The sequence below is a fragment of the Azospirillum soli genome (assembly GCF_017876165.1).
Taxonomy (GTDB): Bacteria; Pseudomonadota; Alphaproteobacteria; order Azospirillales; family Azospirillaceae; genus Azospirillum; species Azospirillum soli.
In genome coordinates, this window is sequence record NZ_JAGINQ010000037.1 from 1 (window position 1) to 40,701 (window position 40,701).

Consider the following 40,701-nt stretch of genomic DNA (forward strand, 5'->3'; position numbering starts at 1 on the left):
TTACGCGACATGATCGCCGTCGCGTAACTCACCCCATCCAATTCAGCACGCCGCCAGGCCCTCAATCACGTTGTGGCGCAAGATCTGACACAACCTGCTGATAACCGCTAGGCGGGCGTCGACGGTCTCCCGGGCCGGCTTCCCCAACCCTTCGGCGGCGCACCGAGCATGTATGCCCTTGATCAGCAGCGATTTCTTCGGCTTGAGAAGATCCATGTAGCGGGTCTGGATCTCCTCCTCGATGATCGTCTCGACTTGGGGATGCAGGCGCCGCAAGCCGGCCTGCGGTCCGGGCATCCTGGGCAGCAGGGAGCGGGTCCGCGGATCGGCGGCATATGCTTTGACGAGGCGATAAAGGTACTGGAGGGTGATCCCAAGCTCGTTGGCTGCGGCAACTATGACCTCGCTGCGAGCCCCGTACAGAACCGGCTGTTGAACGAGGGTTCTGATGACCCGCTCACGCTCACGCGCGGTCTGCCAAACCTCGTCAGGTACCTTGGTCAGGGGAGTATCGGTCGGAGGACGGGCCAAGACTTTTCACCTGAACCGCTCTACATTTCTAACCAGATTACCTCTTTTTCTAAACCGATCTACTCGACTGAATTTCCTACCACCTCGCAGTTTTCCTCGCGAACTTTTAAACAGATCTACTCTACGGCGACAAACGGGATCCTCAGCGCTGAGCGGCCTGGGGTGGATGACGGCTCAGCCAGTCCTGAAGCTCCTTGATCTCCCGCGACTGGTCGTCGATGACCTTCTGGGCCATGGCCTTCAGGTCGGGGTCCTTGCCGTGCTGCAACTCCACGCGGGCCATGTCGATGGCTCCCTGATGGTGCGCAATCATCATGGACGCGAAATCACGGTCGGCGTCGCCGGTCATCCGGCGGCCCATCATGGCATGGTTCATCTTCCGCATGGAATCCATGTAGGCGCGCGACGCCGGATCCTGCGGCATATTCGGGCGCTTCATGTCCTGCTGCATCATGCCGGGGTGCCCCTGCATCGGCGGACTGCCCGCCGGAGGACCGCCTTGTCCCTGCGCCAGGGCGGGCGTCGCTGCCAGAGCCATGCCGAGAAGAAGCGGTGCGGACAGCCGCAGGAGCCGGGTCGATGCCATGGCCGAGGTCCTTTCCCTTGCCTTTTTCATTGCGTGGACCCCGCCGCCAGGCGGCGGCGGATGTCCATTTAACGGGGCGGCGTCCCGGTCAGTTCCATTAGGAAATTCTGATGTAAAGAATTCCGATGCGATGGATCAGTGATGGAATCCGCCCCGCGCCATGGCAAGGTGGTGCGTCTGGTGGTGGGCGCCCTGCGCCATGACGCCGATGAAGCCCAGGCCTCGGATGCGGGCGACCTGCTTCGGGTCGGCGGAGGTTACGGTCAGCGTGGCGCCGGTCGCCGACGGCTCCGCCTTGGCGGACCAGCCGTTCAGGCCGTTGATCTCATGGCTGTGCGCCGGGACCATGCGCTGGATGGCCTCCAGCGTGCGGCCCTCGCCGGTGACGTCGAAGCGCGCGCCGCCGTCCACCGGCGTTGCCACCGCCTTGGCGTGCAACGTCAGCTCGTTCATATCGACGAGGTGCCGGCGCAGTGCCTCGATGTCCACCTTGGACCAGTCCGTGTTCGGATCGGCGTCCAGGATGCCGACGATCTCTTGAATCGTCCCGAAGGCGTCCTGGCCGGGCATAGTCGGCTCCGGCAGCGTTCCGGCCGGCGTTGAGGTTGCGGCGCCCTGGTGGTGCGACGCGTGGTCCATCGGCATCTGAGCCTTGGCACTCCCGGCGGCGAGAACGGCACTGAGGGCGATGACGGCGGCAATACGGATCGGCATGGGATTCCCTGTCGTACAATCTTATCTGAACCGGACTATACGACAGGGAAACTCCTTGCGGCAGCCGTCAGCGGCAGGTCCAGTTGGCGGGGCTCGTCCAGTCGGACTTGGGATCCTTCAGGACGGTCCGCTGCGGGAACCGGCAGAGATCGCGCGTCCAGGCGGGGGTGGCGTCCTTGGCCGCGCCCTTGTCGACAACGAAGGCGGTCATCGGCAGCACGTCGGGGGCCTTGCCGCGCTCGACCCAATGCTCCAGCGCGGTCAGTGGGTCGATGCTCCGCTCGTCGATGCCGGGGCCGAAGTTGGTCTCGAAGCCGGTGCGCTGAACGCCGCAATGGTCGAGGCCGGGGATCATGAACAGTCGCAGGAATCCATCCACCGCCTTGGTATCGCCGACCTTCCGGCGGACCGCCTCGTAATACTCGACCGTCTTGTAAGGCGTTACCAGCGGGTCGGCCCAGCCATGGTACATCACCATCTTGCCGCCGGCCTTGCGGAAGGCCGACAGGTCCGGGTCATCGGCGTTGAGCAGGGCCGAAGAGGCGGCCATCCGCGCCGGGTCGCTGTCGAAGCGGAAGTCCTTGACCTGATAATCCGGCCCGGCATCCGGCGTGAAGGCCAGATAGCGCAGGAAGTCGGTGGCGATCGGATCGGCGAAGCCGTAGGGGAACGCCTTGAAGTCCGGGTTGGGCGAACCGGTCAGCCACAGGCCCCAATAGGGCTCCGACCCTTCCGGAACGCCGCCGGGATAGAGCGGTCGGCCCTTCGAATCGTGGGCGCCGTGCCGCCACTGGCCGATGACCCGCAGATCGTTTTCGGTCAGGCAATCGGGACCCTGGGCGGCGCCGCAGGACTGCGCGCGCAAATCGGTCTTCTTGCACTGGCGCGGGTCGGCGATGACCCCGTCGGCGACACCGTCCGCCGCATCGCACTGCTCCACTGTGGCCTTGTAGAGCCGCTCCACCTTGCCCCACGTCTCGCCGGTCAGCACCTTGCGCCCCTCAGCGTCCAGGTTGGTGCGCAGCAGCCACGCGAAGGCCGTGCCGACCAGCCCCGGATAGTCCAGCGCCGGGGCGCCGGCGACGATGCCGTTGAACTCCTTCGGGTATTTCAGGGCGGCCTTGACGGCCAGCCGGCCGCCGGTCGAACAGCCGGCGAAATAGGATTTGTCCTGGGGCTTGCCGTAGAAGGCGGCGACCAGCGCCTTACCGACGCGGGCGGTCTCGCCGATGCTGCGGTAGGCGAAATCCTCCTTGGCGGGCTGGTTGTTGTAGGCCCAGCGGCCGTCCACGTTGCTGCCGGTGTGACCGGTGTCGCTGGTCGCCGCGGCGTAGCCGCGCGCCTGCCCCGGCAGGCTGGAGTTGAACAGGTGCGGATAGTCGGACAGCACCCCGCCGCACATGCCGCCGCAGCCCGACTGGAAGAACCGGCCGTTCCAGGCCGAATCGATAGGCAGCCGCACCTCAACGGTGATCGTCGGTTCAATCACTCCGCGCACCTTGCAATAGGTGGGGATGTTCAGGGGCTGGCCCGCCGCCGTGGCGGTCGAGCCCTCGACCACCGTGGCCGAAAGCTGGCTCGTTTCGGGGATCGACAGCGTCGCCAGTGCCGCGCAACGCGCGGCGAAATCCGAGGCATCTCCGGCCGCGCTTGTCGAGGTTGCGGTTAGCCCGATGCCGAGCGCCAACGTGAATGCCGTCCCGTAACCTTTGCGCATGCCAACGCCTCCCTTGTTCCTCATGCGGATGAGTGTTCTCGGTATTTTCCTCGCTTCGGTTGAATGTCTTCCGGCAATTTCCATTGGTCAAGCGGGGCTTTGCCGCGTTCCGCTCACTCCTTCAGATACACGCCGGTGAAGCTGTGCCGGCCGAGGGGATCCATGCGGTAGTTCTGCACCTCCTGGCGCAACGGCATGAAGACCAGGGAATGGGCGATGGGCACCCACGGCGCCTCTCGCTTGGCGATCACCTGCGCCTCGCGGTAATAGCGGCTGCGCTGGTCCAGGTCGGTGGTGCGTTTGGCCGCGTGCAGCAGCGCGTCGAAGGCCGGGTCGCACCATTTGGCGATGTTGGAACCGCCGAACCGCGCCGCCTCGCAGCCGAGCAGGACGTAAAAGAAGTTGTCCGGATCGCCGTTGTCGCCGGTCCAGCCGTAGAGCGCCATGTCGTGCGCCCCTTCCTGGAGGTGCTTGCGGTAGTCGGCCCAGCCTTCCGTCTTCAGGGTGACGCGGACGCCCACCGCCTCCAGGTCGGCCTGGATCATCTCGGCCATTCGCTTGGCGTCGGGGTTGTAGGGGCGGGTGACCGGGATGTACCACAGCGCTGCCGCGAAGCCGGTCGGCAGCCCGGCCTCGGCCAGCAGCGCGCGGGCCTTGTCCGGGTCGTAGTCGTAGTCGGCGACCTCGTCGTTGTAGGACCACAGTGTCGGCGGGATGGGGTTCTTGGCCGGCCGGGCGATGCCGCCGTAAACGGCGTCCAGGATTGCCCCCTTGTCGATGGCGTGGTTCAGCGCGCGGCGGACCCGGACGTCGTCGAACGGCTTCTTGCGCACGTTCATGGCGAGGTAGCCGATGTTCAGCTCCTCCTGCTTCAGCAGTTTCAGTGCGGGGTCGGCGGCGATCCGATCCAGATCGGCGGGGTTGGGGAAGACCATGACGTGGCATTCCCCCGACTTCAGCTTGTTCAGGCGAACCGCCGCGTTGACGGTGATAGAAAAGGCCAGCCGGTCGAGCGTCGGCGGCCCGCCCCAGTGGTCGGCAAAGGCCTTGTGGCGGATCCACACGTCCTTCTGATAGCCCTCGAACAGGAAGGGACCGGTGCCGACCGGCTCCATGTCCACCGCCTCCGGCGTGCCGGCGGCCATCATGCGCTCGGCGTACTCGGCCGACAGGATTGCCATGAAGGGCATGGCGAGGTTGGCGAGGAACGGCGCCTCCGGCCGGGCCAGCGTGAAGCGGACGGTCAGATCGTCCAGCTTCTCCACGGACGTCAGCAACTCGCCCATCGACATGTCGTTGAAGTAGGCGTAGTTGCCCCCGGACACGGGATGATAGGGGTGATCGGCCCGCCATTGCCGGTTCACCGAGAACAGCACGTCGTCGGCGTTCAGCGCGCGTGTCGGGGTGAAGCGGGCGTTGGCGTGGAACGGCACCCCCGGCCTCAGGCGGAAGGTGTAGACCAGCCCGTCCGGCGACACGGTCCAGGATTCCGCCAGCCCCGGCATGGTCCGCGTCGTGCCCCGTTCGAACTCCACCAGATTGTTGTAGACGGGCAGGACCGCGTTGATCCCGGTGTTGGTGGTGATGAACTGCGGGTTGAAGCTTTCCGGGTTCCCCTCCGAACAATAGGCCAGAGTCTGGTCCGCGTGCGCCGGCCCGGCCGGTGCGAGCGCCGTCAGGCCCGCCAGAAGTACCAGCAGGATCGGCAAGAGGCGGATGGACGGGCGCATGGCGGCCTCACACGGTCGTTTCGGATGATGCGTCGTACGAATCGCCCGACGGTGGGCTGGACGGGAAGCGGATGATGAAGCGCACCCCTTGCGGCTCGGCCGCTTCCAGCTCGATCCGGCCGCGCAGGGTGACGGTGACGAGGTTGAAGACGATGTGCATGCCGAGCCCGGTGCTGCCGTGGGCGCGCCGGGTGGTGAAGAAGGGGTCGAAGATCTTGGCCCGGCTTTCCGGCGGGATGCCCCGGCCGTCGTCAGTGTAGACCAGCTCCACCCGGCCGTCGGCGGTCCGCCCAATGCGGATGTCGATGCGGCCTTGCTGTCCCTCGGCGTAGCCGTGGACGGTGGAGTTGACGATCAGGTTCGAGACCACCTGGGCCAGCGCGCCGGGCAGGCCGTCGATCTCGATGTCCTCCTCGCGGTGCAGGGTGACGGTATGGCCGGCCTTCTTCCAGCTGGGGGCCAGGCTGGACACGACCTCCTCCAGATAGGCGCCGAGTTCGAAGCGCCGCCGCTCCTCGCTGACCCGGTCCACCGCGACCAGCTTGAAGCTCTGGATCAGATCGACCGCGCGGGTCAGGTTCGCGTAGACCATGCGCGCCGCCTCGCGCGCGGTGTCCACATACATCTCGAAATCGGACTTGCGCAGCCGCCCCTGCGCCGCGTCCGCCGCGATCCGGCGGGTTTCCTCCTCCAGATGCGAGATGCCGGTCAGCGCCACGCCAAGCGGGGTGTTGATCTCGTGCGCCACGCCCGCCACCAGTTGGCCGAGCGAGGCGAGCTTTTCCGCCTGGACCAGATGGTCGGTGGCCCGCTGCAATTCCTCCAGCGCGGCGTCGGCGGCATTCTTGGCCTCGCGCAGGTCGCGTTCGCGGCGGCCGAGTTCGGCGCTGAAGAAGTGGATGGCACGCGCCATGTCGCCCAGCTCGTCCCGGCGTTCCACTTCCGGGATTCCGCCGGCCAGCGGGTCGTCGGCGAGCCGTACGGTCGCCTGCTGAAGCCGCGTGATCGGTCGTGTGATCGAGCGCGCCACCACCAGCGCGCTGCCGCCCCCCAGCAGCAGGCCGACCGTCGCGCCGATGGCCAGGATGGTGCGCAGCAGCGTGCCGACCCGTTCCGCGTCCTGCCGGAACAGGCGGTCGAGGTCGCTCGCCGTGTCGGCCACCGTCACCGCGTCGCGGTCCATCCCCTCGACCGTCGCCGCCTGTTGGCGCAAGCCCTCGCCGACCTGCGCCAGCCCTTCGCGCCACCGCTCGACCGTCGCGATCACGTCACCCTGGATCAGCGGCGACATGGGCAGTGTGCGGACCAGCTCCGTCAGCGACGCGCTGTCGGCCAGCACGGCAGCGGCGGCGGCGGCATCCCCCTGTTCGATGGTCACTGTGGCGCGCCGGCCCAGCGCCAGCGCGCGGATGGCGACGTTCTGCACGGCGTGGCTGGTCGCGTTGGCGTCGGCGAGGTGCCCAATGAGCTGGGTCAGCTCGTCCTCGATGGCGATGCGGCCGGTGTTGCGGATCTTTAGAAGGCGAAAGGTGCCGGCGTCGATGGCCGCTCCGGCCCGGCGGATCGCTTCGGCATCGTCGGGCGATGCGGAGTCATAAGCGTCCAGGGCGGTGGTGAGGTCCTTGGCGTCGCGGCCACGGCCTTCCTCGGCCAGCAGAGCGGTCAACCGTTGGAAGGCATCCGCCAGCCGCCGGCGCGCGATCTCCCGGCGGTTGGCCGCGTTCGTGGCGTTCGCGGCCGGATCCTCCAGTCGCAACGCGAAGAGCTGTTCGCGGATGTCGCGGGCCGCCTCGACGACGCGCTGGCCGGCGCGGAGCTTGCCGTGGGCGTCATCGAGGGCGGCGGCGATGTCCAGATTGGCCGTGTGCTGGCGCAGCCGCGCCTCCTCCGTGATCGCGGTCAGGCGCGCGGTCTGGGCCAGCATTTCGTTGGCGAGCCGGTCGTTCTCCCTGGTCAGCGCGACGAAGTCCCGCATGCGCCGGGCGTAGTTGCCGAGCGCGTGCCGGGCCTGCGCGATGGCCTCTTCCTGTTCGGCGTCACGGGCGCGGCGCGCCAGATCCTCCAGGTCGCGTCGGGCGGCGTCGGTGAAGGTGTCGAAGCGGGCGGCATGCTCCGCCCGGTGCCCGAAGGGAGCGCGGATGAAGTCGTTGCGCGCCGCAGTCGCCGCGATCAGGTTGCGGTGGGATGCGCCGGCCACGATCGCCGCTTCGCGGATGCGCTCCGCCTGTTCAAGAAGCAGCCATGCGACGAGCGCGATGATGGCCGCAATCGCGACGGGAGCGCCTCCGACGATCGCAACCCTGGTGATGATGCCCATACGCTGGCGCCTTCCGTCCGGCAGACGCCCTCTTAGTGCCGCTGATATCCAGGGTTGCGCAAGTGGAACGAGCCCGGCGCCGGCCCTTTGTCTTGAATGGGCCGCCGGCTTGGCTCCGCCGCATGGGCGGCGCGGCGGCAGTCGCCGCCGATACCAAGTTTCAATGAGTTGGACTCACTGAAACTTTGTATCAGCCCTCCTGTTCGCAGTTCGCTCGATTCAGCGAAGGGGCGGCGGCGGGAACCGGGGGCCGGCGGTCACGCACCATGACGACCAGCAGCACCGCGCACAGGATCAGCGCCAGCGACAGGAAGGTGCGCATAGGTGGCGTCTCCCCCAGCACCAGGATCGCGCCGGTGACGCCCACAACCGGCACGATCAGCGAACTGACCGACGCCTGCGCGACGCTCAGCCGCCGCACGATGGAGAACCACAGAAGATAGCCGGCGGCCATGGCGATCAGCAGGTGGAAGGCCAGCGCCACCACCACGCGCGGTTCCAGCGCCAGGGTGGGGGCGGGCTCCAGCGCCAGCGCGAAGGGCAGCACCACCGGCAGCGACAGGGCGAACTGCCAGCCGGTGACGGCCGCCGGCCGCATGGTCCAGGCCGTCCGCTTCATCAAAACGCTGCCGAGCGCCCAACAGAAGGCCGCCGTCAGCATGAAGGCCGGGCCGAGCGGCAGGGCGCCGACCCGAGCCAGATCGGGTCCCAGCAGCACGGCCAGCCCCGCCAACCCGCAGAACAGGCCCGCCCACTGCCGCCCGTCCGGACGTTCACCCAGCAGCGGAATGGCCATCAGCATGGCCCAGGCCGGCATGGTGTAGGCGATGATCGCGGCGCCCGAGGTCGCCATGTTCATCTGCCCGAAGGCGGAGCAGATGTTGAAACCCGCCATGTTCAGCAGCGCGACACCGAGCAGCGGCCAGCGCTCCCCGCGCGGGATGGCGAGGGATTCGCCGCGCAGGCGCGCGAAGGCGAACAGCACCACCGCCCCGACCGCGAAGCCGATGCTGCGCAACGTCCAGGGCGGAATCTGCGTCAGCACGATTTTGACGGAGGGCCAGTTCAGCCCCCAGCAAACGCTGATCAGGGCGACCAGCGTCAAGTCCAGCGCCCGTGCGCGGCTTATCATGGCGGGAAGCTTTCGTCAGAAGTTCACGGCGTCGCCGCCCTTGAGGTCGAGCATCGCGCGCGCCTCGTCCGGCGTGGCGATTTCCAGCGCGAGGCCTTCGATCAGCGTGCGGACGATGGACACCTGCTCGGCGTTGGAGGTGGCGAGGCGGCCGGGGCCGGCCCACAGATTGTCCTCCAGCCCGACGCGCACGTTGCCGCCCAGCGCCAGCGACTGCGTGGCGATGGGCATCTGGTTGCGCCCGGCGCCCAGCACCGACCAGACATACTGGTCGCCGAACAGCCGGTCGGCCGTGCGCTTCATGTGCATCACGTCCTCCGGGTGCGGGCCGATGCCGCCCAGGATGCCGAACACCGACTGCACGAACAGCGGCGGCGTCACCAGCTTGCGGTCCAGGAAATGGGCCAGCGTGTAAAGGTGCGAGATGTCGTAGCACTCGAACTCGAACCGCGTGCCGTTGCCGGCGCAGGTCCGCAGGATGTGCTCGATGTCCTTGAAAGTGTTCTTGAAGACCAGATCGCGGCTGCCCTCCAGATAGCTCCGCTCCCAGTCGTGCTTGAAGTCCTGGAAGCGCTCCAGCATCGGGAACAGGCCGAAGTTCATCGTGCCCATGTTGAGCGACGCGACCTCCGGCTGGAAGTGGGCGGCGGGGCGCAGCCGGTCCTCCACCGACATGGTGGCGCTGCCGCCGGTGGTGATGTTGACCACCGCCTTGGTCGCCTGCTTGATGCGCGGCAGGAAGCGGGCGAACAGGTCGGGATCCTGCGTGGGCCGCCCGGTTTCCGGGTCGCGGGCGTGCAGGTGGACGATGGCGGCACCGGCCTCCACGGCGGCGATGGCTTCCGCCGCGATCTGGTCGGGCGTCACCGGCAGGTGCGGCGACATGCTGGGCGTGTGGATGGAGCCGGTGACCGCGCAGGTGACGATCACCTTGCGGCCGGCCTTCTTCTGGGGCGCCATGGGTTTCTCCCTTTAGATTATGGCCGTTAGATTATAGCTTCGATCAGGAAGGGGCCGCGCTGGCGGAGCGCCGCTTCCAGAAGGCGGTTGAACTCCGCCATGTCGGTGGCGCGGCCACCCTCCACCCCCATGCCATGGGCTATCCCGACCCAATCGAGGTCCGGATTGCCGATGTCCGTGCAGGCGCGGGCGTTGCGGCCGGGCTCCGTGAAGCCGAGGTTGCCCAGCTCCCATTGCAGGATGCCGTAGCGGCGGTTGGCGAAGACGACGGTCACCACGTCGGCCCGCTCGCGCGCCTGGCTCCACAAGGCTTGCAGCGTGTACATGCCGCTGCCGTCCGCCTGGAGGTTCACCACCTTGCGGTCCGGGCAGGCGATGGCGGCACCCAGCGCCAGCGGCATGCCGATGCCGATGGAACCGCCGGTGATCGTCAGCCAGTCGTGCGGCCGTGCGCCCGTGCAGGGGCCGTAGGTCATGGGGCTGGAGGAGATCGCCTCGTCCACCACGATGGCGCCCTCCGGCAGCAGGGCGGCAAGCGACTGGCCCACCGCGTCGGCCGTCAGCGCACCGGTCGCAAGCTCCGGCAGATCGAGCGTCTGCACCGGCGTGCCGTTGCCGCCGACCGCATCGGCCAGCCAGCCCAGCGCCGCCAGCGCGTCGATGCCCGGCGGGGCGACGTTGTGGATGCGGCAGCCCTCCGGCGCGAGGCGGCTGGGCTTGCCCGGATAGCCGAAGAAGCCGACCGGCTCCGTCGCCCCGATCAGGACGATGTGCGCCGCCCCGGCCAGCGCGGCGAGGCCCAGGTCGATGGGGTAGGGGAAGCGTTCCACCGGCACGCGGCCGGCCCCGCGCGTGATGCGCGTCGCGCCGGTGTGGGCGTAGAGCTTGGCGCCCGTCGCCGCCGCGATCCGGCCGGCGAGCGCCAGACCGGCCTCGGTCGTCGCAGCACCGTTCAGCATCACCACCACGCGCTGCCCGCCCCGCAGGGCCTCGGCGGCGCCGCGCAGAGCGCCCTCGTCCGGCGCGGCTGGGGCGGGGGTGTCCACCCGGATCGGCTCGACCGCCGGGGCATCGTCCCAGGAGGAGTCCGACGGCAGGATCAGCGTCGCGATGCCGCCGGGCGGGGTCAGCGCGGCGCGGATCGCGTCCGCCGTGTCGGCGGCGATGGACGCCGCGTCCGGCACCGCGCGCACCCAGGCCGACATCGGTGCGGCCAGCGCCGCCACGTCAGAGGTCAGCGGGGCATCGACATGGCGGTGCCACGTCGCGTGGTCGCCGACGATGTTGATCATCGGCACGCGGGCGCGCTTCGCGTTGTGCAGGTTGGCGAGGCCGTTCGCCAGACCCGGCCCCAGATGCAGCAGGGTCGCCGCCGGCTTGCCGGTCATGCGGGCGTAGCCGTCCGCCGCCCCAGTTGCCACCCCTTCGAACAGCGTCGGCACGCAGCGCACGCCGGGCCGGGAGTCGAAGGCGGCCAGCGCGTGCAATTCCGACGTGCCGGGGTTGGCGAAGCAGGCGTCCACCCCGTTCGCGACCAGCGTGCCGACGAGAATTTCCGCCCCGATCATCGCGTTTCCCCCGCAAAGCCGTTCAGGAAGCTCGCCAGATTGGCGGCGAGCGCGTCGCAGTCGTAGCCGCCTTCCTGCACCAGAACGGTCGGCAACCCGGCTCCGGCGATCTTCCGGCCCAGCCGCGCGAAGCCCGGCGTGGTCACCCGGAAGAAGGCCAGCGGGTCGCCGATGAAGGTGTCGAAGCCCAGCGACAGCACCAGCACCTCCGGCCCGAAGGCCGCGATCTGGGCGAGCGCCTGATCCACCGCGTCGAGGAAGGTCGATTCATCCGTGCCCATCGGCAGCGGGATGTTCAGGTTGCTGCCCAGGCCGGCACCCTTGCCGCGCTCGTGCGCGTAGCCGGCGAACCAGGGGTAGAAGTTGTTGGGATCGCCGTGGATCGACACGAACAGCACGTCGTCGCGGTCGTAGAAGATCGCCTGCGTGCCGTTGCCGTGGTGCACATCCACATCGAAGACGGCGACGCGCGGCGCGCGGCCCTGCGCCGCCAGGATCGGCAGGGTCGCCTGCGCCGCCACGGCGGCGTTGTTGATGTAGCAGAAGCCCCCGGCCATATCGCGCGAGGCGTGGTGCCCCGGCGGCCGGCACAGCGCGTAGGCCGCCCGCTCCGCACCGCTCGCCACCAGCATCGCCGCGTGCGCCGCCGTGTCGGCACCGGCGCAGACCGCCTCCCAGGTACCGGGACCGATGGGGCAGGCGGTGTCGGCCATGTGCCAGCCGGCCTGCCCGACGATGCCCGTGGGATACTCCGCCATGTCGGTGTTGCGGTGGACGTTGGGGATGATGACCTCGGCCGCGTCGGGCAGGACCGACCAGCGGTCGTAAGCCGTCTCCAGAAAGCGCAGGTAATCGGCGGAATGGACGGCGGCGCGGGGGCCGGCGCCGTAGGAAGGCGGTTCCTCGACGGTCACCCCGCGCTGCCTCAGGGAACCGACGAGGGCTTCCGCCCGCTCCGGCTTCTCCGGACAGGGCTTCACTTGGCCGCGCACCAGGAAGGTGGGCGGACGGTGGCGCAACTGCGCCTCGGCAAAGACGTAGCGCATTGGCGTTCCTCTCAGAGGGCGGTCGCGAGGATGGCGTCGGCCAGAACGGCGCAGCCGGCGGAGGCGTGGTCGGGGTGGACGTTCTCCGCCTCGTTGTGGCTGAGCCCGCCTTCGCAGGGGATGAAGATCATGGCCGTCGGCACCTTGCGCGCGACGTAGACCGCGTCGTGCCCGGCGCCGGAGACGATGTCGCGGTGGCTGAGGCCCCGCCGGACGGCGGATTCGCGCACCCGCCCGACCAGATCCGGCGCGAAGGGCGTGGTGGGGAAGGCCCAGAAGTCGGTCAGCTCCAGCCCCAGGCCGCGCGTGTCGGCGATGGCGGCCAGACGTTCGCGCAGCATCGCGTCCATGCGGGCCAGCGCTTCGGCGTCGGGGTTGCGCAGGTCGATGGTGAACCAGACCTTGCCGGGGATGACGTTGCGGGAATCCGGTTCCGCCCGGATGCGGCCGATGGTGGAGCAGGCGTCGCCGCCGACCTCCAGCGCGATGGCCTCGACGGCCTCCATCATCACGGCAGCACCCGCCAGCGCATCGCGGCGCATCCGCATCGGCGTCGGGCCGGCGTGGGATTCGCGGCCGGTCACCGTCGCCTCGTACCAGCGCTGGCCCTGCGCGCCGGTGACGACGCCGATCTGGAAGCCTTCGGTCTCCAGGACCGGCCCCTGCTCGATGTGCGCCTCGAAATAGGCGCCCATGGCGTGGCCGGTGACCGGGACCGTGCCCTTGTAGCCGATGCGCGCCAGCTCGTCGCCCAGCCGCAGACCGTCGTTGTCGCGGATGTCCAGCACATGGTCGAGCGTGAAGACGCCCATGGCGACACCAGAGCCCAGCATGGGGGGCGAGAAGCGGGCACCCTCCTCGTTCGTCCAGACGATCAGGTCGATGGGGGCATCCGTCTCGATGCCATGGTCGTTGAAGGACCGGATCACCTCCAGCCCGGCCAGCACGCCGTAGATGCCGTCGAAGCGGCCGCCGGTCGGCTGGGTGTCCAGATGGCTGCCGGTGCAGACGGCGGGGCGGTCCGGGTTGCGGCCCGGCCGGCGGGCGAAGATGTTGCCGACCTCGTCCACCGTCACCGTGCAGCCGGCGGCCTCGCACCAGGAAACGAAGAGATCGCGCCCTTGGCGGTCGAGGTCGGTCAGCGCCAGCCGGCACAGGCCGCCCTTTGGCGTCGCGCCGATCTTGGCAAGCTCCATCAGGGTCTGCCACAGACGGTCGTCGTTGATGCTCAGCTCAGACATGGTCCCTATCCCGATTCATTCGTGTTTGTTGTCGCTGTGCTTGTTGTCGTTTCTGGCGGACGAGCGCACGCAGGGTGCCGACCGTGGGCAGGGCCACGCCCGCGCGCTCCGCCAGTTCCAGCGGCGCGTCGAGCACCGCTTCGATTTCCGTTCGGCCGGCCGCCGTCAGGTCCGGCCGGACGCGGCCGGGGTGCTGGGCGAGCGCCCATGCGTCATCCAGGTCCACCGTGACGGGATGGCCGAGGCGGGCCGCCAGTCCGGACAGTTCCTCCACCACCGCCGCCAGGACGGGTTGCAGGTCCGGATGCCGGACGATGTCCTGGGCCGGCAGACCGGTCACCAGCCCCAGCGCCCCGAAGGCGAGCGGCGCCAGCAGCGCGCTCCAGACCTCCGCCCGGATGTTGTCGGCCACCGGGGCGTTGAAACCGGCCGCCCCGAACAGCGTGGCGAGGTCGCCGGCACCGTCCTGTCCAGCCGTTGGGCCAACCGCCGGCCCAAGCGCGAGACGCAGGCCGCCCAGGTGCCGCACATAGCCCGGCGTGCGGCGCTCCACCGCGATGCGCGGAACGGCGCCGACGATGCGCTCCGCCGGGATGGCGTTCCACAGCAGCCCCTGCGGATCGACGGAGACGAGGGGATGCTCACCCGCCGGGTACCACCAGGGAATGCCGCCAACCACCGGCACCAGCCGCGTGTTCCGCCCGAGCAGCGGCGGCAGCAGCTCCAGAACCTCCGGCAGGGCGAAGGCCGGAACCGCCAGAACCACCGCGTCCTGGGGGCCGAGCGACAGGGTGTCGTCGGTGACCGGCGGGCGTACGGTGATCGGGCCGGCCGACGGCCCTTCGACCGTCAGCCCTTCCCGCCGCAACGTGTCGAGCGTCCGGCGCCGGGCGACCAGGGGAACTGGCAGGCCGGCGGCGTTCAGCCGCGCGGTGATGAGTCCCCCGACCGCGCCGGCCCCGATGACGGCTACCTTCATGGGGCGACTTTCATGAGACGGCTTTCATGCGCTGTTCCGCACGGGCGCGTGCCGCCGCGACGCCGGCACCACGTCCTCCGGCAGGGTCCAGCCCTTGCCGGGAATGGCGTCGAGCAGCTGGCGGGTGTAGGCGTGCTGCGGGTTGCCGAAGACCTCGCGGGCCGGGCCGATCTCCACGATGCTGCCCTTCTGCATGACCGCGATGGTGTCGCAGATCTGGGCGGCGACGCGCAGGTCGTGGGTGATGAACAACATCGACAGGTTCAGCCGGTGCCGCAGATCCTCCAGCAGGTCGAGCACCTGCGCCTGCACCGACACGTCCAGCGCCGACACCGGCTCGTCCGCGATCAGCAGCTTCGGCTCCAGCGCCAGCGCGCGGGCGATGGAGATGCGCTGCCGCTGCCCGCCGGAAAACTCGTGCGGGAAACGGTCCGCCGCCGAGGCGTCGAGGCCGACCAGCTTCAGCAGGTCCTTCGCCTTGTCCAGCGCCCGCTTGCGGTCCTCGCCGAAGGCCACGGGCCCCTGCGTGATGATGTCGCCCACGGTGTGGCGCGGGTTCAGCGAGGCGTAGGGGTCCTGGAAGACCATCTGCACATGCCGCCGGTAGGGCCGGAAGGCCGGGCGGGAGAGGGACAGCAGGTCCACCCCCTCGAACAGGATCTTGCCGGAGTCCGGCTTGATGAGCCCGACGATGGAGCGGCCCAGCGTCGATTTGCCGGAACCGGACTCACCGACCAGCCCGACCGTCTCGCCCTCGTGGATGGTCAGCGACAGGTTGTTGCCGGCCACCACCGTGCGTCCCGGCCGGAACATGCTGCCGCCGATGTGGAAGGTCTTGTTCACGCCCTCCGCCGTCAGCACCGGCTTGCGCTCGCGGGTGAAGTCCTCGCGGTGCTCGATCAAGTGCGGGACGGCGGCGATCAGCTGGCGGGTGTAGGGGTGCTTCGGACGGTTCAGCACTTCCGACGCCGGGCCGATCTCGACCAGCTTGCCCTTCTGCATCACCGCGACGCGGTGCGCGATTTCAGCCACCACGCCGAAGTCGTGGGTGATGAACATCACGCCCATGCGGCGCTTGGCCTGAACCTCGCGGATCAGCTCCAGGATCTGCTTCTGGGTGGTGACGTCCAGCGCTGTGGTCGGCTCGTCGGCGATCAGGATGTCCGGCTCGACCGCCAGGGCCATGGCAATCATAACGCGCTGGCGCTGGCCGCCCGACAGGCGGAACGGGTAGCTGCGGCGCAGATGGTCCGGGTCCGGCAGGCCGACCGAGGCCAGCAGCTCCACCACCCGCGCCCGCCGCGCCGCGCGGCTGAGCGTGGTGTGGTAGCGCAGCACCTCGTCGATCTGGTCGCCCACCCGCATCAGCGGGTTCAGCGCCGTCATCGGCTCCTGGAAGATCATGGAGATGCGGCCGCCGCGAAGCGCCCGCTGGTCGCGCTCCGGCAGGCTCAGCACGTCGGTGCCCTGGTGGCGGATGCCGCCGGCGGACACCTTCACCGCCTTGGGCAGCAGGCCCATCACGGCGTGCGCCGTCATCGACTTGCCGGATCCCGACTCGCCGACCACGCAGAGGATCTCGCCATGGTCCAGCGTGAAGGTCAGATCCTCCACCGCGAAGGGTCGATCGGCGCCCGGCGGCAGGTTGATGGTCAGCCCGCGCACATCGAGCAAGTGAGTGTCGGCCTTCATATCGGCCTTGATGTCCGTGGTCATGCCCGTCCCTTTCGCGCCAGCTTCGGGTTCAGCGCGTCGTTCAGCCCTTCGCCCACGAGGTTGAGGGCAAGCACGGTCAGCAAAATCGCGATACCGGGGAAGAAGCTCATCCACCAGGCCTGGCGGATCACGGTGCGGGCGGCCCCCACCATGTAGCCCCAGCTCATCAGGTTCGGATCGCCGAGGCCGAGGAAGGAGAGGGAACTTTCAAGCAGGATCGCGGTCGCGACCATCAGCGAGGCCGACACGATGATCGGCGACAGGCTGTTGGGCAGGATCTGGCGCCAGATGATGGTCAGGTTCGACTGACCGGTGGTGACGGCGGCCTGCACGAACTCGCGGCTCCGCAGGCTCATGAACTCGCCGCGCGCCAGACGCGCCAGCGGCGGCCAGGACACGATGGCGATGGCCAGCACGATGGAGGCCAGCGACGGCGTGAAGATCGCCACCAGCACGACGGCCAGCACGAAGTTGGGGATGGTCTGGAACAGCTCGGTGAAGCGCATCACCGCGTCGTCCACCCGGCCGCCGTAGAAGCCGGCGACGGCCCCCAGCAGCACCCCGATCAGCACCGCCACGGCGGTCGAGGTCAGGCCGATCAGCAGCGACACCCGCGCCCCGTGCGCAATGCCCGACGCGATGTCGCGGCCCAGCGTGTCCGATCCCAGCAGCGCGTCCTCCGACAGCGGCGGCTGGAACGGGATGGTGGTCATGTCCCAGGGGCTCGTCGGAAACAGCAGGTCGGCGAAGACGGCCATCAGGATGACGAGCGTGAGGAACACCAGCCCGATCACCGCGCCCTTGTTGCGGGCGAAGGCGGCCCAGAATCCGGACCCCTTGCGGGACGGCGTGATGACGGCGGCGGTCATGGCGCCACCTCGATCCGCGGATCCACCAGCGAATAGATCAGGTCGGTCAGCAGGTTGAAGATCACCACCACCACCGATGTCAGAAGGAAGATGCCGAGCAGCACCTGATAGTCGCGCTGCAACACCGCCTCGAAGGCGAGGCGCCCGATGCCGGGCAGGGCGAAGACGGTCTCGATCAGGATGGAACCGCCGATCAGGTGACCGGCCTGGAAGCCCGCCACCGTGATGACGGGCAGGATGGCGTTGCGCAGGACGTGGACCGAGACGATGCGCCATTCCGGCAGGCCCTTGGCGCGCGCCGTCTTGACGAAGTCCATGTCGCGCACCTCCAGGATCGAGGCGCGGGTCAGCCGCGTGTAGACCGCCATATAGAACAGCGCCAGCGTGGTCACCGGCAGCACCAGATGCTTCACCCGGTCGAGGAAGGCTTCCCACCCCGTGTAGCCGGCCCCGATGGTCTCCGTCCCGAAGGCCGGCAGCCAGCCGAGGTTGACCGAGAACAGCAGGATCAGCATCAGCCCGATCCAGAAGATCGGCGTGGCATAGGCGGTCAGGCCCACCACCGTGATGGCGGTGTCCGACCAGGTGCCCGCGCGCATGGCCGCCAGGGTGCCCAGCGCCACGCCGCCAATCAGCGCCAGCACGAAGGCGGTCAGCGTCAGCGACAGGGTGACCGGCAGCCGGTCCATCAGCAGGTCGAACACCGGGCGCTGCTGCCGGTAGGAGAAGCCCAGGTCGCCTTGCACGACCTTGCCCATGTAGGTGCCCAGCTGTTCGATCATCGGCCGGTCGAGGCCGAACTGCTGGCGAAGCTGCTCCACGAACTGGGCGTCGGCGGCCCCGGCTTCACCCGCCATGACCTGCGCGGGGTCGCCAGGGGCGGCGTGGACCAGGAAGAAGTTGAACACGGCGATCGCCAGGACGACGAACACCGCTTTTATCAGCCGTTGCGATACGAACGCGGCGATGCGGGGCATGTGTCTCTAACCCTCTGTCTCTTTCCCCTCTCCCGTCCCGGGAGAGGGAGGGGGCCCGCGCGAAGCGCGGGAGGGTGAGGGTGCCGACAAGGATCGGCGTCCGATCTTTGCAGGACCCTCACCCGGCCCTTCGGGCCACCCTCTCCCGGGACGGGAGAGGGATAGGCGGTGCTTACTTCTTGACCATGTAGACGCTGTCGTAGCTCTCGTTCACGCCGATGGCGGTCGTGACGGCGTTCTTGAAGCGCTTGTCGATGAAGGTCGGGAATTCCATCTCCAGCAGCCACGCGACGGGCACGTCCTCGACCAGGATTTTCTGGGCGGCGGAATAGAGCTGCTGGCGCTCCTCGTCCTTGTTGGTCTGGGCGGCCTGGGCGAACAGGCGGTCAACCTCGGGGTTGGCATAGCCCATGGTGTTGGAGAACATGACACCCTTGCGGATGTTGTCCGACACGTAGGTGCGCGACACGCCCAGTGCCGGATCGCCGTACTGGTAGACGAAGTTGAAGGTCAGGTCGTAGTCCCAGTTGGACACGCGGTTGACCCAGCCGGCGGCGTCCGTCGTCTCCAGCGTCACGTCCACGCCGACCCGCTTCATCGCCTGCTTCACGTACTCGCCCAGCCGCGTCCAGGTCTCACCGTAGGGCATGACCAGCAGGCGGACCTTGGCACGGTTGCCGTCGGCGCCCTTCTTCAGACCCATCTCGTCCAGCAGGGCTTCGGCCTTCTTCGGGTCGTAGTCGTACTTCCTGACGTTGCCCTCATAGAAGCGCGTCACGGAGTTGACCGGGCCGGTCGCCGGGCGGCCGAGGCCGAACCAGATCTTGTCGCGGATGAACTTGCGGTCGAGCGCGTGCATCATCGCCTGCCGGAAGCGCTTGTCGTCCAGCGGCTTGGTGCGGGTGTTGATCTCGATCCAGGACAGCGGCGCGAAGAACTCGTAACCCTTGGTCGTCATCTCGACGTTGGGCAGAGCCTTCAGGCGCGGCACGTCGAAGGTTTCGATGTCGTTGAACTGGGTCTGCTGGACGGTGCCCTGTTCCACCGCGACGGAGCGCGAGGCGGCGTCCGGGATCACGCGGAAATAGATGTCGTCCAGATAGGGCTTGCCCGCCTTCCAGTACTCGTCGTTGCGGACGAGGTGGATGTAGGAGCCCTTGACCCATTCCTTGAACTTGAAGGGGCCGGTGCCGATGGGCGTGGCGTTGGCCGGGGCCGTCTTGAAGTCGGTGCCCTCATAGATGTGCTTCGGCATCATCGGGGCCGAGGACACCTCGAACGCCTGGAGGAAGGGACCGAACGGCTCCTTCAGCGTGAACTGGACGGTGTGGTCGTCCAGCGCCTCGATCTTTTCGCACTTGCTGAACGTGGCGCGGGCGCGCGGATGGGTCTCCATCAGGAATTTGGAGGTGGAGAAGACCACGTCATGCGCGGTGAAGGGCTTGCCGTCGTGCCACTTCGCGTTCTTCACGAGGCGGAAGGTGTAGACCTTGCCGTCCGGGGAGACTTCCCAGCTCTCGGCCAGTTCCGGCTGGGGCTTCAGATTGAAGTCGAAGGTGAGAAGGCCCTGGTAGATCTTGCCGGCGACCGTCTGGGTCGGGCCCTGCTGGTTGATGCCGAGGACGAGGATCGGCGGTTCCGGCTGGACGATGATGTTCATCGTGCCGCCGCGTTCCTGCGCCATCGCCGCCCCTGGGATCGCCAGCATGGCGGCCAGTGCGGCGGCGGTCAGGCTTTGTCGAAAACACCGCAGACGGTTGCTCATCGGTGAGGCCTCCTTATTGTTTTGCCGATGGTCACGAAATCTCTTCCAGGCCGCACCAGTCGGCCATGAACAGGGCCAGCACGGCGGTCACCTTGGCGAGGCTGTCGAGCGACACGGATTCGTCGATGCCGTGGATGCGCTCCGCCTCCGGGCCGTAGCAGGTGGCCGGCGTGTCGCCGTAAAGAATGAAGTTCCGGGCGTCCGTGGTGCAGGTCTGGGCCAGCCGGGGCGCCGGGGTGCCGAAGATCGTGCGATGGGCGGCGTCCAGCGCCTCCAGCATCGGGTGCTCGGGGTCGAGCGTGCAGCCCTCCGCCTGGAAGCCCCGGAAGATGACGCGGGCGGTGATGCCGGCCAGCGCCGGATCGGTGCGCGCGGCCTCGGCCACGGCGCGCTCGATCTCCGCGCTGACGTTGAACGCCGCGCGGCCTGGGGGGAAGCCAAAGCGCAGCTCCATCCGGCAGCGGGTCGGCACGGACGACGCCCACTCGCCGCCCTCGATGTGGCCGACGTTCAGGTTGTAGGGGTGGTGATGGTGTTCATAGGCCGGATGCCGCCCGTCCGGATGGTTCCAGGCCGATTCGAGCGTTTTCAGGTGCTTGAGGACTTGGAAGGCGGCCTCAATGGCGTTCAGGCCGGCGCCGGTGTCCAGCACATGGGCGGGGCGGCCGGTCACCTCCAACTCGCAGCGGATCACGCCGATCTGGGCGATCTGGAGCGTGTGGTTGAACGGCTCGGGGATCACGGCGGCATCGGCCTTGTAGCCGCGCGCCACGCAGGCGAGCGCGCCGTTGCCCGTGCATTCCTCCTCGACGACCGATTGCAGATAGACCGGGGCGGCGGGCTGCACGCCCAAGCTCTTCAGCGCCTTGAAGGCCATGACATAGGCGACGATCCCGGCCTTCATGTCGCCGGCCCCGCGCCCGTAGAGGCGTCCGTCGCGGACCACCGGCTCGAAGGGCGGGGCGGACCACAGCTCCTCCGGCCCGGTCGGCACCACGTCGATGTGGCCGTTGAGGATCAGCGAGCGGCCTGACGTGCCGTGGGGCTTGTGGATGCCCACCACATTCTCGCGCCCCTCGTAGGAGATCAGCGAGGGCGACCAGCCTGGCTGCTTCTTCAGCGCCTCCTCGTCGATGGCAAAGCGATCGACTTCAAGGCCGAGGTCGCGGAAGACCCGTTCCATCAAATCCTGCGCCGGCCCTTCCTGTCCCAGCAGGCTGGGAATGCGGACCAGATCGGCGAGCAGACGCACTCCGTCCTCGCGCAGCATCGCCACCGCATCCAGGATCGCGTCCCGGCCCACGGCCTCAATGCTCCGCACACCCTTCTCGGATGCGGGCATGACAACTCCCTTCCAACCACCCCTGCGCGCGGTCGTAAGTTCCCGTTCGCGAAATCCCCCGCCAGTTGTGGGGGTGTTCACGACTTTCGGGCTATGCCCATGACCTTTCGCCGATGTTGACAGCGAGGGGGCTTCGACCGCTGATTACGGGGGTATTACAATTCAGCTTTTCATCGTCCGCCAAATCGATAATCCTCATTCCCCACATAAATGTGATTTATGGCGATGGGATTATCGATGACGCCGCGCGATCTGGAACGCCGCGATCTGGAACGCTTAGGCCAGCAGCTGGATTGGAACCTGCTGCGCACCTTCATGGTGATCGTGCAGGAGCAGGGCGTGACCCGCGCCGCCACCCGCCTGGGCCTGACCCAGCCGGCGGTCAGCCAAGCGCTGAAGCGGCTGGAGGACCAGATGGGCCGCTGCCTGATCGAGCGCGGGCAGGGCCGTTTCCGGGTGACCGAGGCAGGGGAGGTCATTTACGCCGAGGTGCTGGAGATCTACGGCAACATCTCCCGCTTCGGGGTGCTGGTCCGCGAGATCCGTGAGGAAATCTCCGGCCATGTCCGTATCCTGCTGGCGAGTCGAATCCAGTCGCCGCTGTTCGACGCGATTCTGGAGCGCTTTCACACCGCCCATCCGCAGGCGACCTTCCGGCTGGACGTGATGGCGAGCGCCGACGTCCACACGGCGATACAGCAGAAGACGGCCTCGCTCGGCATCTGCCTGATGCGGGAGGCGCCGCCGCTGATCGAGCACGCTCTGTTCGCGCGCCAGCTGTTCCGCTTCTACTGCGGTCCCCGTCATCCGCTGTTCGGGCGCCGCGACCTGTGTTTGAGCGACCTGCGCAGCGAGGGGTTCGTCTCCTTCACCTCCGACCAGATCGGCGGCGTGCTGTCGCCGCTGACCGTTTTCCGTGCGCAGGAAGGGCTGGAAAGCCGCATCGTCGGTGCCTCCGTCAATCTGGACGAGGTGCGGCGCATGATCCTGGCCGGGCTCGGCGTCGGCCCGCTGCCGCAGCATGTGGCCGAACGCGACGTGCGCGAAGGCCTGCTCTGGCCCCTGCCGCCGGAGGAAGGGGTGGCGCCGGTTGATATCCATCTCCTGTGGAACCCCGGCGCCAAGCTGAACCGGGCGGAGCGCATGTTCATTGAGACCTGCCGTGCCGCCATCGCCGCCATCCCGCTCGACCGCCGCTTCGATTCGGCGACGGTGGAGGAATGGGTATCCAAGCAGTTCGAAGCGGCTTAGCCCTTCGCCGCCTGGACCGCCTCGGCGTATTGGCGGAGCGCCCGCACGAACTCCACGGCGGCGCCGGCCAGCACCTCGCCCTTGCGGGTCAGGATGCCGAAGCCCGTCAGGTTGGTACCGATGACCAGCGGCAGGCGACACAGCAGCCCCGCGCGCAAATGGTCGCGCACCACCGATTCCGGCAGCACGGCCACGGCGTCGCTGGTTTGCAGCAGTTGCAAAGTGGCGAAGATCGAACTGGCCTCGACCAGGTTCGCCGGTGTCGCCATGCGCGCCTGCGCGAATTCCTGCTCCAGCAGTTGCCGGGCCGGGCTGGTCAGCGGCTGCACCACCCAGGGAAGCTGGCCGAGGTCGCCCAGATCGACGCTCGCCACGCCGCCCAGCGGATGGCCGGTCCGCGCCACGACGTAGAGCGTCTCGTTGGCCAGCGGTTCGAAGTCGAACTCGTTGTGCTGGAGCGGCCCGCTGAAGCGCCCGACGGCAAGGTCGATTCTGCGTTCGGCCAGCAGGTCCAGGATCTCGTCGCTGGTCTCGCCCAGCAGCCGGACGACCAGCAGCGGGCGCTTGGCCTTCAGGTCGGCGACGGCGCGGGCGACGAGGTCCGGCGCGGCGCCCATGATCGCGCCGACCACCAACTGCCCGTAACCGCCCCGCCGTTTGCCGTCGAGGTCCTGGGCGAAGCGGTCGAAATCGGCCAGCAGGCGCACGGCGAAGCGCACCACCTCGTTGCCGAGTTCGGTCGGCTGCATGCCGCGCGGCAGCCGTTCGAACAGCGGGAAGCCGAACACCAGCTCCACATCGTGCAGCATCTTGGTGGCGGTCGGCTGCGTCACGTTGATGGCCGCCGCCGCGCGGTGGAGGTTCCGCTGCTCGCCGAGTGCGGCGACCAGCGCTAGTTGCTTCAGGCGCAGCCGGTTCATCAGGACGGGCAGCAGGGGGGCGGGACGCATGCCGGCTCCGATAGAAAAGCTCGATCGATAGCGGATGAGTTTCGATTGGATCGCTATCGCGGAACTTCTTACCCTTGAAACAATCCGATAAGCAACATGAGGAAACGCCATGAAGTTGGTGCGCTTCGGCCAGCCCGGTCAGGAGAAGCCCGCGCTGGTCGATCGGCAGGGCCGTCTGCGTGATCTATCGCAGCATGTGCCGGATATCGCCGGTGCGGCCCTGCTGCCGGAACCGCTGGACCGCCTCCGCCGCCTCGACCCGGCCACCCTTCCCGAAGTCCCCGGCAACCCGCGCATCGGCGCCTGCGTCGGGGCGGTCGGCAAGATCGTCTGCGTCGGCCTGAACTACTCCGACCACGCCGCCGAGTCCGGCATGGCGGTGCCAACCGAACCCGTGCTGTTCCTGAAGCCGTCCAGTTCCATCTGTGGCCCCTTCGACGACGTCGAAATCCCGCGCGGTTCCGAAAAGACCGACTGGGAGGTGGAGTTGGGCGTCGTGATCGGCAAGATGGCCAAATACGTCTCCGAAGACCGCGCGCTGGAGCATGTCGCCGGCTATTGCATCGTCAACGACGTGTCGGAGCGTGCCTTCCAGCTGGAGCGCGGTGGCCAGTGGGACAAGGGCAAGGGCCACGACACCTTCGCCCCCATCGGTCCCTGGTTGGTCACCGCCGACGAGATCGAGGATCCGCAGCAACTGGACCTCTGGCTTGAGGTGGACGGCAAGCGCTTTCAGGACGGCAACACGCGGACGATGGTCTTCGGCGTCGCCCATCTGGTGTCCTACATCAGCCGGTTCATGAGCCTTCAGCCGGGCGACATCATCTCCACCGGCACGCCGCCGGGTGTCGGTCTGGGGCAGAAGCCGCCGCTCTACCTGCACGCCGGCCAGACGATGCGCCTTGGCATCGCGGGTCTCGGCGAGCAGCAGCAGCGGGCCATCACCGCTCCGTAAAGCCATCTGCATTCCCCCTCTCCCATCCCCGATGGGAGAGGGAAAACGCCCCGGCCGCCCCCATGCGGCCGCAACGGGAGAGCCATGCCCAGCGGCAGCCCTCCAAAAATCAATCAGGGAGACCCCAAGCCATGAACAAGCTCGATTTGACCGGCCGTGTCGCCATCGTCACCGGGGCCGCGCGCGGCATCGGCTACGCGGTGGCGGAGCGCATGCTGCGCTCGGGCGCCGCGCTATCCCTTTGGGATGTGGACGCCGCGAAGCTGGAGGAGGCGAAGGAGCGCCTGTCCAGCCTGGGCGACGTGACCGCCGCCGCCGTGGAACTGACCGACGAGCGCTCCGTCGCCGACGGCGTCGCGGCGACCTTGAACCGCTTCGACCGGATCGACGTGCTGGTGAACAACGCCGGCATCACCGGCGGCAACGGCCCGACCTGGGAACTGGATCCCGAGGTGTGGCGCCGGGTGATCGACGTGAACCTCGTCGGCCCCTACCTGACCTGCCGGGCAGTGGTGCCGCACATGATCCAGCGCGGCTACGGGCGCATCGTCAACGTCGCGTCCATCGCCGGCAAGGAGGGCAACCCCAACGCCTCCCACTACAGCGCGTCGAAGGCCGGCCTGATCGCGCTGACCAAGTCGCTGGGCAAGGAGCTGGCGACCAAGGGCGTGATCGTCAACTGCGTCACGCCGGCCGCCGCGAAGACCGACATCTTCGCGCAGATGAAGCAGGAACACATCGACTACATGCTGTCGAAGATCCCGATGAACCGCTTTGTCCAAGTCGATGAAGTGGCGGCGATGATCGGCTGGCTGGCGACCGAGGACTGCTCCTTCACGACTGGCGCCGTCTTCGACATTTCCGGCGGCCGCGCCGTGTACTGAGCGCCGCATCGATCCCACGGGCATCAAAAACAACAAGCGCCCGCAAAACCGAGGAAACGCACATGTCTTCACCCGCCACGTCTCCGCCCGTTCAGGCGTCCGCCAGCCTGCTCGACCGCACGGTCGGCAAGGTGCAGGCCCGCCTGCTGCCCTTCCTGCTGCTGATGTACGTGCTTGCCTTCTTGGACCGCGCCAACATCGGTTTCGCCAAGAAGGCGTTCCAGGTGGACACCGGCATCAGCGATGCCGCCTTCGCGCTTGGCGCCGGCATCTTCTTCATCGGCTACGCGCTGTTCGAGGTGCCGAGCAACCTGATCATGCACCGCGTCGGCGCGCGTGCCTGGATGTGCCGGATCATGGTGACCTGGGGTGTGATCTCCGCCGCCATGGCCTTCGCGCACACGGAGACGATGTTCTACTGGCTGCGCTTCCTGCTGGGCGTGGCGGAGGCCGGCTTCTTCCCCGGCGTGATCCTGTATCTGACCTACTGGTTCCCGGCCCAATCCCGTGGCCGGGCCATGGGGCTGTTCTATTTCGGAGCGCCACTGGCCTTCATCTTCGGCAGCCCGCTGTCGGGCCTGCTGCTCGACCTCAACGGTATGGGCGGCCTGCACGGCTGGCAATGGATGTTCCTGGTCGAAGGCCTGCTGGCCTCCGTCGTCGGCGTCTGGGCCTTCTGGTACCTGGACAACCGCCCGAACGACGCCGAGTGGCTGTCCGCCGAGGAAAAGGGCGCGCTCGCCGACGCCATCGGGGCGGAGGAAGCCCACAAGCACGCTCACGGGCCGAAGGGTGTGCTGGCTGCCCTTGCCAACCCGCGCCTGTTGTACCTCTGCGCCATCTATTTCCTGATCCAGATGAGCGTCTACGGCGTGGTCTTCTACCTGCCGACCCAGGTCGCCGGCCTGCTGGGCAAGAAGATCGGGTTCGAGGTGGGTCTGGTCACGGCCATCCCCTGGATCTGCGCGCTGGCCGCCGCCTATGTCATCCCGCGCTATTCCGACCGCACGGGTGAGCGCCGGGTGCTCGCCGCGCTGACTCTGTCGGCCGCCGGCATCGGCATCGCCGTCTCGGCGGCGGCCGGGTCGCCCTTCGTCGCGCTGCTCGCTCTGTGCGTCGCCGCCGCCGGTTTCATCGCCGTGCAGCCGCTGTTCTGGACCTTCCCCACGGGCTACCTGGGCGGCATCGCGGCGGCCAGCGGCATTGCCATGGTCAACTCGCTGGGCGCGCTCGGCGGCTTCGTCGCCCCGAACGTCAAGACCTGGGCGGAGGGCTTCTTCGCCTCCGGCGCCGCCGGTCTCTACGTGCTGGCCGGCACCACCCTGCTGGGTGCGCTGCTGATCCTCGGCCTCAAGGCGCTGCGCCTGTCGGAGCCGGCTCGGCTCAGCCGCGCGGCCACCGATGAACTGCGGGCCTCCGGCGCCGCCTACTCGCAACACTGAAAGCAACGGGAACCGAACCCATGAGCGTGCCAACCATCCGTCAGGTCCGTGCCTTCACCGTGCGCGGCGGTGGCGCCGACTATCACGACCAAGGCGCCGACCATTGGATCGACGACCACATCGCCACCCCCATGAGCAAGTATCCGGAGTACCGGCAGAGCCGCCAGACCTTCGGTCTGAACGTGCTGGGCACCCTCGTGGTGGAAGTTGAGGCGTCCGACGGCACCATCGGCTTCGCGGTCACCACCGGCGGCGAGATCGGCGCCTGGATCGTGGAAAAGCACCTGTCCCGCTTCGTCGAGGGCCAGCGCGTCACCGACATCGAGAAGATCTGGGACCAGATGTTCAACGGCTCCCTCTTCTACGGGCGCAAGGGCATCGTGCTGAACGCCATCTCCGGCGTCGATCTGGCGCTGTGGGACCTGCTGGGCAAGGTGCGGGGGGAGCCGGTGTACCAACTCCTCGGCGGGCCGGTGCGGGACGAGCTTCAATTCTACGCCACCGGTGCGCGTCCGGACCTCGCCAAGCAGATGGGCTTCATCGGCGGCAAGCTGCCGCTGCACCACGGCCCGGCCGAGGGCGAGGAGGGACTGCGCAAGAACCTCGCCCTGCTGGCCGACATGCGGGAGCGCGTCGGCGACGATTTCTGGCTGATGTACGACTGCTGGATGAGCCTCGACCTCAACTACGCCACGCGGCTGGCGCAGGGGGCGCATGAGCTGGGTCTGAAGTGGATCGAGGAGGCGTTGCCGCCCGATGATTACTGGGGTTACGCGCAGCTGCGCCGCAACGTGCCGAAGGGCATGCTGGTGACCACCGGCGAGCACGAGGCCACGCGCTGGGGCTTCCGCATGCTGCTGGAGATGGGCTGCTGCGACATCATCCAGCCGGACGTGGGCTGGTGCGGCGGCATCACCGAGCTGATCAAGATCTCGGCGCTGGCCGACGCGCACAACGCGCTGGTCGTGCCGCATGGATCGAGCGTCTACAGCTACCACTTCGTCGTCACCCGACATAACAGCCCGTTTGCCGAGTTCCTGATGATGGCGCCGAAGGCGGACAAGGTGGTGCCGATGTTCACGCCGCTCCTGCTCGACGAGCCGGTGCCGGTGAACGGCCGCCTGAAGGTTCCGGAAACGCCGGGCTTCGGCGTCCGCCTGAACCCGGACTGCGCGCTGTCGCGTCCCCACACGCACTGAGGCCGGAGCCGGGAACCGGCGCGGGAGGCATTGTGTGACGACCCTGTATCAGGTCGTCGCACGGTGCCTATCTCCTCCAGCCGATTGCGCACCGCCGCACAACCGGCAAAAACTCACAAGCTCCGGCCCCTTACTTCAGGGCTGGCCGATAGCGAAGAGCCACGGTTTCCATGGATGTTTCCCGGATGGTTTCCTTGATCGGATCGTAGGCCGTCACGTTGATGGCGCGGACGATCAGCCGTGGTTCGCCCGTTTCCCGCGTGTCGGCGTCGATGATGCTGAGCCCGGCGAGATCCTGTTCCAACGCAGCCATGCCGGGCAGTCCGCAGCCGAGCGCCCGGCAGAGAATGGCCCGGTTGACCGCGTCGTGGGCGACCAGCAGAAGCGACGTCCAGCCGGGATCGGCGAGCAGGGCGGAGAAGGCCGTCCACACACGCTCCGTGAAGGTCGCGAAGCTCTCCCCTCCGAGAAAGCAGGCGTCGGGGTCACCGGCGTCCCGATAGGCGTTGGCGAGCAGGGCGCCCACCCTCTCCGCAGGCAGATCGCGCAGGCGACCGCCGCGGATCTCCAGAAAGCCGGGATCCTCGGCCAGCGGCAGCCCACGTCCTTCGATCAGGATTTCGGCCGTCTCGCGGGTCCGAGGCAGGCCGGAACACACGGCGCGGTCGAACGTGACGGGTGCCAGCCAACGGGCGAGCGCCGCAACCTGACGGCGCCCGTGCTCCGTCAGGGGAACGGTGCGGGGGTTGAGCGGCTGCCCAGCCTCATCGAAGTATGTCACGTCGCCGTGCCGCACGAGATGGATGCGCCGCCGCATGACGGGGTCTCTCATTTCGGCTGAAGGCGCAACGCGCCATCGAGGCGGATGACCGATCCGTTAACCATTGGGTTCTCCACGATGGACAGGGCCATGCGCGCGTACTCTTCCGGTTTGCCGAACCGTCGCGGAAACGGAATGGTCGCGGTGATGGCATCCTGAACGTCCTGCGGTATCGCGGTGACCATGGGCGTGCCGAACAGGCCTGGTGCGATGGTGACGACGCGGATGCCATGACGGGCCAGTTCCCGCGCAGCGGGCAGCGTGAGGGCGGCAACCCCGCCTTTGGACGCCGCGTAGGCCGCCTGGCCGATCTGCCCCTCGTAGGCGGCGATCGAGGCTGTGTTGACAATGACGCCGCGCTCATCGTCGTCCAGGGGCTCCAAAGCCGCCATGGCGGCGGCGGCGAGCCGCATCATGTTGAAGGTCCCGATCAGATTGACCTGGACGACGCGGGCGAAATCCTCCAGAGGCAGCGGCCCCTCGCGGCCGACGATCCGGCCGGCCGGCGCGATGCCGGCACAGTTCACGAGGATGCGGGCCGGGCCATGCTCACGGGCTGCGGCTGTCAGGGCCCATTCCGCCGAGCCGGCGTCCGACACGTCGCAGGAAACGGCGAGCGCGCCGATGTCCTCGGCCAAGGGCGCAAGCCGTTCGGCCGAAAGGTCGAGAAGAGCGACACGGGCGCCCGCGGCGGCCAGGGCACGAGCGGTGGCTGCCCCGAGGCCGGACGCGGCTCCGGTGACGATCGCCGGCTGATTGGTCAGAATCATGGCAATTCCTAAGTCGGGAAAAATGGGGGGTGTCCGCCGATCAGGGAGGCCGGCGCGAAACGTCGAACCGTAGGCGATGCCCGCCTTTAGAACCCGCCTTCAGAATCCGGTGAAGCGGGTGAACTCGGACACCGGCGCGCGTTCGGTCTCCAGGCGGTTTTCCGGCGCGTCCGGGTCGGCGTGGCCCAGCGCCATGCCGCTCGCCAGGATCTCCGTGTCGGGGATGCCGAGATGGCGGCTGACGATGCGATGGTACTTGTTGAACGCCGCCTGCGGGCAGGTGTCGAGACCGAGACCGCGCGCCGCGACCATCACGTTCTCCATGAACATGCCGAGGTCGAGCCAGCTTCCCAGCTCCATCCGGCGGTCCAGCGTGAAGAAAAGGCCCACCGGCGCGCCGAAGAAGTCATAGTTGCGGGCGTGCTGGCGCGCCATGGCCTCCTTGTCGCCCTTAGCGATGCCCAGCGTGCCGTACAGATCCCAGCCGATCTTGCGGCGGCGGGCCAGATAGGGCTCGAACCACTGGGTCGGATAGTACTGGTATTCCTCTCCCCCCTCGGCATCGGTGGGATCGAAATGCGCCGCTTGCAGTTCGGCCGACAGCGCATGACGGGGGGCGCCGGCGATCACATAGACCTTCCAGGGCTGGATGTTAGACCCGCTGGGCGCCCGGCTGGCGAGGCTCAGGATGAATTCGACCGTCTCGCGGGGCACCGGTTCGGCCGTGAAGGCGCGCACGCTGCGGCGGGTACGGATGGCCTCGACCGCCGACAGCTGTGCGCGGGTGGAGGGTGGGAGGGGACAATCCATGGCGACGCCTCATTTGCAGCCGTCACTCCGCCACCAAGGGAAGGGAGGACGGTTCGACCTGTGCGTGTATGTCCAGATTGGCAAGCTCATAGCCCCGCCGGAAATCGACGATGTGCTTTTCCATCCAGCTTTTCGCCGTTTGCGGATCGCGGTTGCGGATGCCTTCCAGGATCTTGTCGTGGGCGAAAAATAGGCGCTCGCCGGCGTTCAGCCGCGACATGACGTTGTAGAAGGCCGGGTAGAACAGATGGCTCAGCGGCTCCCGCGCCAGCAGCAGGGCCCGGTTGTGGGAGGCCCTGGCGATCAGGTGATGGAACTCGATGTCCAGTTCCGTCAGGCTTTCACTGTTGGCGAGCGAGCGGCGCGTGCGCTCCAGATTGTCCTCCAACGCGGCGATCTCCTCCTCCGTGGCCCGCTCGGCGGCCAGTTCGGCGGCGACCGGCTCAAGCGCCATGATGGTCTCCCAGAGTTCCTGGAAGGTGACCTCGTGCAGCACCATGGCACGGCTCACATGGGCCGCCGTCTCGTGATAGTGCGGCACGCTGGCGAACAGCTTCTTGCCGCCCCGGCGCCGGACCAGCCCGTTCTGCTCCAGCAGCCGGATGCCCTCGCGCACGGTGGAGCGGTTGACGCCCAGCTGCTCGGCCAGGGCGGTTTCCGAGGGCAGGACGTCACCGGCCTTGATCGTGCCCTGCATGATCTGCCGCTCGATGGCCTGGGACACGACCTTGTAGGCCGGCGCGATGGAAATCTTCTCGATGGAGAGCTTGCGGGTGGCCTTCATCATTCCTTACCGTGGTCTGCGAATTCACGTTCCTTGAGGACGCGCCGGCGGATTTTGCCGCTTACCGTCTTGGGCAGTTCCTCGACGAATTCGATCCGCCGCGGGTACTTGTAGGGTGCGGTGATGGATTTGACGAAAGTCTGCAATTCCTTGACCAGTTCCGGCGTGCCCTGGATTCCGGCGCGCAGGACGACGAAGGCCTTGACCACCTCGCCGCGCTCCTCGTCGGGGCTGGGAACGGCCGCGCATTCCTGCACCGCGTCGTGCTCGATCAAGGCGTTCTCGACCTCCAGCGGCCCGATGCGGTAGCCGGCGGAATTAATAACGTCATCGTTGCGCCCGAGGAAGTAGAAGTATCCATCCTCATCAACCATGGACATGTCCCCCGTCAGGAACCACGCGCCATCCGGTCCCTCGATGCGCGACTGGGCCGTACGGTCCGGGTCGTTCCAGTAGCCGAGCATCGCCTGCGGGTTGGGAAGGCGCATGGCGAGTTGGCCGGGCGTGCCCGGCGGCTGGCGCCGGCCATCCTCGTCCAGAATGCCCATTTCCGTGCCGGGGGACGGCAGGCCCATGGAGCCCGGCTTCGGCGGCCGGTCGACCATGGTCAGCACGGTCATCAGCGTCTCGGTCTGGCCGTAGGCCTCGCGCAGCGGAATGCCGGTCAGGGCCTGCCAGCGTTCCACCACCGCCGGGTTGACGGACTCGCCCGCCGACACGGCGTGCCGCAGGGACGACAGGTCGAAGCTGGAAATGTCCTCCTGGACCAGACGGCGGAACTCGGTCGCGGCGCCGCAGAAGACATTGACGCGGTGGCGCTGGATCAGCTCGAAGCGATGGCGCGGCTCGAACGGCCCGTCGTGGAAGACCACCGCCGCGCCCCGGCTCCACGGGCCGAACAGAATGCTGGTGCCGGCCTTGCTCCAGCCGGTGTCCGCCGTGCACCACATGACATCGCCGGGATTGAGTCCCAACCAGTGTTCCGCCGACACGCGCCAGGCGTAGAGGCCGCGCGCGGCGTGCGTGACCCCCTTGGGATGCCCGGTGGAGCCCGACGTGTAATAGATGATGGCAGGGTCGTCCGGCTGCATGCGGGCCGCCTCGAACCGGTCCGAGGCGCCGTCCAGGGCCGTGGCGACGTCGATCCAGCCCGGAGCCCCGCCGACCGACAGGCGGACCTCCAGCGGCGCGCCGATGTCGGCGAATTTGGCGGCGTTGGCCGCCGTGGTCACCACCGCCCGCGCACCGCTCTGCGTGGCGCGATAGGTCACGTCGCGTTGCGTCAGCATGTCGATGCAGGGGATCGGCACGGCCCCGAGCTTCAGGCAGCCGACCAGGGCGATCTGCCACTGCGGCACGCGCGGCAGCATCACCAGAACCCGGTCGCCTTTGCGGATTCCGTGGTTTGCCAGCACGTTGGCGAAGCGGTTGGTCAGCCGCGCCATGTCGGCGTAGGTGTAGCGTTCCTCACGCCCCTCGGCGTTCGACCACAGCAGCGCCACGCGTGTCGGATCCTCGGCGAAGCGATCGACCACGTCGGCGCCGAAGTTGAAGGTGGCCGGCACGTTCCACTGGAAGCCTGCTTGCTGGCCGTGCTGGGTGGTGGTCGCCATAACGTTCCCTCCGGTGCTTTCTTCGTTCAGATCGCGCTCTTCCGGCGCATGTCCGCAATGTCGTCGGCGGTGTAGCCAAGCGACCGCAGAACCTCGTCGTTGTGCTCGCCCAGCAGCGGCGGCGGGGTGCGCAGCCGGCCCGGCGTGTCCGAGAACTTGATGGGAAAGCCGAGCTGCGGGATGCGGCCTTCCACGGGATGCTCCATTTCCAACAGCATCTCGCGGTGCTTCAGCTGCGGATCGTCGAACGCTTCCCGCATCGTGTTGACCGGCGCCACAGGCAGGTCGGCGGGACCGAGCAGGCCCATCCATTCGTCGCAGGTCTTTGTCGCCATCAGGTCGGCGACGCGGCGCATCTGCGCTTCGGCCTCCGCGCCCTCGGGCCACTGCGCCTCCTTCAGGTCGGACAGGCCGACGAGGTCGCAGAAGCGGTTCCAGAAGGTCTCCTCGATCAGCCCCAGTGTGATGTGCCGGCCATCCGCGCAACGGAACACGTTGTAGCAGGGCGCCTGGCCGAGGAAACGGCGCTCCCCGCCCTTCGGCTCGACCCCGGCGAAGAAGTAATCGGCGGCGTGGTACGGCAGCCAGGCGACCAGCCCGTCCGTCATCGACACGTCGACGAACTGCCCCTTGCCGGTCTGCCCGCGCGCCAGCACGGCGGCGAGGATGCCGAAGGCCGCCATGAGGGACCCGCCGCCCTGGTCGGCGATGGACAGGCCGGGCACGATCGGCCCCTCGCCCGCCTTGCCGAACAGCTGCAACGCGCCGGCCAGCGCCATGTAGTTCAGGTCGTGGCCGGGCGTCTTCGCGTAGGGGCCGTCCTGCCCGAAGCCGGAGATGGCGCAGTAGATCAGCCGGGGATTCTCCGCCGCCAGCGTCTCGTACCCCATCCCCAGCCGGTCCATGACGCCGGGGCGGAAACCTTCCACCAGAATGTCGGCGCGGGCGGCGAGACGGCGAAGGACGGTCTTGCCCTCCTCCGTCTTCAGGTTGACCGTGATGCTCTTCTTGTTGCGGTTCAGCAGCAGGAAGGAGCCGGATTCCTTCACGTTCAGCGGCGGGAATTCGCGGTTGTAGTCGCCGCGCCCGGGCTCCTCGACCTTGATGACCTCGGCCCCCAGGTCGGCCAGCATCTGCGTGCAGAAGGCGCCGGGCAGCAGCCGGGTGAGGTCCAGGACCGTCAGGCCGGTCAGGGCGTCCTTGAATGCGGATATGGCGGTCATTGGGCGGTCCATCCTCCATCCACGACGATGCTCTGGCCGGTCACGTAGGAGGAGGCCGGCGAGGCGAGGAACGCGACGGCGCCCATCAGTTCCTCCGGCTTGCCGAAGCGGCCCATGGGGGTCTGGTCGAGCAGGCGCTGCGACAACGCGGCGTGATCGCGCATGCCGGCGGTCAGGTCGGTCTCGAAGAAGCCCGGCGCGATGCAGTTCACCCGCACGCCCTTCGGCGCCCAGTCGATGGCCAGGGACTTGGTCATCAGTTCCACCCCGCCCTTGGCGGCGCAGTAGGGCAGGGTCTTGCGCAGGCCGACATGCCCGGCGACCGAGCTGATCGTGACGATGCTGCCCGATCCCCGTTCCAGCATGGCGCCGCCGAAATGGCGGCAGCACAGGTAGACGCCGGTCAGGTTGATGTCGATGATGTTCTGCCAGTCCGGTAGGTCGGTGCGCTCCGCCGCCTTGTAGATCGGGTTGATGCCGGCGTTGTTGACCAGCGTGTCCACCCGCCCGGACCGTTCCAGCACGGCGGCGAGCAGGGCGGTCACGTCCTCCTCCCGCGACACGTCGGCGGTCTTCCACCAGACCTTGCCGCCTTCGGCGGACAGTTCCTCGGCGGCGGCGGCCAGCGTGTCGGCGGTGCGGCCGCACAGCACGACCTCCGCCCCCAGCCCGGCCAGCCCGGCGGCCATGGACCGCCCCAGCCCGCGCCCGGCGCCGGTGACCACCGCAACGGTGCCGGTCAGGTCGAACAGGCCCTTCATGCGATCGGCGAGCGCGCTCATCGGGCGCCCTCCCGCGCCAGCTTGCGGGCGATGCTCCAGCGGTGGACCTCCGACGGGCCGTCGTAGATGCGGAACGGCCGCGCCTCGCGGAAAATCCGCTCCACCACCGTGTCGCCGGTGATGCCCATGCCGCCCAGCACCTGGACGCAACGGTCCACCACGCGCCAGATCGCTTCGGAGCAGATGACCTTCGCCATGCTCGACTCATGCCGGCCCTTCTGGCCCTGGTCGAGCACCCAGGCGGCCTGCGCGATCACCAGCCGGCAGGTGTGCATGTCCAGTTCGTTGTCCGCCAGTTGGAAGCCGATGCCCTCATGCTCGATCAGCGGCTTGCCGAAGGCGTGGCGGCGGCGGGCATAGTCGGTGGCGATGTCGTGTGCGCGCCGGGCGGCGCCCAGCCAGCGCATGCAGTGGGTCAGCCGCGCCGGAGCGAGCCGGACCTGGGCGTAGCGGAAGCCTTCGCCCTCGCGGCCCAGCACGTCCTCGTCCGGCACGAAGACATCCTGGAAGGAGACGACGCAGTGCCCGCCGGGGAAGCCCTGGTCCATGGTGTCGAGCGTGCGCTCGATCACGATGCCCGGCTGGTCCATGTCGGCGAGGAACATGGTCGCGCGCGGCTCGCCGGCGGGGGAGGCCTCGTCACGCGCCATGATGATGCAGAAACCGGCGCCGTGCGCGCCCGTGATCAGCCATTTGGTGCCGTTGACGACGTAACCGCCGGGCGCCTTGCGGTAGCTGGTCGCCAGCAGCGCGGGATCGGCGCCGGCGCCGGGGTGCGGCTCCGTCATGGCGAAGCAGGACCGGATGTCGGCCGCCGCCAGCGGGGCGAGCCAGCGCCGCTTCTGCCGCTCGTCGGCGACCTGCTCCAGCAGGTGCATGTTGCCTTCGTCCGGTGCGGCGATGTTCAGCGCCAGCGGTCCCAGCAGGCCGTAGCCCGCCGCTTCGAACACGACCGCCTTGCCCCGGTGGTCGAGCCCCAAACCACCCCATTCCCGGGGCATGTGCGGCGAGAGGAGACCGGCTTCGCGGGCCAGCGCGTTCAGGTCGCGGCGCAGCTCGTCGGTCGGGCCGTGCGGCGTCTGGCGCGGATCCTTTTCCAGGGGGATGATTGCATCGCGGATGAAGGCGTCCGTGCGCTCCTTCAGCGCGGCGACCACCGGTGGCAGAGAGAAGTCCATGGCGTTTCTTTCCCTTTATCCCCTTATCACTGCTCGCTAAAAGCAGCGGTTCTGGCTGACCTCGTGGGTGAATTCGAAGATGCCGCGCGCCAGATCGCCGAAGCCGGCGTAGCGCGGGTCGGTGGTGGCGCCGCTGGTGTAGCGGCTGTGCAGTTGCTGGAAGACGACGGCCAGCTTGAACAGCGCCAGCACCCGATGAAAGCGGAAGTCCGACAGGTCGCGCCCGGTGCGGGCGGCGTAACGCTCCGCCGCCTCGCGGCGGGTCGGGAAGCCGTATCCGGCGGTGGGCATCTGCGCCAATTGGTGCATGGCCGGCGGGTCGTCCGCCTCCGTCCAATAGCTGAGCAGCGTGGCGAGGTCGAACAGCGGGTCGCCGCGCGTTCCCTGGTCCCAATCGACGATGGCGACCGGGGTCAGCCGCTCCGGCTCCAGAATCATGTTGTCGAGCTTGAAATCGTTGTGCAGCAGCGTCGGCGAGCCGCCGGGCACGCTGTTCCGGCGCAGCCACCCCACCAGCTCCGCGACGAGCGGGTCGAGCCCGTCCGGCCCGGCGCACAACTCGGCGCGCTGCGCCCAGCCGGAAACCGCCCGCTCCAGGAAGCCGTCCGGACGCCCCAGCCCGTCCAGCCCGACCGACGCCGGGTCGATGGCCTGGATGTCGGCCAGCACGTCGATCATCATCGCACCCAGCCGCGCGCCGGCCTCCGGTTCAACGGCCAGCCGGCCCGGCGAAGCCCCCGGCAGCGTGATGCCCGGCCTGTATTCCAGAAGGATGAAGGGATGACCGGCCACCGCCGGGTCTTCGCACAGGTGCAGGCTGCGTGGGGCGAGCGGCAGGGCGCGCCACAGGCGGCTGAGGATGCGGTGTTCCCGCTTCATGTCGTTGGCGCCGGGCGGCAGCGGCCCCCGTGGCGGCGTGCGCAGCACCGTGGGCGCGCCATCGACGCTGACCAGAAAGTTCAGATTGGCAAGGCCCCCGCGAAACTGCCGTGGTGATTCGGAAAGGTCCAGATGCAGGCCGCTGTGCGCGAGATGCGCGGCGATGGTCGCCCAATCCAGCGGAACCGTCTCATCCGCGGTGCGGAACAGGGAGGGATCGAAGTGCATGAGGCTGCCTGGGTTGCGGGGCCTGCGCGGCAGGGCGGTCCGTCGTTGATTTATTGTCCGACAATCCAATCGTACTCACGCCCTTTTGAAACTGTCAAGCCCCGCACGTCATCATCCAAACTTGTTCCGCAGTGCGATAAAACCTAATCAAAAGCGGCATTTCTAGCCAAACGGCCATTTTTCGAGCTGGCTGGCTCAGGCTCTTGACATCGACGCACAAGCGGACTGATAGTCGAGTTGTCGGACAAAACGCTGCCCGCATCGCCGCCGCAACGACGGCCCCCATGAACGGCGACGGCACGGCCGGCGGTCCCCATAGGGAGAGAGCTGGAATTATGCTGGGACACATCATTGGCTGGGCGCACACGCGCTTTGGCAAGCTGGATGGCGAGAGCCTGGAATCGCTGGTGGTGCGTGTCGCCGCCGACGCCATCGCCGATGCCGGGCTGGAGCCGGCGGACATCGACGAGATCGTTGTTGGTCATTTCAATCAGGGCCTCGATCCGCAGGGATTCCCGGCCTCGCTCGTCCTGCAGGCCGACGAGGCGTTGCGCTTCAAGCCGGCGACGCGCGTGGAGAACGCGTGCGCGACGGGATCCGCCGCGATCCGGCAGGCGGCCATGGCCATCGGCGCCGGGCGGGCGCGGACGGTGCTGGTCGTGGGGGTGGAGAAGATGACCGCCTCGTCGGCCGCGCAGGTGCAGCAGTCGCTGGCCTCCGCCAGCTATCTTCCCGAGGAGGAGGCCGGCGGTTCCTTCGCCGGAATCTTCGGGCGCATCGCGCAGCTCTATTTCCAGCGCTATGGCGACCAGTCGGACGCCTTGGCGCGCATCGCGGCGAAGAACCACCGCAATGGTGCTTCCAACCCGCTCGCCCACATGCAGAAGGACCTGGGGTTCGAGTTCTGCAAAGCGGTGTCCGAGAAGAACCCGCTGGTGGCCGGGCCGTTGCGCCGCACCGACTGCTCCATGGTGTCGGACGGGGCGGCGGCGCTGGTGCTGGCGCATGGCGACGTCGCGGCGCGGGCGGCCAAGTCGGTCGGGTTGCGGGCGCAGGCGCAGGTCAACGACTTCCTGCCCATGGGCCGCCGCGACATGACCCGTTTTGAGGGCTGCACGGCGGCCTGGGGGCAGGCGCTCGACCAGGCCCGGCTCGGCCTGGACGACTTGGATTTCGTCGAGACGCACGACTGCTTCACCATCGCCGAACTGATCGAGTATGAGGCCATGGGCCTCGCCGCGCCGGGCGAAGGCTGCCGGGCCGCGCTGGAGGGCTGGACCGAGGTCGGCGGGCGGTTGCCGGTGAACCCGTCGGGCGGGCTGAAGGCCAAGGGCCACCCCATCGGCGCCACCGGCGTGTCCATGCACGTGATGACCGCCATGCAGCTGATGGGCGCCGCCAGCGGCGTGCAGGTGCCGGGTGCGACCAAGGCGGGAATCTTCAACATGGGTGGTGCTGCGGTCGCCAACTACGTCAGCATTCTTGAGCGGGTGCGCTGAGCGATGGCCGCTTACGACACCATCCTGGTGGAGGCGCGCGGCGCCGTCGGGTTGATCACGCTCAACCGCCCGAAGGCGCTCAACGCCCTTTCCGACCAGCTGATGACCGAACTTGGTCGGGCGCTGGACGGATTCGAGGCCGACGACGCCATCGGCGCCATCGTCGTCACCGGCTCCGACAAGGCCTTCGCCGCCGGGGCCGACATCAAGGAGGCGGCCGGCTTCACCTTCATCGGCGCTCACAAGGCCAACTTCATCACCGCGAAGTGGGAGCGTCTGGCCGCGTGCCGCAAGCCGACCATCGCCGCCGTCGCCGGCTACGCGCTGGGCGGCGGCTGCGAACTGGCGATGATGGCCGATTTCATCCTGGCCGCCGACACGGCGCAGTTCGCCCTGCCGGAGGTCACGATCGGGACCATTCCCGGCGCCGGCGGCACCCAGCGCCTGACCCGGCTGGTCGGCAAGTCCAAGGCCATGGAAATGGTTCTGAGCGCACGCCGCATGGATGCCGTGGAAGCGGAACGCGCCGGTCTCGTCAGCCGGGTGATCCCGGCCGCCGAACTGGTCGACGAGGCAGTGAGGGTCGGCGAGAGGATCGCCGCGCTGTCGCGGCCGATCGTCATGATGGCGAAGGACGCCGTCAACGCCGCCTATGAAACCACCCTGGCCGAGGGCGTGAAGGTCGAGCGCCGGATTTTCTACGCCACCTTCGCCACCGAGGATCAGAAGGAAGGCATGACCGCCTTTGCCGAAAAGCGCCATGCGGACTGGAAAAACCGCTGAGGCGGCGACACCCAAAAATCATCAATCCGGGAGGAACGACATGAAAACGGCTCTATCGTTGGCTCTGGCGGCGGGCATTGCGTTTGCCGGTCCGGCTCTGGCCCAAATTTCCGACGACGTCGTCAAGATCGGCGTCCTGAACGACCGTTCCGGCCTGTACGCCGACCTCGGCGGCGAGGGATCGGTCATCGCCGCCCGGATGGCGTTGGAGGACTTCGGCGGTCGCGTGCTCGGCAAGCCCGTCACCATCATCACCGCCGACCACCAGAACAAGCCGGACATCGGCTCCACCATCGCCCGGCAGTGGATCGACGTTGACCGCGTGGACGCCATCGTCGATGTCCCCCACTCCGCGACGGCGCTCGGCGTGCTCAGCGTCACGCGCGAGAAGAACCGGATGCTGCTCCTGTCCGGCCCGGCCCTGACCGAATTCACCGGCAAGCAGTGCGCGCCCACCACCATCCACTGGACCTACGACAGCTATTCCATGGCCAACGGTACCGTTCGCGCCCTGATCAAGCAGGGCGGGGACAGCTGGTTCTTCCTGACCGGCGACAACGCCGGCAGCCATTCCCAGGAACGGGACGGCATGGCCTTCGTCGAAAAGGCCGGCGGCAAGGTGGTGGGAGCCGTCCGCCACCCGCTGAACACGCAGGACTTCTCCTCCTTCCTGTTGCAGGCGCAGGCGTCGAAGGCGAAAGTGATCGGGCTTGCCAATGCCGGCGGCGACACTGTCAACTCGATCAAGCAGGCGGCCGAGTTCGGCATCGTCCAGGCCGGACAGCGGCTTGCCGGTCTGCTGATCTTCATCACCGACGTCCATTCCATCGGGCTGAAGGACGCGCAGGGGCTCGTGTTCACGGAGTCCTTCTATTGGGACATGGACGACAAGACCCGCGCCTGGTCGCGCCGCTTCATGGAACGTCACGGCGGCCGCGCGCCGACCGCGGCGCAGGCGGGCGTGTACGGCTCCGTGCTGCACTACCTGAAAGCCGTTGAAAAGGCCGGCACCGACGAGTCCCTGGCCGTGTCGAAGGCCATGAAGGAAATCCCGGTCAACGACATGTTCAGCAACAACTTCAAGATCCGCGAAGACGGTCGCGTCGTCCGCGACATGCACCTGTTCGAGGTGAAGAGCCCGTCCGAGTCCAAGGGGCCGTGGGATTATTACAAGCTCCTGGCGACGATCCCCGGTGACGAGGCCTACCGGCCCATGGCCGAGGGCGGTTGCCCGCTCGTGAAGTAGTTTGCTCGTGACGTGATTGGACGGGTGAGCGGGAGTGCCGGGGCCGTGTTTTCGAACGCCCTGCGGCCACGGCTTCCGCTCACCATCCGCGCATGCGTGGACGGCAGGGAGACAAGACGGCAGCGATGAGCGAGGACATCATTCTCGAAGCGCGTGGACTCTCGAAGGAGTTCAAGGGCTTCATCGCGGTGAAGGAGGTGAACCTCCAGGTCCGC

35 protein-coding genes are annotated in these 40,701 nt (G+C 68.0%); 8 read left to right on the forward strand and 27 right to left on the reverse strand.

Features of this window, described 5'->3' with window-relative positions; all coding sequences use genetic code 11:
* Positions 1-42: 42 nt before the first annotated feature.
* The 17 genes from J2852_RS29595 to J2852_RS29675 form a co-directional block, all read right to left on the reverse strand.
* The gene (locus J2852_RS29595; RefSeq protein ID WP_209882623.1) at positions 43-531 is read right to left on the reverse strand and encodes a hypothetical protein; all 489 of its coding nucleotides are present in this window, start codon (positions 529-531) and stop codon (positions 43-45) included.
* Positions 532-673: 142 nt separating this feature from the next.
* Positions 674-1,117 (reverse strand): CopM family metallochaperone, encoded by a 444-nt coding sequence (gene copM / locus J2852_RS29600; protein WP_246500080.1) that lies wholly within the window; start codon positions 1,115-1,117, stop codon positions 674-676.
* Between the two features lie 135 nt (positions 1,118-1,252).
* Positions 1,253-1,831 carry a hypothetical protein gene (locus J2852_RS29605; RefSeq protein ID WP_209882625.1) on the reverse strand — a complete coding sequence of 193 codons (579 nt, stop codon included), beginning with the start codon at positions 1,829-1,831 and terminating at the stop codon, positions 1,253-1,255.
* Positions 1,832-1,898: 67 nt separating this feature from the next.
* Positions 1,899-3,548 (reverse strand): tannase/feruloyl esterase family alpha/beta hydrolase, encoded by a 1,650-nt coding sequence (locus J2852_RS29610; RefSeq protein WP_209882627.1) that lies wholly within the window; start codon positions 3,546-3,548, stop codon positions 1,899-1,901.
* A 113-nt stretch (positions 3,549-3,661) separates the two neighbouring features.
* On the reverse strand, positions 3,662-5,278 hold the full coding sequence (locus J2852_RS29615; protein WP_209882629.1) for an ABC transporter substrate-binding protein: 1,617 nt from the start codon (positions 5,276-5,278) through the stop codon (positions 3,662-3,664).
* A 7-nt stretch (positions 5,279-5,285) separates the two neighbouring features.
* Positions 5,286-7,595, reverse strand: coding sequence for a sensor histidine kinase (locus tag J2852_RS29620; protein WP_209882631.1), 2,310 nt, complete (start codon positions 7,593-7,595; stop codon positions 5,286-5,288).
* 190 nt (positions 7,596-7,785) lie between these two features.
* Complete coding sequence (locus tag J2852_RS29625; protein WP_209882633.1) at positions 7,786-8,727, reverse strand: DMT family transporter; 942 nt, start codon at positions 8,725-8,727, stop codon at positions 7,786-7,788.
* Positions 8,728-8,742: 15 nt separating this feature from the next.
* Positions 8,743-9,687 (reverse strand): 3,5-dioxohexanoate:acetyl-CoA acetone transferase, encoded by a 945-nt coding sequence (kce, locus tag J2852_RS29630; RefSeq protein ID WP_209882635.1) that lies wholly within the window; start codon positions 9,685-9,687, stop codon positions 8,743-8,745.
* A 26-nt stretch (positions 9,688-9,713) separates the two neighbouring features.
* On the reverse strand, positions 9,714-11,255 hold the full coding sequence (locus J2852_RS29635; RefSeq protein ID WP_209882637.1) for an acetolactate synthase large subunit: 1,542 nt from the start codon (positions 11,253-11,255) through the stop codon (positions 9,714-9,716).
* A complete protein-coding gene (locus tag J2852_RS29640; protein WP_209882639.1) occupies positions 11,252-12,301 on the reverse strand; it encodes a histone deacetylase family protein in 1,050 nt (349 codons plus the stop codon). Before J2852_RS29640 ends, J2852_RS29635 begins: the two co-directional genes overlap by 4 nt.
* A gap of 11 nt (positions 12,302-12,312) precedes the next feature.
* The gene (locus tag J2852_RS29645) at positions 12,313-13,542 is read right to left on the reverse strand and encodes a Zn-dependent hydrolase (protein WP_209882641.1); all 1,230 of its coding nucleotides are present in this window, start codon (positions 13,540-13,542) and stop codon (positions 12,313-12,315) included.
* The gene (locus J2852_RS29650) at positions 13,535-14,521 is read right to left on the reverse strand and encodes a ketopantoate reductase family protein (protein ID WP_209882643.1); all 987 of its coding nucleotides are present in this window, start codon (positions 14,519-14,521) and stop codon (positions 13,535-13,537) included. Before J2852_RS29650 ends, J2852_RS29645 begins: the two co-directional genes overlap by 8 nt.
* A 24-nt stretch (positions 14,522-14,545) precedes the next feature.
* Positions 14,546-16,237 (reverse strand): ABC transporter ATP-binding protein, encoded by a 1,692-nt coding sequence (locus J2852_RS29655; protein ID WP_209882645.1) that lies wholly within the window; start codon positions 16,235-16,237, stop codon positions 14,546-14,548.
* Positions 16,234-17,106 (reverse strand): ABC transporter permease, encoded by an 873-nt coding sequence (locus J2852_RS29660; RefSeq protein ID WP_209882647.1) that lies wholly within the window; start codon positions 17,104-17,106, stop codon positions 16,234-16,236. Before J2852_RS29660 ends, J2852_RS29655 begins: the two co-directional genes overlap by 4 nt.
* Positions 17,103-18,083 (reverse strand): ABC transporter permease, encoded by a 981-nt coding sequence (locus J2852_RS29665; RefSeq protein WP_209882649.1) that lies wholly within the window; start codon positions 18,081-18,083, stop codon positions 17,103-17,105. Before J2852_RS29665 ends, J2852_RS29660 begins: the two co-directional genes overlap by 4 nt.
* Positions 18,084-18,255: 172 nt before the next feature.
* Entirely contained in the window at positions 18,256-19,848 is a 1,593-nt protein-coding gene (locus J2852_RS29670) for an ABC transporter substrate-binding protein (RefSeq protein ID WP_209882651.1), read from the reverse strand.
* 31 nt (positions 19,849-19,879) lie between these two features.
* Positions 19,880-21,190 carry a M20 family metallopeptidase gene (locus J2852_RS29675; protein WP_211112382.1) on the reverse strand — a complete coding sequence of 437 codons (1,311 nt, stop codon included), beginning with the start codon at positions 21,188-21,190 and terminating at the stop codon, positions 19,880-19,882.
* Between the two features lie 237 nt (positions 21,191-21,427).
* Here J2852_RS29675 and J2852_RS29680 point away from each other — a divergent pair, with 237 nt between their 5' ends.
* Complete coding sequence (locus J2852_RS29680) at positions 21,428-22,441, forward strand: LysR family transcriptional regulator (RefSeq protein WP_209882653.1); 1,014 nt, start codon at positions 21,428-21,430, stop codon at positions 22,439-22,441.
* Here the strand turns inward: J2852_RS29680 and J2852_RS29685 are convergent.
* A complete protein-coding gene (locus J2852_RS29685) occupies positions 22,438-23,391 on the reverse strand; it encodes a LysR family transcriptional regulator (RefSeq protein ID WP_209882655.1) in 954 nt (317 codons plus the stop codon). The two genes, J2852_RS29680 and J2852_RS29685, sit on opposite strands and share 4 nt — an antisense overlap.
* Positions 23,392-23,500: 109 nt before the next feature.
* Here J2852_RS29685 and J2852_RS29690 point away from each other — a divergent pair, with 109 nt between their 5' ends.
* From J2852_RS29690 to rhmD, 4 genes are all read left to right on the forward strand, one after another.
* On the forward strand, positions 23,501-24,346 hold the full coding sequence (locus tag J2852_RS29690) for a fumarylacetoacetate hydrolase family protein (RefSeq protein WP_209882657.1): 846 nt from the start codon (positions 23,501-23,503) through the stop codon (positions 24,344-24,346).
* A 131-nt stretch (positions 24,347-24,477) separates the two neighbouring features.
* Positions 24,478-25,230 carry an SDR family NAD(P)-dependent oxidoreductase gene (locus tag J2852_RS29695; RefSeq protein ID WP_209882659.1) on the forward strand — a complete coding sequence of 251 codons (753 nt, stop codon included), beginning with the start codon at positions 24,478-24,480 and terminating at the stop codon, positions 25,228-25,230.
* A 62-nt stretch (positions 25,231-25,292) separates the two neighbouring features.
* Positions 25,293-26,672, forward strand: coding sequence for an MFS transporter (locus J2852_RS29700; RefSeq protein ID WP_209882661.1), 1,380 nt, complete (start codon positions 25,293-25,295; stop codon positions 26,670-26,672).
* Positions 26,673-26,692: 20 nt separating this feature from the next.
* Positions 26,693-27,871 (forward strand): L-rhamnonate dehydratase, encoded by a 1,179-nt coding sequence (gene rhmD / locus J2852_RS29705; protein ID WP_209882663.1) that lies wholly within the window; start codon positions 26,693-26,695, stop codon positions 27,869-27,871.
* 130 nt (positions 27,872-28,001) lie between these two features.
* On the opposite strand, the gene J2852_RS29710 is transcribed toward rhmD, so the two are convergent.
* From J2852_RS29710 to J2852_RS29750, 9 genes are all read right to left on the reverse strand, one after another.
* Positions 28,002-28,688 (reverse strand): histidine phosphatase family protein, encoded by a 687-nt coding sequence (locus J2852_RS29710; RefSeq protein ID WP_209882664.1) that lies wholly within the window; start codon positions 28,686-28,688, stop codon positions 28,002-28,004.
* A gap of 11 nt (positions 28,689-28,699) precedes the next feature.
* On the reverse strand, positions 28,700-29,461 hold the full coding sequence (locus J2852_RS29715; RefSeq protein WP_209882666.1) for an SDR family NAD(P)-dependent oxidoreductase: 762 nt from the start codon (positions 29,459-29,461) through the stop codon (positions 28,700-28,702).
* A 99-nt stretch (positions 29,462-29,560) separates the two neighbouring features.
* Positions 29,561-30,271, reverse strand: coding sequence for a nitroreductase (locus J2852_RS29720; protein ID WP_209882667.1), 711 nt, complete (start codon positions 30,269-30,271; stop codon positions 29,561-29,563).
* A gap of 22 nt (positions 30,272-30,293) precedes the next feature.
* On the reverse strand, positions 30,294-31,058 hold the full coding sequence (locus tag J2852_RS29725) for a FadR/GntR family transcriptional regulator (protein ID WP_246500081.1): 765 nt from the start codon (positions 31,056-31,058) through the stop codon (positions 30,294-30,296).
* Positions 31,055-32,668, reverse strand: coding sequence for an acetate--CoA ligase (locus J2852_RS29730; protein ID WP_209882669.1), 1,614 nt, complete (start codon positions 32,666-32,668; stop codon positions 31,055-31,057). The genes J2852_RS29725 and J2852_RS29730 overlap by 4 nt, the downstream gene beginning before the upstream one ends.
* Before the next feature lie 26 nt (positions 32,669-32,694).
* Positions 32,695-33,891, reverse strand: a complete 1,197-nt coding sequence (locus J2852_RS29735; RefSeq protein WP_209882671.1) for a CaiB/BaiF CoA transferase family protein — start codon at positions 33,889-33,891, stop codon at positions 32,695-32,697.
* On the reverse strand, positions 33,888-34,673 hold the full coding sequence (locus J2852_RS29740) for an SDR family NAD(P)-dependent oxidoreductase (protein ID WP_246500082.1): 786 nt from the start codon (positions 34,671-34,673) through the stop codon (positions 33,888-33,890). The genes J2852_RS29735 and J2852_RS29740 overlap by 4 nt, the downstream gene beginning before the upstream one ends.
* A complete protein-coding gene (locus tag J2852_RS29745; RefSeq protein ID WP_209882672.1) occupies positions 34,670-35,851 on the reverse strand; it encodes an acyl-CoA dehydrogenase family protein in 1,182 nt (393 codons plus the stop codon). The genes J2852_RS29740 and J2852_RS29745 overlap by 4 nt, the downstream gene beginning before the upstream one ends.
* A gap of 36 nt (positions 35,852-35,887) precedes the next feature.
* A complete protein-coding gene (locus J2852_RS29750; protein WP_209882674.1) occupies positions 35,888-36,958 on the reverse strand; it encodes a phosphotransferase family protein in 1,071 nt (356 codons plus the stop codon).
* A gap of 335 nt (positions 36,959-37,293) precedes the next feature.
* Between J2852_RS29750 and J2852_RS29755 the strand changes: the two genes are divergently transcribed.
* The 3 genes from J2852_RS29755 to J2852_RS29765 are packed head-to-tail and all read left to right on the forward strand — an operon-like array spanning position 37,294 to position 40,486.
* Complete coding sequence (locus tag J2852_RS29755; protein WP_209882676.1) at positions 37,294-38,457, forward strand: acetyl-CoA acetyltransferase; 1,164 nt, start codon at positions 37,294-37,296, stop codon at positions 38,455-38,457.
* Between the two features lie 3 nt (positions 38,458-38,460).
* Positions 38,461-39,240 carry an enoyl-CoA hydratase gene (locus tag J2852_RS29760; protein WP_209882678.1) on the forward strand — a complete coding sequence of 260 codons (780 nt, stop codon included), beginning with the start codon at positions 38,461-38,463 and terminating at the stop codon, positions 39,238-39,240.
* Positions 39,241-39,280: 40 nt separating this feature from the next.
* On the forward strand, positions 39,281-40,486 hold the full coding sequence (locus tag J2852_RS29765) for an ABC transporter substrate-binding protein (RefSeq protein WP_209882679.1): 1,206 nt from the start codon (positions 39,281-39,283) through the stop codon (positions 40,484-40,486).
* Positions 40,487-40,701 lie beyond the last annotated feature (215 nt).

Coding starts and splice junctions, on each gene's coding strand:
- copM (WP_246500080.1), bottom strand. CDS start 1,117: ATGGCATCGACCCGGCTCCTGCGGCTGTCCGCACCGCTTCTTCTCGGC.
- J2852_RS29605 (WP_209882625.1), bottom strand. CDS start 1,831: ATGCCGATCCGTATTGCCGCCGTCATCGCCCTCAGTGCCGTTCTCGCC.
- J2852_RS29610 (WP_209882627.1), bottom strand. CDS start 3,548: ATGCGCAAAGGTTACGGGACGGCATTCACGTTGGCGCTCGGCATCGGG.
- J2852_RS29615 (WP_209882629.1), bottom strand. CDS start 5,278: ATGCGCCCGTCCATCCGCCTCTTGCCGATCCTGCTGGTACTTCTGGCG.
- J2852_RS29620 (WP_209882631.1), bottom strand. CDS start 7,595: ATGGGCATCATCACCAGGGTTGCGATCGTCGGAGGCGCTCCCGTCGCG.
- J2852_RS29625 (WP_209882633.1), bottom strand. CDS start 8,727: ATGATAAGCCGCGCACGGGCGCTGGACTTGACGCTGGTCGCCCTGATC.
- kce (WP_209882635.1), bottom strand. CDS start 9,687: ATGGCGCCCCAGAAGAAGGCCGGCCGCAAGGTGATCGTCACCTGCGCG.
- J2852_RS29635 (WP_209882637.1), bottom strand. CDS start 11,255: ATGATCGGGGCGGAAATTCTCGTCGGCACGCTGGTCGCGAACGGGGTG.
- J2852_RS29640 (WP_209882639.1), bottom strand. CDS start 12,301: ATGCGCTACGTCTTTGCCGAGGCGCAGTTGCGCCACCGTCCGCCCACC.
- J2852_RS29645 (WP_209882641.1), bottom strand. CDS start 13,542: ATGTCTGAGCTGAGCATCAACGACGACCGTCTGTGGCAGACCCTGATG.
- J2852_RS29650 (WP_209882643.1), bottom strand. CDS start 14,521: ATGAAGGTAGCCGTCATCGGGGCCGGCGCGGTCGGGGGACTCATCACC.
- J2852_RS29655 (WP_209882645.1), bottom strand. CDS start 16,237: ATGACCACGGACATCAAGGCCGATATGAAGGCCGACACTCACTTGCTC.
- J2852_RS29660 (WP_209882647.1), bottom strand. CDS start 17,106: ATGACCGCCGCCGTCATCACGCCGTCCCGCAAGGGGTCCGGATTCTGG.
- J2852_RS29665 (WP_209882649.1), bottom strand. CDS start 18,083: ATGCCCCGCATCGCCGCGTTCGTATCGCAACGGCTGATAAAAGCGGTG.
- J2852_RS29670 (WP_209882651.1), bottom strand. CDS start 19,848: ATGAGCAACCGTCTGCGGTGTTTTCGACAAAGCCTGACCGCCGCCGCA.
- J2852_RS29675 (WP_211112382.1), bottom strand. CDS start 21,190: ATGCCCGCATCCGAGAAGGGTGTGCGGAGCATTGAGGCCGTGGGCCGG.
- J2852_RS29680 (WP_209882653.1), top strand. CDS start 21,428: ATGACGCCGCGCGATCTGGAACGCCGCGATCTGGAACGCTTAGGCCAG.
- J2852_RS29685 (WP_209882655.1), bottom strand. CDS start 23,391: ATGCGTCCCGCCCCCCTGCTGCCCGTCCTGATGAACCGGCTGCGCCTG.
- J2852_RS29690 (WP_209882657.1), top strand. CDS start 23,501: ATGAAGTTGGTGCGCTTCGGCCAGCCCGGTCAGGAGAAGCCCGCGCTG.
- J2852_RS29695 (WP_209882659.1), top strand. CDS start 24,478: ATGAACAAGCTCGATTTGACCGGCCGTGTCGCCATCGTCACCGGGGCC.
- J2852_RS29700 (WP_209882661.1), top strand. CDS start 25,293: ATGTCTTCACCCGCCACGTCTCCGCCCGTTCAGGCGTCCGCCAGCCTG.
- rhmD (WP_209882663.1), top strand. CDS start 26,693: ATGAGCGTGCCAACCATCCGTCAGGTCCGTGCCTTCACCGTGCGCGGC.
- J2852_RS29710 (WP_209882664.1), bottom strand. CDS start 28,688: ATGCGGCGGCGCATCCATCTCGTGCGGCACGGCGACGTGACATACTTC.
- J2852_RS29715 (WP_209882666.1), bottom strand. CDS start 29,461: ATGATTCTGACCAATCAGCCGGCGATCGTCACCGGAGCCGCGTCCGGC.
- J2852_RS29720 (WP_209882667.1), bottom strand. CDS start 30,271: ATGGATTGTCCCCTCCCACCCTCCACCCGCGCACAGCTGTCGGCGGTC.
- J2852_RS29725 (WP_246500081.1), bottom strand. CDS start 31,058: ATGATGAAGGCCACCCGCAAGCTCTCCATCGAGAAGATTTCCATCGCG.
- J2852_RS29730 (WP_209882669.1), bottom strand. CDS start 32,668: ATGGCGACCACCACCCAGCACGGCCAGCAAGCAGGCTTCCAGTGGAAC.
- J2852_RS29735 (WP_209882671.1), bottom strand. CDS start 33,891: ATGACCGCCATATCCGCATTCAAGGACGCCCTGACCGGCCTGACGGTC.
- J2852_RS29740 (WP_246500082.1), bottom strand. CDS start 34,673: ATGAGCGCGCTCGCCGATCGCATGAAGGGCCTGTTCGACCTGACCGGC.
- J2852_RS29745 (WP_209882672.1), bottom strand. CDS start 35,851: ATGGACTTCTCTCTGCCACCGGTGGTCGCCGCGCTGAAGGAGCGCACG.
- J2852_RS29750 (WP_209882674.1), bottom strand. CDS start 36,958: ATGCACTTCGATCCCTCCCTGTTCCGCACCGCGGATGAGACGGTTCCG.
- J2852_RS29755 (WP_209882676.1), top strand. CDS start 37,294: ATGCTGGGACACATCATTGGCTGGGCGCACACGCGCTTTGGCAAGCTG.
- J2852_RS29760 (WP_209882678.1), top strand. CDS start 38,461: ATGGCCGCTTACGACACCATCCTGGTGGAGGCGCGCGGCGCCGTCGGG.
- J2852_RS29765 (WP_209882679.1), top strand. CDS start 39,281: ATGAAAACGGCTCTATCGTTGGCTCTGGCGGCGGGCATTGCGTTTGCC.